The organism is Actinoplanes couchii, from assembly GCF_016862075.1.
Classification (GTDB): Bacteria; Actinomycetota; Actinomycetes; order Mycobacteriales; family Micromonosporaceae; genus Actinoplanes; species Actinoplanes couchii.
Window position 1 is genome coordinate 111,464 of record NZ_BOMG01000094.1, and the last position, 55,697, is coordinate 167,160.

The window sequence follows — 55,697 nt, forward strand, 5'->3', positions numbered from 1 at the left end:
ACAAAGGTTGCGTGACAGGAAACTCGGCCCTAGTGTCGCCGCATCAGGTCTCACCTAAGGAACCAGCCATGACCGATAGTCAGCCCGCGATAGCGCGGCCCAAGGTCACCGAGGTCGAGCAGCACGGCATCGACACCATTCCGGCGTCGCACCGGCACTCCCGGCCCATCGACCTGTTCCGCATCCAGTTCGGCGGCACGAACACGTTCGCCACCGTCATCCTCGGCACCTTCCCGATCCTGCTCGGCCTGAACCTGTGGCAGGCCGTCGCGGCCACCCTCACCGGCGTGGTCGTGGGCACCCTGTTCCTCGCTCCGATGGGCCTGTTCGGGCCGCTGACCGGCACCAACAACGCGGTCGCCTCGGGCGCCCACTTCGGCGTACGCGGCCGGATCGTCGGTTCGTTCCTGTCCCTGCTGACCGCCATCGCGTTCTACTCGATCTCGGTCTGGGTCAGCGGCGACGCCGTGGTCGGCGCCCTGGTCCGGCTGGCCGGCGTGCCCGACTCCGACCTGCTGCGCGCCGTCGTCTACGCGCTGCTCGGCGCGATCGTCATCGTCGTGGTCATCTACGGCTACGCGTTCATGCTGCTGGTCAACAAGATCGTGGTGTTCGGCAACACCGCGCTGATGCTGCTCGGCATCGTCGCGCTCGGCGGGAACATCGACCTGGGCTACAACCCCGGCCCGGACGCGTACGCCCTCGGCTCCTTCTGGCCGACCTTCGTGCTGTCCGCCCTGATCGTGATGGGCAACCCGATCTCGTTCGGCGCGTTCCTCGGCGACTGGTCGCGGTACATCCCGGCCGGCACCAAGCCGTCCCGGGTGCTCGGCGCCACCTTCGCCGCCCAGGCCGGCAGCCTGGTCCCGTTCATGTTCGGCGTCTTCACCACCACCCTGGTCGCCGATCAGGCCGACTACATCATCGCCCTGATCAACGTCTCGCCCGCCTGGTACGCGCTGCTGCTGATCGTGGTCGCGTTCCTGGGTGGTCTGTCCACCGGCATCACCGCCCTGTACGGCACCGGCCTGGACTTCTCCTCGGTCTTCCCGCGCCTCAACCGGGTCAAGGCGTCGCTGTTCATCGGCGCGCTCGCGTTCGTCTTCATCCTCGTCGGCCGGCTCGCCTTCGACCTGCTGGCCAGCGTGAACGCGTTCGTCGGCGCGATCGTCATCTGCACCACCCCGTGGATGGTGATCATGACGATCGGGTACTTCGTCCGCCGCGGCCACTACCGGGAAGCCGACCTTCAGGTGTTCAACCAGGGCCGGGAGGGTGGCGCCTACTGGTTCGACAAGGGCGTCAACTGGCGCGGCATGGCCGCCTGGATCCCGGCCGCGATCGCCGGCCTGCTGTTCGCCAACTATCCGCCGCTGATCCAGGGCCCGTTCAAGGACGCCGCCGGGGGAGTGGACATCAGCCTGCTCGTCTCGATCGGCACCGCCGCGGTCCTCTACCTGGGCCTGCTCTTCCTGAAGCCGGAACCCCGGTATGTCTTCGGCCCCGAGGGCGCCCGTCTCGTCCCCTCGAAGGAAGAGCCGCTGCCGGACGTCGTCGACGACCACAAAGCCTCCGAGCACCGCATCAAGACCCGTACCAGCTAAGGATTGATCTTGTCCGTTCCCCGTATCGTCCAGGACGGCCGCATCGGCCAGGTCGACGCGACAGTGGTGCCCCGGTTCGCCGGCCCGGCCACCTTCGCCCGGCTGCCCCGCATCGACGAGGTCTCCGACGTCGACGTCGCCGTGATCGGCGTGCCGTTCGACGCCGGTGTCTCCTACCGCCCGGGCGCCCGGTTCGGTCCCGCCCACGTCCGTGAGTCCTCGCGCCTGCTGCGGCCGTACAACCCGGCGGCCGACGTGTCGCCGTTCGCCAGCCAGCAGGTCGTCGACGCCGGTGACCTGGCGGTGAACCCGTTCAGCCTGGACGAGGCGATCACGCAGATCGAGGCCGGCGCCCGGTCGATGCTGGAACGGGCCGGGAGGCTGGTCACCATCGGCGGCGACCACACCATCGCCCTGCCGCTGCTGCGGGCCGTCGCCGCACAGCACGGGCGGGTCGCCGTGGTGCACTTCGACGCGCACCTGGACACCTGGGACACCTACTTCGGGGCCACGCACACCCACGGAACCCCGTTCCGGCGCGCCTCCGAAGAAGGCCTGATCGACACCTCCGGGTGCCTGCACGTGGGCACCCGGGGGCCGCTCTACTCCTCCCGTGACCTGGTCGAGGACAAGGAACTGGGCTTCCACGTGGTCCCCAGCGTGGAGATCGACGACCTGGGGGCGCGCGGCATCGCCGAACGCATCCGCGACCGGGTCCAGGACCGCCCGGTCTACCTGTCCATCGACATCGACGTGCTCGACCCGGCGTTCGCCCCGGCCACCGGCACCCCCGAGGCCGGCGGCATGACCAGCCGGGAACTGCTCGCCGTGCTGCGCAGTTTCGGCCAGCTGAACCTGGTCGGCGCGGACGTAGTCGAGGTCGCCCCGGCCTACGACCACGCCGAGATCACCGGGATCGCGGCCGCGCACACCGTCTACGAGATCCTGTCCGCGCTCGCACCCCGCGAGGAGGCCCCGTGACACCCCTGGACGCCGCCCGGCGACTGGTCGCCGCGTTCGCCGCGCACGACACCGCCGGCTATTTCGGCTGCTTCGCCGCCGACGCGACGTTCCTGTTCCACACCACACCGGGGCTGTTGCGGTCGCGGTCCGACTACGAGCAGTTGTGGTACGGGTGGGAGCGCGACGGATTCCGGGTGCTCTCGTGCGATTCGTCGGACCAGCACGTCCAGGAGTACGGCGACACCGCGATCTTCACCCACCGCGTACGGACGACGGTGTTTCTGGAAGGCTCGGAGCAGATCCTCTCCGAACGCGAGACGATCGTCTTCCGCCGCGACGGCGACACCTGGCTCGCCGTGCACGAACACCTGAGTGGAGATCCCGCGTGAGCAGTTACCAAGTTGTCGACCCCGCCACCGGGGAACTCGTCGCGTCGTTCCCGACCGCCACCGACGCCGAGGTCACCGCGGCCGTCGACAGCGCCCACCACGCGTACACCACGTGGGCGCGCGGGGCCGCGGCCGCCGACCGGGCCGCCCTGATCGGCCGGGTCGCCGCCCTGCACACCGAACGCCGTCAGGAACTGGCCACCGCGATCCACCAGGAGATGGGCAAGCCGCTCGACGACGCCCTCGGCGAGGTCGACTTCTCCGTCGCGATCTACCAGTACTACGCCGACAACGCGGTGGCGTTCCTCGCCGACGAGCCGATCACCCTCCTCGAGGGCGAGGGCTCCGCGGTGGTGCAGCGCCGCCCGCTCGGGGTGCTGCTCGGCATCATGCCGTGGAACTATCCCGCCTACCAGGTGGCCCGGTTCGCCGGCCCGAACCTGGCGGCCGGCAACACCATCGTGCTCAAACACGCCCCGCAGTGCCCGGCGTCGGCGACCCTGCTCGCCGACATCTTCCGCGACGCCGGGTTCCCGGACGGCGCCTACGTCAACGTGTTCGCCACCAACGAGCAGATCGAGACGGTGATCGCCGACCCGCGGGTGCAGGGCGTGTCGCTGACCGGTTCGGAACGTGCCGGGGCGGCGGTCGCCGAGATCGCCGGCCGGCACCTGAAGAAGGTCGTCCTGGAACTCGGCGGCTCCGACCCGTTCATCGTGCTGAGCAGCGACGACCTGGACGCCACCGTGCAGGCCGCGGCCGCCGCCCGCCTCGACAACACCGGGCAGGCCTGCAACGCCGGCAAGCGGTTCATCGTGCATCGCGACCTGTACGACGAGTTCCTGCCCCGGTTCACCGCCGCGGTCCTGGCCACCCCGCCCGCGCCGTTGTCCTCGGCGGCCGCCGCCTCCCGGCTGGAGGCCCAGGTCACCGCGGCCGTCTCCGGCGGGGCGACTCTGGCGACCGAGGGCTCCCGCGACGGCGCCTGGTACCCGCCGGGTGTGCTCACCGGGGTCGGCGACTTCGCCGAGGAACTGTTCGGCCCGGTCGCGATGGTGTTCAAGGCCGACGACGAGGCCGAGGCCGTGCGGATCGCCAACGACACCCCGTACGGCCTCGGGTCCTATGTCTTCACCACCGACCCGTCGCAGGCCCTGCGCGTCGCCGACCAGCTCGACACCGGCATGGTCTTCATCAACGGCGTCGGCGCCGAGGGCGCGGAGCTGCCGTTCGGCGGTGTGAAGCGCTCCGGCTTCGGCCGCGAACTGGGTCGCTACGGCATCGAGGAGTTCCTCAACCGCAAGATGATCCGTACCGTCGGCTGACGCCCGGCATCGTCCGGTGCGGGGCGATCAGGTCTTCGACCAGGTGGTGAGGGTGGGGACGCAGCGGGCGGCGAAGGTCTCGTAGTCGGACCGGGTGTTGTAGGCGTGGGCGGACAGGCGCAGGTAGCCCTGGCCGTCGAAGGTGCCGAAGGCGCACTCGGCGTTCAGTTCGGCCAGCACCCGGGCCCGGAGCGCGTCCGGGGCGCCGGCCGCCGCGCCCAGGGTTCCGGGCAGCCGGACCAGGCGCATCGGCCCGGCCGGCATGCCCACCGGCACGGTGTGGTCCTCGCCGGTGATCGCGGTGAACGCGGCCGCGACCAGGGCGGCGCCCTCGGCGGCGAGGTCCCCGGTGTACTCCCGCACCCGCTGCCAGCCCCACCGGCGCTCGATCTCCGCCCAGGCGTGCGGGGCGGTGAGCTGGGCGGTGACGTCCAGGGTGCCCTGCACGTCGAAGCGGGCCGGGAACGGCTCCGGCGTCCCCCACGAGTCGATCACCGGGTGCAGACGGGCGCCGTCCCGGGCGATCAGGACCGCCGCGCCGGGCGGGGCACAGGCGTACTTGTGCAGGTTGCCGATCCAGTAGTCGCAGTCCAGGCCGTCGAGGGGCCGGTCGAGCAGCCCGGGGACGTGGGCGCCGTCGACGAGCACCGGGATGCCGCGTTCCCGGGCGGCGGCCGAGATCGCGGCCACCGGCAGGTACCGCGCGGTGGGGGCGGTGACGTGATCGATCACCACGAGCGCGGTGTGCGCGGTGAGACCGTCGATCACCGCGGCGGCTGCCTCGTCCGGCCCGGCCCCGAGGGGGACGTGTACCCGGCGGACCGGGGCCCGGCGTTCGGCGGCCATCGTGACGGCCCCGTATCCGTGGTCGGTGACCAGGATGTCGCTGCCGGCCGGAATGTCGACGGCGTTCAGGACGGCCGTCGCGCCGGCGCTGGCGTTCGGTACCAGGGCGAGACGGTCGTGCGGGACGCCGAGACAGTCGGCGACCTGGACACGGGCGGCGGCGACCCGGGCGGGCAGACCGGCGAACCAGCGAACCGGCGCGGCGTTCATCTCGGCCCGCAGAGCGTCCTGGCGCACCAGGGTCGATGCGGGTGCCGCGCCGAACGAGCCGTGATTGAGATGGAGCAGGTCGTCACTGAGAAGCCAGGCGGCGCGAGCGGGACGCCCGTCGGGGAGTTGAAGCACAGTGAAATGTTACAGAAGAGCGCTCGATGCAGGAAGAAGGCCAGTTCGCTGGGAAGAAGTGCGATGAATCCCCACTGTCGATTCCCTCCGCTAAGAGCATGTGACATAGTACAGCTGCTAGGGCCGCACCTGCGGACAGCCTGCTCGACGTGGGCCGGACCGCAAACCGCCCCGACGCGGTTCCCGCCGGACCGGGGGAACTCGCCACCACCGGAGAGGATGCCGGATGAGCCCCGAGCCCACCGACCTTCGCGGAGTCATCGTCGCCACCGCGCTGCCCTACAAGGAGAACCCGTCCGCGCCGGCCGGTCTCGAGGTCGACTACGACAGGTTCGCCGAGCACTGCGACTGGCTGATCGGCAACGGCTGCCGTGGAGTCGGCCCGAACGGCTCGCTCGGCGAGTACTCGTCGCTCACCGACGCGGAGCGCCGCAAGGTCATCCAGGTCGCCGTGGAGACGGTCGGTGACCGCGGTGTCGTCGTCGCCGGTGTGCACGGTCCGGGCTGGCACCAGGCCAAGCACTGGGCCGAGCTGGCCGCCGAGGACGGCGCGCACGGCCTGCTGTCGCTGCCGCCGACCATGTACCGGGCCAGCGACGCGCAGGTCATCGAGCACTACGCCAAGCTCAGCGAGGTCGGCCTGCCGATCATGATCTACAACAACCCGATCGACACCAAGGTCGACCTGCGCCCCGACCTGGTCGCCGAGATCGCCGCGCTGCCGAACATCTCCGCGATCAAGGAGTTCAGCGGCGACGTCCGCCGGCTCTTCGCGATCAAGGAACTCTGCGACATCGACGTGGTCGCGGGCGCCGACGACGTGCTGTTCGAGCTGATGGCCGACGGCGCCGTCGGCTGGTTCGCCGGCTTCCCGAACGTCTTCCCCCGCGAGTCGGTGGAGATCTACGAGCACATGCTGGCCGGCCGGTTCGTGGCGGCCCGCGAGCTGTACAAGCACCTCGTCGCGGTGTTCCGCTGGGACTCCCGGGTCGAGTTCGTGCAGGCCATCAAACTGAGCATGGACCTCGTCGGACGGTACGGCGGCCCGTGCCGCCCGCCGCGCGGCCCACTGACCGCCGAGCACCACGCGCAGGTCACCGCGGACACCGGTCGGGCGGTCGCGGCACTGGAGAAGCACCGAGCGCCGGCGGTCTGACCACCGCCGCCGGCGTTGCGGAACCGCTGAGTGCCGTACTCTGTGTTCGCTGAGCGAATCTGCGCAGTGTGACATTTTACAGATGGAGGATTGCCGGTGAGTCTGTCGGTCATCGGGCCGGTCGAGGTGGGCGTCAGCCTGCGGGGCACCGTGGAGGACGCGGTCGCCGCCGCGATCGTCTCGGGGGAACTCGCGCCGGGCACCCTGGTGACCGCCCCGACCCTCGCCGCCCGGTTCGGCGTGTCCGCCACGCCGGTCCGCGAAGCCATGCTCAACCTGCAGAAACGCGGGTTCGTCGATGTGGTGCGCAACAAGGGTTTCCGGGTCACCGACGTCAGTGAGCAGGACCTCTGGGAGATCGTGCGGATCCGGCAGCAGCTGGAGAGCCCGCCGATGCGTGAGATCGCCCGGACCCTGCAACCCGAGCAGGCCGCCGAGCTGCGGGTGAAGGCGCAGGACATCGTGGACGCCGCGGCGGCCGCCGACCTGTCCGGTTATCTCACCGCCGACCTGGTCTTCCATCTGCGGCTGCTCGGACTGCACGGCAACCGGCGGCTGATCGAGCTGGTCAAGGACCTGCGGCAGCAGACCCGGATGGTGGGGCTGGCCGACATGGTCGGAACGGCCGAGCTGGCCCGGTCGGCGGCCGAGCACCACACCATGATCGACCTGCTGGAAGCCCGCGACGGCCGGGGCGCCGAAACACTGATGAATGCGCACATCGGGCACGTCCTGGGCTGGTGGAGCGGCCGCTCCGAGGACTGAACCCGCTGCTCACGAGGCCGGCCACGACACCGTGGCCGGCCTTCGTGCTGCCCGGGACCGGTGCCGGCGGAGAAATTTGATCTCCAGTTTGTAAAAAGTTGCCCGGGACCTATCGCGAGAGATGTGTGACATACTACTGTTCCCTCAAGTGACCGGGGTCGCATTGATCCGGCACTGCCGCAGGTCACCGAGATGACTGCCGCGGACGTTCCGACCCCGCATGGTGCGCACCCGATTCGCCGCGGTGACTGCGTGATGCGCTCCTCTGAGGAAGGCAGAACCCTCTTGAAACGAACCACACCCCCCGTGGCCCTGGCCGGGCTGACGGTCTCCGTTCTGGCCCTGCAAGCCTGCTCCGGCGGTGGATCCACCACCACCGGCGGCGCCGCGACCGGCGGCGCCGCGGTCAAGGGCGGCACCGTCACCGTCCTGCAGACCACCGACTTCTCCCACCTCGACCCGGCCCGCGGCTTCGACGGCGGCGTCAACGCGTTCTACCGGCTGGTCTACCGCACGCTGGTCACCAAGGCGGCGAACGACGCGGCCGACCCCAACGCGATGGTGCCCGACCTGGCGCAGGGCCTCGGCGAGGTGTCCGCGGACGGCCTGACCTGGACGTACAAGATCAAGCCCGGGGTCAAGTTCGACACCGGCGCGGCGATCACCAGCAAGGACGTCAAGTTCGGCATCAGCCGCGCCTGGGATCCGGAGATCGGCATCGGCGCCCCCTACCTGCGCCAGCTGCTCGCCACCCCGGACACCTACAAGGGCCCGTACCAGTCCGGCGAGAACCCGGCCATCGAGACCCCGGACGACACCACGGTCGTCTTCAAGCTCAAGGCCCCGTTCCCGGAGTTCGACGCGGTCCTGTCGATGCCCAGCGCGGTGCCGTTCCCGGTCGGGACCGGCGGCGGCAACGAGTTCATCAACGACATCGTCGCCTCCGGCCCGTACGACCTGGAGGCCTTCACCCCGGGCAGCACCATCAAGCTCAAGCGTAACCCGAACTGGGACGCCGCCACCGACACCGAGCGCAAGGCGTACCCGGACGGCTGGAACTTCGCCATCGGCATCGACGGCGCCACCATCGACGAGCGGCTGATCGCCGGCCAGGGCGCCGACGTCAACGCGATGGCCGGCTCGGTGCAGACCGCCACCATCGCCCGGCTGCAGACCCCGCAGCTCAAGGACCGGGTGGTCAAGGCCCCGTCGACCTGCCTGACCTACGTCGGCCTGAACACCAGCAAGAAGAACATCAGCGACGTCCGCGTCCGTCAGGCCATCAACCTGGCGGTGGACAAGACCACGCTGCTCAACGCCACCGGCGGCAACCAGTTCGCCACCATCGCCTCGACGATCATCCCGTCGAACGTCTCCGGGCACGCCGACTACAACCTGTACCCGAGCACCGGCGACACCGGTGACGTGGAGAAGGCCAAGGCGCTGCTCACCGAGGCCGGGCTGCCCAACGGCTTCACCCTGACCCTGGACATCCGCACCCGCCCGGTCGCCCAGGCGCAGGGCGAGGCGATCCAGCAGAGCCTCAAGCGGGTCGGCATCGACGTCAAGCTCAACGTGATCGACGCCGCCACCTACTACGAGACGATCGCCACCCCGTCGCAGCAGAACGACGCCGCGATCACCGGCTGGTGCCCGGACTGGGCGTCCAGCGCCTCCACGTTCCTGCCGCCGCTGTTCGACGGCCGGCAGATCACCGACAAGGGCAACCAGAACCTCGCCCAGCTCAACGACCCGGCGATCAACACCGAGATCGACCGGATCAAGGCGCTCACCGACCTGACCGAGGCCAACAAGGCCTGGGGCGAGCTGGACCAGAAGATCATGGAGCTGGCGCCGATCGTCCCGGTCAACGTGGAGAACCGGATCTACCTGCCCGGATCGAACGTGGCCGGTCTGGTGGCCCCGCAGGGCGACCAGGACTACGCCATCATCGGTCTCAAGGACGCGTCGAAGGGCTGACCTGAACGTGTCGATATCGTCCACCGAACTGGAAGCCGCGGGAGCGCCGGACAACGGCGCCCTCGTGGCGGCCACGGACCCCCGCCGCAGCGTCTGGCACGTCCTGCTGCGCGACCCGTCGGCCATCGCCTGCCTCGTCTACATCGGCATCGTCGTCCTGATGGCGATCTTCGCGCCACTGATCGTCAAGGTCAGCGGCTGGGGACCGTACGACTTCGACCAGACCGCGATCGACCCGAACCTCGGCGGCATCCCGCTCGGGTCGTTCGGCGGGATCTCCGCGGACCACTGGCTCGGCGTCGAACCGCAGAGCGGCCGGGACATCTTCGCCCGGATCGTCTACGGCGCCCGTGCCTCGATGCTCATCGCGGTGGGCGCGACGGCGCTGACGACCGTGCTCGGGGTCGTGTTCGGCCTGCTCGCCGGATACTTCGGTGGACGGACCGACATGGTGATCTCCCGGCTCATGGAGTTCCTGATGGCGTTCCCCGCCCTGATCTTCATGATCGCGGTGCTCTCCGCGCTGCCCGCCGACAACCGGCAGTACCTCCTGGTGCTGGTCATCTCGGTGTTCGGCTGGCCGTACCTGGCCCGGATCGTGCGGGCCCAGACCATGTCGCTGAAACAGCGCGAGTTCGTCGAGGCCGCCCTCGCGTCCGGCGCCTCCCGGACCCGGCTGGTCTTCACCGAGATCCTGCCGAACCTGCGCTCCACCATCCTGGTGATGGTCACCCTGGCGGTGCCCGGCTACATCGGCACCGAGGCCGGGCTCTCCTTCCTCGGTGTCGGCGTGGTGCCGCCCACCCCCTCGTGGGGACAGATGATCTCCAGCTCGGTCGGCTGGTACTCCGTCGTCCCCACCTACTTCCTGGTGCCGGGCACGTTCCTGGCCCTGCTGGTGCTCTCCTTCATGGTCCTCGGTGACCGTGTCCGGTCGGCCGTCGATCCCGGAGGCCGCTGACATGACCCGCTATCTCGTCAACCGGGTCCTCGGGATGCTCCTCGTCCTGTTCCTGGTGGCCCTGTTCACCTACATGGTCTTCTTCCTGCTCTCGCCGGACCCGGCGGTGCAGATCTGCGGCAAGACCTGCACCCCGGAGCGGATCGACCAGATCCGCGCCAACCTCGGACTGGACGACCCGTTCCCGGTGCAGTTCCTGCACTTCCTGGAAGGACTGTTCCTGGGCCGCGACTACGGCACCGGGGCGAGCGCCGTGCACTGCTCGGCGCCCTGCCTCGGCTACTCGTTCCAGAGCGCCCAGGTCGTCACCGACATGATCGTGCAGCGCCTGCCGGTCACCGCCGTCGTCGCGATCGGCGCCGCGGTGCTCTGGCTGCTCGCCGGCGTCATCGGCGGCCTGCTCAGCGCGGTCCGCGAGGGCCGGTTCACCGACCGGTTCATCACCGCCCTCACCCTCGGCGGCATGTCGGTCCCGAACTACGTGCTCGCCCTCGCGCTGCAGTACGTCTTCGTCGTCCAGCTCCAGTGGCTGCCCTTCCCCCAGGCGGTCCCGTTCGCCGACGACCCGGGGCAGTGGTTCCTCAACTTCATCCTGCCGTGGACCGTCCTCGCCATCGGGTACGCCTCCTCGTACACCCGGCTCACCCGGGCCAACGTGATCGACACCCTGAGCGAGAACTTCGTGCGCACCGCCCGGGCCAAGGGCCTGCGACCGCACCTGGTGTGGCGGCGGCACGCGCTGCGGCCGGCGCTCACCCCGATCGTCACCATCGCCGGCATGGACTTCGCCGGCCTGCTCGGCGGCGCGCTGATCACCGAGACGGTGTTCGGCATCAACGGCGTCGGCAAACTGGCCGCCGACTCGATCACCAAGAACGACCAGCCGGTGATCATGGCGGTCACCCTGCTCGCGGCGTTCTTCGTGGTGGTCGGCAACATGGTGGTCGACCTCCTCTACTCGGCGATCGACCCCCGGGTCCGGGCGGGAGCGACCACATGAGCCTCTTGCGGGTGAACGATCTGACCGTGAAATTCGGCGACGTGACCGTGGTCGACGGGCTCGGCTTCGAACTGCCGAAGGGCGGCTCGCTCGGCATCGTCGGCGAGTCCGGCTCCGGCAAGTCGATGACCAGCCTCGCCGTGATGGGCCTGCTGCCCAAGGGCGCGCTGTGCACCGGGGAGATCAGCTTCGACGGGATCGACCTGAACACCCTGTCCGAGCGGCGGATGCGGGAGATCCGTGGCGACCGGATCGCGATGATCTTCCAGGACCCGCTGTCGTCGCTGAACCCCTACTACACCGTCGGCACCCAGATCGCCGAGGCGTACCGCTCGCACCGCTCCGGCGTGAGCCGCCGCGCCGCCCGCCAGGTGGCGATCGAGGCGATGGAGCGGGTGCACATCAAGGAGGCCGGGCGGCGGGTCGACGACTACCCGCACCAGTTCTCCGGCGGCATGCGCCAGCGGGTGATGATCGCGATGGCGCTCAGCACCGAACCCGAGCTGATCATCGCGGACGAGCCGACCACCGCCCTGGACGTCACCGTGCAGGCCCAGATCCTGGACCTGCTCGCCGAGGTCCGCCGGGACACCGGCGCCGCCCTCATCATGATCACCCATGATCTGGCGGTGGTCAGCGAGGTCGCCGACACCGTCGTGGTGATGCGCTACGGCGACGTCGTCGAGACCGGCAGCACCGAACAGATCTTCTCCGATCCGCGGCATCCCTATACCCAGGCTCTGCTCGACGCGGTGCCGCGCATCGACGACGAGATCGGCGACCTGCGTACCCTCGGAGGTGGATCGTGACCGGCGAACTCCTGCTGCGCGCCCGCGACCTGGTCAAACAGTTCCCGGTGGCCGGTACCGCCGGGCTGTTCCGGCCGGCCCGGCTGTTCACCGCCGTCGGCGGTGTCTCGTTCGACCTGCACGCCGGCGAGACCCTGGCCCTGGTCGGCGAGTCCGGCTCCGGCAAGTCGACCACCGCGCGCCTGGCCGCCCGGCTCCTCGACGTCACCTCCGGCACCGTCGAGCTGGCCGGTCAGGACGTGACGACCCGCAAGGGCAAGGACCTGGCGGCGGTACGGCGTACCGTCCAGGTGGTCTTCCAGGATCCGTTCTCGTCCCTCAACCCGCGGCACACCGTCGAACGGATCGTCACCGCGCCGCTGCTCTACCAGAAGCGGGACATCCCCGGCGGCTCCCGCGAATTCACCCGCACCCTGCTGGACAGGGTCGGGCTCAACCCCGACTGGCTGAACCGCTACCCGGCCCAGTTCTCCGGCGGGCAGGCCCAGCGCATCGGCATCGCCCGTGCCCTGGCCGTCGGGCCCCGGGTGCTGGTCTGTGACGAGGCGGTCTCCGCCCTCGACGTGTCGGTCCAGGCCCAGATCATCAACCTGCTGCGCGACCTGCAGGCCGAGGAGGGCTTCGGCTGCCTCTTCATCGCCCACGACCTGGCGGTGGTCCGGCAGATCGCCACCTCGGTCGCGGTGATGACCGCCGGGCGGGTGGTCGAGGCGGGGGACCGGGACACCGTGTTCGGCGACCCGCAGCACGAGTACACCCGGCGGCTCCTCGCCGCCGTCCCGCGGATCCGCCCCGAGTGGGAGGCCGCACGGCGAGCGAAGGCGGCGGCCCGATGACAGTGGAATACCCGATCCCGGGCGCGTGGGTGCGGGAGTTCACCGTGCCGGTGCCTCTGGACTGGTCGGACGAGACGGCCGGGACCATCGAGGTCTTCGTCCGGGAGCTGTCCGACCCGGAACGCCGGCACGACGACCTGCCGCTGCTCACCTACCTGCAGGGCGGGCCGGGCGGAGCCAACCCGCGGCCGCTCGGTGTGGACGGCTGGATCGCCGAGGCGCTGCCCGACCACCGGGTGATCATGGTGGATCAGCGTGGCACCGGGCGCAGCACACCCGTCGACGGGGCGGTGATCTCGCGGTTCCCCGATGGGAAGGCGGCCGCCGATCATCTGCTCAAGTTCCGGGCGGATTCGATCGTCCGGGACCTGGAACACGTACGGCGAAATAGTTATGGCGGTAAGAAGTGGGCGACGCTGGCCCAAAGTTTCGGGGGATGGCTGACCCTCACCTACCTCTCCGTCGCGCCGGAGGCGCTGACCGCTTGTTACGTCTGCGGCGGCATCCCCGGCCTGCCGCCCGACCCGGACGAGGTCTACCGGCGCACCTTCACCCGGGCCGCCACCAAGACCGCCGACTTCTACGCCCGCTACCCGCAGGACATGGACGCCGTGTCCGCCATCGCCGACCGGCTCGCCGACGGTGACGTGCTGCTGCCGGACGGCTCGCCGCTGTCCGTCCAGCGGTTCCAGAGCCTCGGCGGCGACCTCGGCTTCGGGCCCGGCCACCTGCGCCTGCACTGGCTGGTGTCGGAGGCGTTCCACCCGGCCGGGCACCTGACCACCGGCTTCCTGGAGACCGTGCTGACGAAGACGTCGAACGCGTCCAACCCGCTGTTCTGGACCCTGCAGGAGACCATCTACGGCGACGGCGGCAACGGCCCGTTCCGCTGGTCCGCGCAACGCGAACGGGACCGCCGCCCGGAGTTCGGCACCGATGTGCGCCCACTGCAGTTCACCACCGAGATGGCCTTCCCCTGGATGTTCCAGGAGGTCACCGCGCTGCGGCCGTTCGCCGCCGCGATGGAGGAACTGGCCGGGATCACGACCTGGACCCCGCTGTACGACACCCGGCGGCTGGCCGAGAACGAGGTCCCGCTCGCCGCCGCCGTCTACTTCGACGACGTGTTCGTCGACGAGGGCCTGCAACGGAACACCCTCGCCCGGCTCGGCAACAGCCGGGCCTGGGTGACGAACGAGTTCGAGCACGACGGCATCGGCAGCGGACGGGTCTTCACCCACCTGCGCGAGATGGTCCGCGACCGAGGAGGAGTCCGACGATGACACAGCCCCGCCCGCCCTGGGCCGGTACCAAACCGCCCCGGCTGGCCGACGACAGCCCCGGATTCCTGGCCGCCATCGGTCAGGGCTGGGCCACCCGGCAGGTGCCCGCGCCGGTCGACCCGGCCGCCGCGAAAGCCGCCGCCGACCACCGGGAACGGCTCAGCGCCGCGCTGCCCGGCGAGACGATCGTGCTCGCCGCCGGCGGCGCCAAGAACCGCAACGGCGACGCCGACTACGCGTTCCGGGCCGACAGCGACTTCGTCTGGGCCACGTCCTGCCAGGTCGAAGGCTCGATCCTGGTGATGACACCCCGGCCCGGTGGCCACGACGCGGTGCTCTACATGCCGCCACCGGCCCGGCCCGGGGAACGTGACTTCTTCGCCAGCGCCGCGTACGGCGAACTGTGGGTGGGCCCCTCGGCCGGTCTGGACGACTGGTCGTCGGCGCTGGACCTGCCGGTACGGGCGCGCGAGTCGTACACCGAACCGTCCTCGTTCGTCTCCGGCGCGGTGGCCGCCTCCGACCTGCGCATGATCAAGGACGACTGGGAGATCGGCCAGCTCCGGGCGGCGATCGACGCCACCGTGGACGGCTTCGCCGCGGTCGCCGCCGAGGTGCCCCGGGCGATGACCGACGGGCTCGGCGAGCGCTGGCTGCAGGGCACCTTCGACAGGCACGCCCGCACCTTCGGCAACGGCCCCGGCTACAGCACCATCGTCGGCTCCGGGCCGCACGCGCCGATCCTGCACTGGGTGCGCTGCGACGGCCCGATCCTGCCCGGCGAGACACTCCTGCTCGACATGGGGGTGGAAGCGCGGTCGCTGTACACCGCCGACGTCACCCGGACCCTCCCGGTCGGCGGCGGATTCACCCCGGCCCAGCGCCAGGTCCACGACCTGGTCGAGGCCTCGCACCGGGCGGGCATGGCCCAGGTCCGGCCCGGAGCCCGGTACTCGGACTTCCACTTCGCCTCGATGGAGGTCCTCGCCCGGGGCCTCGCCGACTGGGGACTGCTCGGAGTCTCGGTGGACGAGGCGCTCGCCCCCACCGGGCAGCAGCACCGCCGGTACATCGTCTGCGGCGTCGGCCACCACCTGGGACTCGACGTGCACGACTGCGGCGCCTCGGTGTACGACAACTACCATGGGGCCGACCTGCGCGAGGGCATGGTCCTGACCGTGGAGCCGGGGATCTACTTCCACGCCCACGACGAGACGGTGCCGCCGGAGTTGCGCGGCATCGGCGTCCGGATCGAGGACGACCTGCTGGTCACCGCGACCGGGCACGAGGTGCTGTCCGGGGCGCTGCCGATCGACGCGGCCGGTCTCGAAAAGTGGGCGGCCCGATGACCTTCTCGCCGTTGAGTGATGTCCGGCTGCACGACGGGGTGCACTCCCGGGCCCAGGAACAGATGCTGCACCTGGCGCGCGAATATCCCGTGGACCGGCTGCTGGCGGTGTTCCGGGCCAATGCGGGTCTGGACACCCGGGGCGCGCTGCCGCCGGGGAACTGGGAGGACTTCGGGCACGGCGAGGAGGAGCCGTGGTCCGGCTCCGACTATCCCGGGGCGGGAGTGGCACAGACCGCCTCACTACTCCGGGGGCACTATGCCGGGCATTTCCTGTCGATGCTGGCTATCGCCTACGGTTCAACCGATGAATTGATTTTTAAGGACAAATCGGACGAGATGGTCGCCGGGCTGGCCGAGGTGCAGCAGGCCCTCGCGGCCACCGGGCGGTTCAGCCATCCGGGCTTCCTGGCCGCGTACGGCGAATGGCAGTTCACCCGCCTGGAAGACCTTGCGCCGTACGGCGAGATCTGGGCGCCCTGGTACACCTGCCACAAGATCATGGCCGGGTTGCTCGACGCCTACCAGCACACCGGCAACAAGCAGGCCCTCGACGTGGTGACCAGGATGGGCCACTGGGCGGCCCGCAGCATCCTCGCCGTCGACCCGGTCCAGCGGCAGCGCATGTGGTCGCTCTACATCGCCGGCGAGTACGGCGGCATGAACGAGAGCCTCACCGTCCTGCACCGGATCACCGGCGAACAGATCTTCCTGGACGCCGCCGCGGCCTTCGAGATGGATGCGTGGCTGGCCGGGGCGGCCGCCGGGCACGACGTCCTCGACGGCATGCACGCCAACCAGCACCTGCCGATGCTCGTCGGGCACCTCACCCAGTACGAGGTCACCGGTGAGCGGCGCTACCTGGACGCGGTGCTGAACCTGTGGGACCAGATCGTCCCCGGGCGCACCTTCGCGCACGGCGGCACCGGCGAGGGCGAACTGTGGGGCCCGGCCGGGGCGGTGGCCCGGTTCATCGGCCGCCGCAACGCCGAGTCGTGCGCCACCTACAACCTGCTGAAGATCGCCCGCGGGCTGTTCACCCACACCCGGGACGTGAAGTACCCGGACTACATCGAACGCGCCTCGCTCAACCACATGGTCGGCTCCCGCGCCGACGTCGTCTCGGACCACAGTCCCGAGGTCGTCTACATGTACCCGGTCGACCCGGGCGCGGTCCGCGAGTACGACAACGTGGGCACCTGCTGCGGGGGCACCGGCCTGGAGAGCCACGTCAAACACCAGGAGTCGATCTGGTACGCCGAACCCGGCGAACTCTACGTCCTGCAGTACGTGCCGTCCCGGCTGACCTGGGCGGACGGCGACGTGGTACTGCAGACCCGCTACCCCCGGGACGGCGAGATCACCCTGACGATCGGCTTCACCGCCACCGTCACCCTGCACCTGCGGATCCCGCCGTGGGCGCGCGGCCGGGCCGGGGCCCGGGTCGGCGAGGAGTCCCAGCCGGCCGGCGACGGGGAGTTCGTGACGATCCGCCGCGACTGGCGGGCCGGGGACGTCGTCACCCTGACCCTGCCGATGCCGTTGCGCCTCGTCCCCACCCCGGACGACCCGGCGCTGGTCAGCCTCGAACTCGGGCCGACAGTGCTGCTGGCCCGCGACGACGCCACGACGACACTCTCCGTGGCGCCGGCCGGGGCGCGGCTCCTGGACGGCAGCATCACCGGGTTCACGGTGGACGACGACCTGGTCACCGTCCTCGGGCACACCTTCGAACCGGCCTGGTCCGGCGGTGATCACCGCTACCACGTCTACCTGCGGCTCGACGACGCGGACATCCTGTTCCACGGCAGCGACCCCGGCGTACCGAACCGTCGCGACCAGGACGGCTGGTCGTTCCTGGGGGCGCTCTGGGCCGGCGGCGGATACGCCACGGTCGGGGAGTTCTTCGGCGCGGTGCACCAGTACGTCGTACAGGCGGCCGGTAAAGGTCTGCTGAGCCGGGCGGAAGCCGAAGCGGTGCTGGTCGCGGCGTCGGCGAGCACCCTCGCCGACGGTGTCCATGTCATCGCGGAACTGCCGCCGGACGTGGGCGCGGAGTCGGCGGCGCCGGTGATCCGGATCGACGTGACGGGGGAGCGGGCGTCGTCCGGCTGGTACACCTCGCTGCCGTCGTGCTCCGTCACCGTGGTCTCGCCGGGCCCGGGGATCGGATCGGTGGAGATCACCCTCGACGGTGCGGAGTGGACGCCGGTCGAGGGCCCGGTGGCTCTGCCGGCGGACGGCCGTCACCTGGTCCGGGCCCGGGCCACCGACGTGTCCGGGCGTATCGTGCACGTGTCCCGCGAGATCGACGTCGACACCGCCCCGCCGGGCGCGTCGGCGCGGGTCCGGTCGCTGGGCCGCAGCGTCGAGGTGACACTGGACGCGGTCGACGACGTGTCCGGCGTGGACCGCATCCAGTGGCGGACCGCTGAGACGTTCTGGGGTGTCTTCCAGGAGCCGTTCACCCGGGCCCTGCACGACGATCCGCAGACTCTGGAGTTCACCGCCACCGACCGGGCCGGGAACACCACACCGGTCCAGACGGTGACCCTGCCCGCCCTCTGAGAATCCGTCAGGCGGCGAACATCGCCCGGTGACGTTCCGCCCGATCGCGGAACGTCACCGGTCTGCGGCCTGCTCGCGGGCCCGGCCCTGGTCAGGAACGGGACTGGGTCCCCAGCACGTCGACGGCCCAGATCACCAGGAAACCGGCGGCGGCCAGGGCGACCACCGCCAGGCCGATCATCAGCAGGAACGAGCGCGCCACCGACACGGCCCGGTCCTTGCCGGACGAGGACGGCTGGGGCTCGGGCGACTCGTCCTCGAACTCGAACATGCGCCGAACTATAACTTCAGCGCGGTGTAGGTGCTCATGGGGCTGAGGATAGCCAGGTGAGAGGCTGGATCCTCGGCTTCTTGATGTCGGGGCATCGGGAACCCCGCGGGGACGCCTCCACTGCTGCCAGTAGCCAGCCCATCACCAACGAGCCAGCACCACCAGCCTCACAGTCAGGACAGCGGCACCTTGATGCCGGGCGTGAACGCCGACTCGTGCAGCACGATCGACGCCAGTTTCGTCCCGGCTGGCACGTCGAAGGCAATCTTGCCTTTCACCTGGTTGCCGGGGTTGATGTTCTCGTAGAACGTCGACCCGTCATCGTTGGCCGCCATGCTCGCGCCCGAGTCCACGTCGTAGGTGTTCCCGGCCGCATCGGTGGCCTTCTGCGATGAATCGGCGAACGCCTCCGCCGACGTAGAAGTGTTCTTGATCGTCACCGAGACGACACAGAACTCACCCTGCGCCTTCGACCCGAACCGGCCACCGACCTGCTTCTGCCCGCATTTCATGCCGGTCACCGTGAACTCGAACTTGCCGTCCGTCGCAGCCTTGTTCATTTCCCCGGCAACCGCGTTCTCGCCCTTCTGATTCGCATCCATCTCACCGGCCGCATCCGACGCCACCTTCGCAGCACCGCCGAGGCAGGCAGTGAACAGGCCGGCACAACCACCACCGACCACCAGGATCCCGACGAGGATCCACAGCCAGACGCGGCGCTTCGTAGGCGGCGGCCCGTACCCACCGGGCCCGTAGTCGGGTTGTGGAGGCAGAGGCTGGCCGGGTTGAGGCGGGTAGGTCACGACAAGGCTCCGTGCCGGGCAGGTTGAGGGCTGGTTGACGTGGCCGGGTAACCAGCCCGGAAACCCGGCCACACCCACCACCAACTTCGGCATCGAAGTAGCGGTGTGGCGCGAACGGGCCAAACCCGAGAACTGAAAGTCGGTCACCACCTCAGCCGATCATCCACAGACGGTGATGCGGCAGTCCGGGATCTCGATCGTCAACCCGCCGTCCGACAGGCCCGCATCCAGGCCCGGTCGGCGCATCAACACCGCGACCCTCGCATCCATCGACGTGTCCAGCACCTAAAAGACCGAGCGGCAACTCACGCCGGCGGGTTGAAGCCGACCTGGGCGCGCATGGCCGCCAGCTTCTCCGGCGTCAGCTGGGCGCGGTGCTCAGCGAGTCGGGTCCGCCAGCGGGCCTACCCGGACTCGGTGACGACCAGGCCGAGCGACGGGTCGAAAACGCCGTCGTCTCGAGTGCTCGTGTCCTGCTCCATGGTTCGAGGAGTCGCATGACGGTGAGGCGGTAACCGCCGACAATCTAAATCCAGCCCGAGTCCCGGTAGACCACCTCGCCGGGAAGCCCGTAAGCGCGCGGGTTGATGTCGAAGTCGCAGGCGAACTGCTGGTTGGCCGAGTAGTCGTCAGGATGCCGGCTGCCCCAAATGATCACCTGGTGTCGTTCGCCGCCGGCATCCACAGGTGCCGCGTCGATGGAGGGATCGCGTTCGCACTGGTATTTCCAGTCCTGGTAGGCGCGCTGCACCACGTCGGAACCGGAACCGATGTCGTCGGGGAAGTCTTTCAGCACCCACAGTCTGTTCGTGTCGCTCATCGGTCCTCCTGACGCAGTGCAGTGCGCGGCGGGCTACCGGGAGTGGCGGGTCGCCCATGCTGCCATCTGGGTTCGGGTGGGGCGTCCGTCCGTCGGGTCGTCGACCTCTTCGGGACGGGTGAACCAGTCTCGAAGCCACGCCCCTTCGATGCGCGGTCCGACGGTGGACTTCATCGCCAGCTGCCACGGCACTGATGTACGGATCAGGGTGCGGAGGTCGGCTGGCGATAGGTCGGCGTAGCGCGTCAGCATCCGGTTGATCGTGTTCAGGGCGCCAGTCGGAGGGGATTCGGGTTCGCTGGGGTCGGCCTGGTAGTCGACGGCGATTCCGTGGTCGGTGGCGTAGATGGCCTCGGTGAACAGCGGGTCGCCGCCGAGGGCGAGGTGGTGGCCTTGGGCGAAGAACAGCAGGAGATCGCGTTTCGGGTCGGACAGCCGCGGCCGGTTGATTTCTATGGTCTTGATGACGGAGATGATGCTCGAAGTCATCGCGGCACGGTACTGGTCAATGACTGATCCACTCGCTCGGGCGTTCGGGCCAGTCAGGTGCGACTCGTCGGCCGATACCGCCGTCTGGGGCACGTGGCGCACCTCCCTCAAACTGCTGCCATCACGAAAGGTATCGATGCCACTACTGCTTTGGTGTCGGATCAGGGACTGGTCGGTATTGGTCATCATCGCTCCATTCGAGAACTCGGTGGGGTTGCGATCAGACGGGGTTCTCGGTGATGCGCCGGCCGCGGTCGTACCGACCGACCTGACGGCTCCAAGCGGTCAGCAGCGGGCCGATCTCTTCGTCGGGCACCTGGGCAGGTGTTCTCGTGAGCCATCTCGCCCGCGGCGAGGTCGGCAACGATCCGTGGGCGTACGTGCGGCCCGGCAGCGCGGGTGACACTTGGACCGCGGATAGGGGCTGTTCGGTAGCGTCCTGGCATGCAGCACTTCACCAACGACGACGCCGGCTACCTGGCGTGGGTTGCCGCAAACCCTGCCGGGCATGTTCTCAATGCCAACCGAGATCCCGACCCCAGCCATTTTCGGCTTCATCGGGCCGATTGCCGCTACGTGCAGGGCACTCCTGGCAACGGGGTCCGCTGGACCCACCTTTACCCGAAGGTTTGCGGAACGCGTCCCGAGTTGGAGGCGTGGGTACGCGATGAGGTTACGGACGGGCAGATCCACGGCTGCTCCAACTGCCGTACCTGAGGGCCCGCCTGCGAGACGAACGCGTGGCGCCGTCGAGGCTCCTGTCTCGAATTCATCCGATATCGGCCATACCGTTATTGGCGCATGTATGGCGTTAAAACTAAAAGCCCCGAAATGCGGCAAGGTGACCTGGTAGTAATCGATCAAACTGACAGGAAGGTGGTGCCACCCGTGAACCCCGAAAACGTTTGGTCGGTTGAGCTGAACTAGCGGGAGGTGGACGAACTTGCCCGCTGGTTCAACCAAAACTTGGATCTCAGGGGACGAAAGCATCAGTTGCAACCCGCGCCCCTGCCGATAGCACGCAACTTTGAACGGTCACTGCTGCAGGCGCGCACCCCGAATGACTCTCGGTGGATCACTGAAGAGACTGCGGCAATCGTGACCAGTTCAGGGTGGTGCAGCGGAGCCCTATGTAGACCGCATCGATGTGGACCTCGTGGCGCTTGGGCTTGCTGCTCATCCGAAAGGTGTGCGCAATTAGGTCACCTCAGATGGTTACGGTGTTGCATCCGGCTTGGCAAGCCAGTTCGCCCGCGCCTTGAGGTGCCGGGCGTCCTCCAGCACGTTTGTGCTGCCGGGCCGGCTGATTCGGCAGCCGGGGTTCCCCTGCGCTGGCCACCTCCGACTGCACCGTGGTCAGAATTTCCGTTGGCGGCTCGGGCCAGCGCCAGCTGTCGCATGATGACGGCATGGCAAAGGTCAACGTTTTCGGGCGCCTTGTTGAGCCCGGCATCCACCGCCGCGTGGCCGGAAACGGGCGCCGAGGTCCAGCATCGCTCGAAGTCGACCCGGATGCAACTGCCTGGTGGATCGACGCCAATCAGGTTCGGCGTCCGGCGACAAGTGCAGACCTGAACTACCTCTTCAACGAGAAGTACAAGGACACAACGGTCGAGCACACACCCTGGCCTGGCCCTGCCCCGAAATGACCGCTCACATCTGGAAACCGTTCGGCCGGAGCCACGCGCCCTCGGTGGGTTTGACCCCGTAGCGAAGTGCGTCCAGCCCGTGGCCGTCAACCTTGATGGGGGAGTCCTCGCCTTTGGCGGCCTTCTTCTCATCCCACGAGTAGCCGGGGAACTCGTCGATTGCGACGGGTTACCGGGGTTGGCGGTGGCGAACAATCTCGCGCCGGGCACCGAAATCCGGGCGAGGAGCCGCGTCCAGTACGCCTCGGGCACGAGGGTGGCTTCATCGACGTAGGCGCCGGCGCAGGTCCTGCCTCGCAGCCGGTTTTCGGCGCGGGAGTCGTTGGTGGTGATGACCTCAACGGTGCGCCCCGGGATGGTCGCCGTACCGCGCCCGTCCTTATGTTCATGCGCGGTGGCGTGGGCAATCGACATTTCCTGCTTGTCCGACAGTTGCGGTTCCGGCATCCCCGCTGCCGTGCTTCTGCTGCAGGCCTTCCAGCAGGGTGCGAGCAGTGAGCCTATCGTGCCGGGGTCACTGAAATCGTGTCGTTCGAGCACCAGATGCTTGTCGATCGCGGTGGCTGCGGACACGAGTAGGTCGTTGGCCTTGTCCAGGAACCGTTGGGCGGTTCTTACTTTCAAGACCTTGTTGTCGAGGGCCGCCGCCTCCGTGGTCATTTTCAGGTCTGCCCGGTCGAATGCGGTGGTCACACCAGCGTCCTTTGGCGATCTTTGGGAGGGTGCCGACGCCCACTCCGTGATCGCGGGCGATCTGGGTACGGCCTTTGGTACCTGCGTTGACGTCGGCAAGAATCGCTGCTCGTTTGTCGTCGGGGATGCGGGAGGGCATGACACGCTTCGTAACTTTCCGTAGGCGATCGGGGTGTCAGCCCGAGAATCCTGGTACTTCGGTCACGCTGTGTTGCTGGGATCCGCGACACATCTCAGCGCCGCCCGACGATGACGTCGCTGTCCGGGTCGGCGTCGGGCTGCTCGGCCTCGGCCGGCACGACGGGGTGGGCTCCTCCAGAACGGTGGGCTCGAACCCGTCGTCGGCGGTGTTCGCGGCCTGCTTCATGTCGGCGAGCGACCGGGCGATGGCGTCGACCCTGGCCTGCACGGGTCTGGTGTCCGAATCGGTGGTTGTGGTGGACGCGCGGTTGATTGACGGTCATGCGTGGACCGCGTTGGGTGGTCGGGAACCTACGGAAGGATCCGCGTGACTCGCCTGTTCCGCTTCCTGGCCTTGTGCGTGACCGTTGCTGTTGCTGGTTGCGGAGGTCCGGCCGCCGACACTGCCGCTGCACCGCCTGCTCCTGTCGTCTCGGCGGCGTCGGTGGCTCCGCCGTCGCCCAGCCCGTCGCCGTCGCCGTCGCCGTCGCCGTCGACGTTCTCGCCGACGCTGCCGACGCAGATGACGGATTCGGGTGGCAGTTGTATCAGCAAGGGCAGCTGCGGCTACTACGTGGCGGGTTCGTCCTGCAAGGGCGTGGAGTGGTGCAAGAAGGCGAACCTGGTGGAGCCGGGGATCTACTTCACGGTGGGCAGTGATGATCCGTCCGAGTGTGTGTGGGAGGTGTCTCAGCCGCCGTCGTATGACTTTTTCGATGGCGGTTATGCGACGGGCGAGACGAGGGCTTTGGTGCGCAAGGGGTCGATTTTCAGTGTGAAGGATTGCCCGGCTACATGGGTGTGGACGGCTCAGGAGCCGTCGTAGTCGGCGGTCCGGGTCACGTGGTGGTTCGCCGTTGCCGCGTGAGGGCGGCGGCAGCGGCGAGGTAGGTGCGTTCCCGGCCGCGCATTTTGAAGCGGCATGGGCCCCAAAGCCCGCTCGAAACCGAATCTTCAGCCCTGCTGAGACCTGCCAATACACTGATTTCGGCAGGTCAACAGCTTGTCGCAGTGTCGAACTACAACTTCAGCGCGGTCGCCCCCAGGACCTGGACCGTCTGCTCCGGGGGTGTCGGGCGGTGGAAGTGGTAGCCCTGCCCGACCGTGCAGCCCATCTCGGCCAGCAAACGGGCCTGCTCGGCCGTCTCGATGCCCTCGGCCACCACGACCAGATCGAAGGCCAGGCCCAGTCGTACGATCGCCTCGGCGATCCGTTCGTCGCGTTCGTCGTCGTCGATGCCGCGGATGTACGACCGGTCGATCTTGAGAATGCTGACCGGTAGCTGCTGCAGATAGCTCAGCGCCGAGTACCCGGTGCCGAAGTCGTCGACCGCCAGCCTGATCCCCTTGTCGCGCAGCGCCCCCAGCCGGGCGATGGTCAGCTCGTCCGGTTCCAGCACCACCGACTCGGTGATCTCCAGGATCAGTCGGGTCGCCGGGAACCCGGTCTCGGCCAGGATCCCGGTGACCACGTCCACCAGGTCGGCCTGTTTCACCTGCTGCGGCGAGAGGTTGACGCTGAGCGTGATCCGGTCCGCCCCGGCCACCCCCTGCTGCCAGGCGGCGACCTGCCGGCAGCCCTCCCGCAGCACCCATTCGCCGAGTGGCACCACCGCGCCGGTCTCCTCGGCCAGAGCGATGAAGGCGCCCGGCATGAGCAGGCCCTCCTCCGGATGCTGCCAGCGGACCAGGGCCTCCACCCCGCGGATCTCCCCGGTCTGCAGCCCGACGGCCGGCTGGTAGTGCAGCACCAGCTCACCGTCGGTGATGGCCTGCCGTAGCCGGGCGTCGCGGGTGCCGGCGTCCAGCTCCGGGGTGTACAGCTGGTAGCGGGACCGGCCGGAGCGTTTCGCGGTGTACATCGCCAGGTCGGCCTGCCGGACCAGCTGATCACCGTCGACCTTGCTGTCCGCGTCGTGGATGGCCACCCCGATGCTGGCCTCCACCGACAGCACCAGGTCACCGAGGATCACCGGGGTGCGCAGGGCTTCGGCCAGGCGCTGGGTGACCCGTTCGACGGCGGCCACGTCGGGCAGGTCGCGCAGGATCACGGCGAACTCGTCGCCGCCGAGACGCCCGGCGGTGTCCCCGGAGCGGATCCCGGCCCGGAGCGCCACCGCCGCGGCCTGCAGGACCGTGTCGCCGGCCTCGTGGCCGTACGTGTCGTTGATGGGTTTGAACCGGTCCAGGTCGATGAGCAGCACCGCGGAGCAGCGCCCGGCGCGGGCCGGCTGGGCCACCAGGGCGGCCACCCGCTCGGTGATCCGGGTGCGGTTGGCCAGCCCGGTGAGCGGGTCGGTGACGGCCAGGTCCTGGTTCTCCCGCAGCACGTACATCTGCCGGGCGATCACCAGCCCGGTCAGCAGGATGGCCCCGAGGATCATCCCGCCGAGCGGGTAGATGCCCTGTTCCCGGGCCATGTAGCCGAGCACCCCGTAGGCCAGGGCGATGGTGCCGTACGGCAGCCAGTTGACCGTGGCCCGCCGTTTCGCCGGGTCCGGTGGATGGTAGGTCTGCTGGTACGTCCGGTGCGCGGCCAGCACCAGCAGGAACCCGCCGCAGAACCAGAACAGGTCCGGCCAGGCCCCGCCCCGGTAACCGGTCTTGAGTTGCAGATATCCGTAGGCGATGTCGGCGACCACGAACATCGTCACCGCCACCACCAGCATGGTCAGGGCGTGGTCGGCGATCCCGGACCGGCGCAGCAGCAGCATCGCCAGGGCCAGGATCAGCAGCAGGTCACCGACCGGCAGCGCGGTGGAGAACAGGGTCCGGGAGAGCGGGGCGCCTTCCTTGACCACCAGCGGCCCGAGCAGCAGGTACCAGAGCACGATGAACGCGCCGGACACCACGATCAGCGCGTCCAGGGTCAGCTTGATCCGGTCGATGCGGGAGCGCCGGTCGGACGGCATCAGCATCAGGCCGGTGAACATGAACGGCACGAACGCGATGTACCAGTAGTCGGCCACCGCCGGGAACCGCGGCGTGCCCAGCACCGAGTCCTCGATGAACCAGGACGACTGGGCCACGAGCCGGCAGAAGAACGCCGCGGTGATGAACCCCCACGCGCGCCGGGTGTGATGGGTGGGACCGCCCCGGACCACGATCCGCAGTCCGAGGGCGGTGTACATCAGGGCGATCGGGATGTGCACGAGATTGGTCACGAACTGGCGCTGCTCGGTGTCACCCCAGGCACCCAGGTAGAACACGAGGAAGGCGGCGACGATCACTCCGGTGCCGCCGACCGCTGTGTCGGCGATCCTGTTCGCGACGCGGTTCTCGGCCATCGCCTTCCCATCGGCAGTCTCCCGCCCGGGGCTTAGGCCGTCTCGGGAACCTTCGCGACGCTGCGGAACCGGGGATGAACCAGGACGAACAGCGACACCGCGGCCATGATCACGGTCCCGGCGATCACCGGCAGGGTGTGTCCCAGGCTGTAGAGCGTGGTCCCGGCGGTGGGCGCCAGCACGAACGTCAGCGCCGCCGTGGCCCCGGAGAGCCCGGCCATCCCGCCCTGCTCCTCCCGGCTGACCAGCAGCGACGGCCCGGCGGTGAACCCGGGCATCGCGGTGCCCAGGCCCAGCCCGATCAGGCCGATCGACACCACCAGCAGCCCCAGCCCGGCATCCGGGATCAGCAGCCCGAACCCGGCGAGCGCGACCACGCCGCCGACCCGCAGCAGGGTCGCCGGGCTCCACCCGCTGCGCGGCACGATCACCGCCTGGGCGAGCACCATGCCGACACCCGCGGCCAGCAGCGCGCCGCCGGTGTAGAGGCCGGTCTGCTCGGCGCTCAGGCCGAGCCGGTCCTGGACCAGGAACCCGGTGATCACCTGGATGAAACCGAGCGCGGTGAACATGCCGAACCCGGCGAGCAGGAACGGCCACACCCGGGTGTCGAACGGGCTGATCCTGGCCGGCTTCTCGATCAGCTCGTGCCGGGACTCGCGGCGCAGTCGCAGCCCGATCAGCGCCAGCCCGGCGGCCAGCAGCACCGGGACGGTGACCAGCGGGACGAGCATGCCGAACGCGGACAGCACCCCGCCGACCACCGAACCCGCGATCATCGCGATGCCCTGCGCGGCGCCGACCCCGGCCATGCCCTTGACCCGGGTCTCCTCGTCCTCGGTGACGTCGGCGATGTAGGCCTGCGCGGTCGGCACCACCGCCGCGATCGCCGTGCCGAACCCGAGGCCACGCAGCAGCACGAACAGCACGAACAGGGTGGTGTCGGTGATCACCCCGGCCATGCCCAGGGCGGACAGCCCGGCGAACAGCGCCATCGTCACGGTGCCCAGCGCGAACGCGGCGACCAGGACCGGCTTGCGGCCCAGCGACTGGGAACGGCGGCCCCAGGACTGGCTGGTCAGCACCACCATGATCGCGGCGACGCTGATCGTCACGCCGATCTGCCACTCGGCCAGGCCCACCTCACGGGCCAGCGGGGCGATGATCGGATTCAGTGTCATCTGGCCCAGATAGACCAGGAACACCGCGCCGAGCAGCAGGGATATCTGTGGCTTCACGTCAACTTCTTTCATTCGCCGGTACGAGGGGAGCCAGCCGTCGTCTGTGGGTCTTTCCCAGGCCCCGGTTTCCGGGCGTCTTTTCTGGGCGCCGGTTCGCCGGCGTCCTTCCGGGGCGCGAGTTCGCTGGCTATGCCGGCCAGCACCACCCGTAACTTGCCGTGGAACCAGTCGATCGGGTCGGCCCGGATCGCGCGCAGCATCTCGGCCCGGATCGCGGCCTCCGGAGTGCCGTCCACCGGCGCGGCCCACTGCGTCTCGACGTGATCGCGCATGGTCTTCCTGCCGTCCTCGACCACCGCCGGGTCGCCGACGGTGAGGTCTTCGACTCCGCGGCGGTGGTCGACGGCGAGGTCTTCGACTCCGCGGCGGAGGTCGACGCCGAGGTCTTCCACTCCGCGGCGGTGGTCGACCGCCAGGTCGAAGACCAGGTCGACGGCGAGGACCGCATCGGCCGGCCGGAACCCGTGGCCGATCAGCATCGCGCCGAGCTTGTCCGACAGCAGCAGCACCGAGTGCGGCACCACCCCCCGGGTCATCTCGGCGGCGGCGCCGGGATGACCGGCGTAGGCGTGCCACGCCGCGAGCGCCCAGGTCTCCATCACCTCCCGCCACGGACCCTCCAGCCCCGGCCAGGTGACCCGGTTGACGGCCAGGTCGAGGCCGAGCCGGACCAGCTCGTCGCGGTTGGCGGCGTGCCGGTAGAGGGTGGCCTGGCCGATCCGCAGGTGCGCGGCGACGGCGGTGAAGGTGAGGTCCCGGAATCCGACGGCGAGCACCGCGGCGGCGATCGCCGTGGTGTCCACCCGGGCCGGGCGGCCCGGCCCGCGATGCCCGCTGCGACTGTTCACGGTGGCACCGTACTCGATAATGAGAGTGCACTATCAAAATTAGGAAGCTGTGATGCGCTTGTCACACAACCGGGGTGGGATCGCTACGCCGCCGGACCAGACTTCGCCGTCGTGACCGACGGGAGTATCAAGTGAGCATCGTGTGGCCCCAGCCCTACGACGACGCCTGGCCGGACCGGCGGCCCCGGCCCGCCAGCGGCCCGGACATCCGGCTCACCGTCGACGTGATCGAGCGGATCCTCGGCGACCCGCGCCTGGAGAGCGAACTCATCCTGGTCGAGGTGCAGAACGGGGTGGCCAACCTGATCGGCACGGTCGGCTCGCTGGCCGCCCGGGTCACCGCCGCCGACATCGCCCGCGGCACCCCGGGCGTCACCGACATCTGCAACCGGCTCGAACTGGCCCGGGCCGCCGACGTCACCACCATGGACCGCCCGGACGCGTTCGACGAACTGATCGCGCACTGGGACGAGCCACGCCGCCCGGTCGCGACACCCCGGCGCGCGCAACTGCTGAAGGGCGCCGCCGTCCTGGTCGGCACGGTCGCCCTGCTGCTCGGCGTGGTGCTCTACCCCCAGCTGGGCGGTGCCGGGGCCCTGCTGATCGCGGTGCCGTGGCTGGCCGTCGCCACGGCACTCGCCGTCCAGTCAGCCCTCTGAGGCCACGGCACCCGCCGTCCGGTCAGCCCTTTGAGGCCACGTCCGAATCCGGCCCGGTCGCCGCCGCCACCGGCTGCGCCTCCGGTTCCGGCTCGGGCTGCGCCGGGAGGGTGAACCAGATCGAGGTGCCCTCCTCGACGTCCAGGTCCAGCCAGATCCGCCCGCCGTGGTACTCGACGATCTTCTTGACGATGGCCAGCCCGATGCCGGTGCCCTCGTACGCGTCCCGCGGATGCAACCGCTGGAAGATCACGAACACCTTGTCGGCGAACTCCCGCTCGATCCCGATGCCGTTGTCCCGGACGTTGACCCGCCACTCGCCGCCGACCCGGTCCGCGCTCACCCGCACCACCGGCGGCACATCCGGCCGGCGGAACTTCAGCGAGTTGCCGATCAGGTTCACGAACAGCGTGGTGAGCAGCGGTTCCTCACCCTCCACCACAGGCATGTCAGCCCAGTTGATCTCGGCGTCCGCACCGGCCCGGGCCTCCAGTTGGGACCGCGCCTCGGGCATCACCTTCGCCAGGTCGACACTCTTGAACCCGGTGGTGATCCGGCCGATCCGGGAGAACGCCAGCAGGTCGTTGATCAGCCGTTGCATGCGCTGGGCGCCGTCCACGGCGAACCCGATGTACTGGTCGGCACGCTCGTCCATCTGTCCGGCGTACCGCCGCTGGAGAAGTTGACAGAAACTGGCCACCTTGCGCAGCGGCTCCTGCAGGTCGTGCGACGCCACGTAGGCGAACTGCTCCAGATCCCGGTTGGACCGGGTCAGCTCCTCGGCCTTGGCCTGCAGCTCCTGGTTGACCGACTCGACCTCGGCCCGCGCCTGCCGCACCACGGCCAGCTCGGCGGCGATCTGCCGGCGCATCCCGTCCACGTCGGCGGCCAGCTCCCGCAGCTCCGGCGACCCGGAACTGGTGATCACCCGCTCGTAGTCACCGCGGGCCACCTTGCGGACCTGAACCGCCAGATCGGTGACCGGCCGGTTCACCAGGCGGTCCAGCAGCAGCATCAGCAGCGCCCCGGCCAGGACCACCACCACCGCCGCGCTGACCTGCAACGCCACCAGCAGGGTGGACGTCTGCCGGGCGGTCACCACGGCGGCGTTGCGCAGCGCCAGGATGTCGGACTGCAACTCGTTCACCGCCGTCCGCAGCGCGTCGAACTGGGTGGTGCCGACGCTCACCGACGCCGGGCGCCCGGCCTGGACGGACTCGATCACCGGCTCGGCCACGGTGCGCCGCCAGTCCGCCGCCCGCTCCCGGACCAGCCGCAGGTCCGCGCGGATCTCGGCGTTGCCGTTCGAGTCGTTCAGCGTCTCGATCTGGGTCAGCAGCTCCTGCTCGGTCTGCTCACCGGCCCGGTAGGGCTGCAGGTTCTCCGCCTTGCGACTGAGCGCGTACCCCCGGATGCCGGTCTCCTGGTCCAGGTAGGCCGCGTACAGATCCTGGCCGGCCAGCCGCATCGGGCCGGTCTTCTCCAGGATCACGTCCAGGTTCTCGTTGCTGTCCACCGCGGTCACCACGGCAAGGACACCGATGCCGGATAGCAGGATCCCGGCGACGGTGAACAACACCGCCACCCGGCGGCGCAGCGACCACGAACTCAGCCGGGCCCGGCTCATCGACTCTCCTCGCGTGGTGCCTGTGACAGAACCCCGTCCGCCCACCGGAGAACGGGGAGCGGACGGGACACCGAAGTATGGCGTACCCGTGGGAGCGACGCGACTCAGCCCACCAGCACCGCCGACAACCGGCGTGCCTCCTTGACCAGCCGCGACGAACCGGTCCGCGCCGCCACGTCGGACAGCCCCGGCACCTCGGCGCGGGGGCCCGCCCGGCCGGCCACCAGCGTTGCCAGCTCCAGCAGGTCGGGCAACCCGCGCGGAGCCAGGACCAGCAGTTTCGGCAGGGCCGCGGCCAGCACCTGCCACACCGCGGCCGACCCGCCGGCGTGGTGCGCGTCGGTCAGCCCGGTCAGCACCCGGCTCGGCTTCAGCATGCCCACCTCGCACAGCTCGGCGATCTCGGTGCCGACCCCGGACAGATCCTCACCCTGAGCGGCCAGGACCAGGAACGCGTCCACGGCGGCCAGCCGGTCCGCCTCGTCCCGGGCGCCCAGCACGTAGGCCACCGCGAGCCGGACGGCCGGACCGGCCGGGCCGTCACACTCGACGATCGCCGGCAGGGACCGGCCGGCACCGCGCTGGTCCATGTCCGCGCTGGAGGCCAGGGTCGGCAGCGCCCAGGCGGCGAGCACCTCCCGGTGGTGGGGCAGGGCCGCGATCGCGATGTCGGGGGTGAACTCGTCGGAGTACCACTGGATGTCGGGGCCCCGGTCGAGGGTGAGGATCCGGTCCGCCAGCGGTGACCGGTCCCCAGCCGGTTCCAGATCGACCACGAAGCGGCGATGGCTCTGGTTCATGCTCATGTAGGCGCGCTGGTGGGCCGGGTTCCGCTGGACCCGCCGGGAGCTGACCGGGTCGGGCAGGCCACCGTCCTTGAGCCAGGCGGCGAACCGCTGCCCGGCAGCCGAGGTCAGCTCCGCGGCCCGGACCGTCACGTCGGCGTCGACCGTGCGCGGCACCCGCAGCAGTGCCTGCTCGAAGTCGACCGGCCACGGCTCCCGGCCGGTGGTCTCCAGCCGGATCAGGCGGTCCAGCAGCACCGCGGCATCCAGACTGCCGTCGACCCGGGTGGGGGTGGCCAGCAGCTCGGCGACCTGCTCGGTGTTGATCCGGTCGGTGATCTCCTGCAGCCGCCGGATGAGGAGCCCGGTGAGGGGATGCGGCTCCTTGATGGTGTGTGCCTGGATGATGTAGGCGGCCGGGGCCAGCTTCCGCCTGATCGCGTTACCGAGGTGACCGGGGCGCCGGAAATTGCCGTACGAGGTCACCGTCGACAGCTCGTAGTCGTACCGCTCCAGGATCGGCTGCAACGTTGCGGCCATTCCGTCGGCGGGCAGCGCCACCAGCGCGGCGATGATCCGCTCCCAGCCCACCACCGTCTCGGTGTGCAGCAGCGCGGTGATCTCGGCGGCCAGCTCGGCGGCGCCGGTGATCGGCGGCGGCATCGCGGCCGGCGGCGCGGGCAGGGCCGGCACCCCGGTCTCGACCTGCTCGGGCTCCGGCGCGGCCGTGCCGAACAGCTCGGCCGCCCGGGCCGGCAGGTCGCCGGTGAGCACCACGGACGCGCCGGCGAGGCGGGCCACGGTCGCCGGGTCGAGCCGGCCGATCCACCGGCCGACCAGGGTCAGCGCCCGTTCCTGCACGTCCAGCGCCGGGTGCCCGAACGCCACGGCCACCGTCTCCAGCACCTCACCGGCCCGGTCCGGCTGCCGGCGGGCGACCTTCTCCAACCAGGACAGCTGTGTCTTGACCAGGCCTTTCTCCGTACGCAGCAGAGTGGTCCCGCTGGTTTCCAGCAGGGTCTCGAACTCCAGGCGCCCGGCCTCGTCGACCGACCGCAGCGCCCGCTGGGCCATCCCGGCGATCGGCGACGGCGCCCTGGCCAGCAACCCGGCGTAGTCCCCGGCGGCACCGGCCAGCTCGTCCACCGTGGGCGCCAGGGCGTCGTGCAGCTCGGTGAACGGCCGCAGCCAGGCCGGGCGGTCGCCGCGGATCAGCCGGTCCCGGGTGGCGGCCAGGATCGTCGCCCGATCGAGGCGACCCTCGGCGACCAGCTGAACGACGGCCGGGGCGAACACTGACGTCGACGCCCAGCCGCTGCCGGTCCAGTGCCCGCCGGTCAGCTCCCCGCCCATGCCGTCGATCTCGAACACCGCGGGCAGCAGCAGGTCCAGGTAGGGGCTGGCCTTGAGCTTGTCGGCGAACGGCGTCCACTCCGTGTAGTTCGTGTACACCGCGTTCAGCCAGCCGCGGACGAACCCCTCGGTCCGCGGGGCCAGCTGCACCTGGTCGCCGATCAGCTCGGCGAGGAACTGCCACTGGGCGGCCCCGACGTCGCGCACCGGCAGTTTCGCCGCCAGCCGCACCCCCAGATCGGGCAGCCACGTCAGCTCGCGGGCGTCGGTGATCCGCTGCCAGAACCGGCGCGGCACGCTGTGCCAGCGCTCCTGCATGTCCCGGCGGCTCAGCGGGGCGGCGGCGCGGGCGGCGGACGGCATGCACGCGATCACGGCCAGGGCGTAACCGGCGGCCGGGTCGTCACCGTCGCCCCACCAGGCCTCGCCCCGGGTGCGCTTGATGCCGGCCTCGACCTCCGGCGCGAACGCCAGGCGCTCCTGCTCGGTCATCGCCAGGAGGCCGTCGGTGATGCGTGCACACGCCGAACGCCGTGCCAGCTGGTCCAGTTCCGCCCACGTCAAACTCATGGCGGAGAACCTAGGGCGGGGGTACGACAATTATTCCGCCGGGGCACTCACCAGGTAATCGTCGGCCGCCTCGTCCCACCGCAGATCGACCGTCCCGGACGCCGCCGCGGCCTTGCAGAACTGCAGGAAGCTGCGGTACCCGAGCTTCTTCTCGCTGAACCCGGGTGCCGCTTTGCGCAGCAGGTTCTTCAGCCCGGACAGTGCCGTCGGCCCCTGTTGGACGGTCGCGGCGAGCAGCTCGAACGCGGTCTCCCGGTCGCCGCGCTCCGGCAGGGTGACCTCCGGATCGCCCTTGGCCGAACGCTCGGCCAGCTCGATCACCGATTTCCCGGCCAGGTGGCGCAGCAGCTCTCCGAAGGCCCGGAACCCGTAGTCGGCCTCGTTGAACGTCGGGTCCTTGCGCAGCAGGGTGCGCTTGAGTATCGACGCGGTGACCGCCCCGCCGGAACTCTGCTGCAGACCGGCCACCGACTGGGCGACCAGGGTGGCGAGCGAGTCCAGATCACGTGTCGTGGTCACCGGTTCCGGCTCGGGCTCCGGCACCGGCGCCGGGGTCTCCGGCTTGGCCCGTTTGACCTCCACCCCTTCCAGCCGGTCGTAGAAGAGGAACTCGTCGCAGGCCGGTGGCAGCAGCGCCGAGGTGGTCCGCTCGACGCCGACGCCGATCACCCGCTTGTTGAGTTCACGCAGCTTGTGGACCAGCGGGGTGAAGTCGCTGTCGCCGGTGCAGAACACGAAGGTGGTGACGAACTCCCGCTCGAACGCGAGCACCAGCGCGTCCACGGCCATCTTGATGTCGGCGGCGTTCTTGCGCGACGCCCCCATCTTCTGCGGGATGTCGATCAGCTCGACGTGCGACCGGGTGAGCATGCGCCGGTCCTCGTCGAAGTAGGACCAGTCCGCGTACGCCCGGCGGACCACCACCCGCCCGCGCTCGGCCAGCGCGTCGGTGACCGGCCGCAGGTCGAACCGCATGCCGCCGAGATGGTCGCGCGCTCCGATCGCCAGGTTCTCATAGTCCAGAAACAGAGCGATACGTTCTTCTTGATCCACATGACCACCGTACGCCGTGCTTGACCGGTAGGTTTTCTCCTACCTATTCATCGGTCATGGCTGTCACGAAGATCGATCTGCTGTTGCTACCGGTGAGCGACCCGGACGGCAACCGGCTGGTGCTGTGTGGGTGACGTCGACGTCTTCGCGGCGCTCGCCAACCCGGCCCGGCGTGAGGTGCTGCGGCTGCTGCGCGACGACGGGCCGCACGCGGTCGCGCAGCTCGCCGCGCACTTCGACATGCGCCGGCCCAGCCTGTCCGAACACCTGAAACTGCTGAAGGACGCCGGCCTGGTCACCGAGCAGCGCTCCGGCCGGCGGCGCCTCTACTCGCTGCGCGCCGAACCGCTGCGCGAACTCACCGACTGGCTGGCGCCGTACGAACGTTTCTGGAACGACCGTCTCGCCGGCCTGGCCACCCTTCCGGACGAGGACGATGACGATGACGATGACGATGACTGAGCCCACCACGATCGAGACCGACTGCTTCCTGCCGCACCCCGCCGCCCCGGCTGGCGTACCCACGTCATGCGGGCACTGCGGGCCGAACCGTCCGCGCCGGAGGGACCGCGATCGTGAGTTGGTACACCGGGCTCACCAGGGGTAACCGTCGGGAATGACTGATTCTGATCGACCGCGTGTCTGGGTTCCCCGGCGGGTGGTGGCGACCCCGCCGTCGTACGACCATCCGCACGGCCGCCGGATCATGGCGCGGATCGAGGCGCTCGGGATCGAGGTGGAGCGGCTGCGGTCCGCCCGGTTGACCGGGGTGCGCGGGGACAGCGATCGGGAGACGTATGCCCGGGCCAAGAACACCATGGCCATCGTGGTCAGCCCACCGTCCCGGCGGCGGCTGCAGCCGATCGCGCCGAGCGCCGACTGGCGGTTCGACCTGGCCGAAGGGTGCCCGGCGCACTGCCAGTACTGCTATCTGGCCGGCTCGCTGTCCGGGCCACCGGTCACCCGGGTGTACGCCGACCTCGACGACATCCTCGACGGGCTGACCGAATATGCCGGTCAGGGCACGGTCACCAGCCGCCGGGCGGCCCGGCGGGACGAGGGCACCACGTTCGAGGCCTCCTGCTACACCGATCCGCTGGCCCTGGAACACCTGACCGGCAGCTGGCGGCGGGCGGTGCAGCACTTCGGTGCGTGGGACGCGCCGGTCCAGTTGCGCTGGACCACCAAGTTCGACGACGTGGACACCTTCGTCGGCCTGGACCACCACCGCCGGACCAGGGTGCGGTTCAGCGTCAACTGCCTGCCGGTGACGACCCGTTTCGAGGGCGGCACCAGCCGCCTGGAGGCCCGGCTGGCCGCACTGCGGAGGCTGGCGCTGGACGGTTATCCGGTGGGTTTGACGATCGCCCCGATCATGCCGGTGGACGACTGGCGGTCGGCGTACACCAACCTGCTCACCGCCGTGGCGGCAGCGGTGCACGGGGTGCCCGCCCTGGACCTGACCGCCGAGCTGATCACGCACCGCTTCACCCCGGGCAGCAAGGACGTGCTGCTCAGCTGGTACCCCCGAACCCACCTGGAGATGAACGAGCAGACCCGAACCCCGAAACACGGCAAATTCGGAGCCCTGAAGTACGTCTACCCGGCCCCGTTGATGGCCGACCTGCGAACCTGGTTCGCCTCCGAGATCCCCCGCCACCTCCCCACGTGCCGCATCCTCTACTGGACCTGACGCGGCCCGAACGGATCCCAGTGGGACGCGTAACGCAGCAACGAGCGCGCCAGATCGGAGTGGGCAGCCGCCCACCTGCTGTCGAAGACGAACCACTGGTCGAATCCGAAGAAGTCGTCGATGTAGCGGGCGACCTGGACGATGTGCTCGTCGACGTGGGTCAGCGACCTGGCGTCCTGCTCCGTGCCCGGCCCGGTGTCGCCGATGGTGGGACGGTATCCGGGCAGCCGGGCGTAGCGGCGCATCGCCGGTCCGGGGTCGTCCTCACCGGTCGCGGTCAGCGCCCGGAGCAGCCGAACATCGTGCGGCAGACCGTCGACCAGAGCAGCATCGATGTTCCGGAGCCCGGCACCGATCCGGGCCAGGCCGAGCCCGGTGATCTCGACAGCACCGACAAGGCCCAGGTTCCGGTCCATGTCAGGCGATGCCCAGGCCAGCCGAACCGAGAACACCGATTCCGTACCGTCCGACCCGAGCCGGAGGGTACGAACGGGCACGTCGTTGTCGAAGACCGTGCCCTCGGGCGCGGCATCGGTGGGTAGTGGCCAGGTGTCGTGCAGCAGGTACGTGAGCCGTTCGGGCGCGGCGGCCGCAGCCGTGTCGTCGATGAAGTAGTACGCCAGATCCACCTCGTCGTCGTCGGTCCGCACCCGGAGCGCGTGTTCACCGAGCCGGATGTAGTCCTCCGGGTCGTCGGCCTCCACATATAGGTGCTGGTGGAGCAGCGCCCGCAACTCGCCGATCGACCGGGGCGCGGGCAGGTTCAGCTTCCGGGCCTCGTCGAAGATCGAGTCGAGCCCGTAGACGTCGCCCCCGAGTTCGTTCTCGATCCATACATCGGGCTCGTCACGCCCCCAGCCCCGGCGGAACCACTCCAGCACGCCGGCATCAGGAACTTCGACAACCCTTTTGCCGTACGGGGAATCCTCACGCCATCGGCAGACGAACCGCATGAGCTGATCTTAGGCGCGCCCCGGTGGACTGCTGAGGAGGGGCGTAGCGATCTCGTGCTCGACGTGGACGTCTTCGAGGACGGGGACGGCTACCGCTACCGGGTTCACCTGGTCTATGTGCCCTGAGCCGTCAGCGTGATCATGTGGTGCATCACCGGGACGGGGATGGCGGGGTTCCGGGCTGCCTCTCTCGCGCTGTCCGGGTCGAGCAGCAGCTTCACCAGGGTGTCCGTCGGCAGTGACGGGTTCAGCCGGGCCGGGCGGCGGACACTGTGGTCGGGGTCGGCGGCGAGTCTTCGTAGCGACTCCGGGGTGAGGCGGTGATCGGCGGCGGCCGCTGCCCGGGTCACCGGGTCCGGGTCGTGGGCGAACTGGTCGGCGAGTTCGGCCGTGGCCGCCGGGTCGATGAGGGCGAGAGCCCGCAGCCGGGGGTTGGGGTCCGACGCCAGGTGCAGCAGGCCGGTGCGGGGGAAACGCGGATGACTTCGCGGCCGGCCGGGGAAGGACAAGCTGCCCTCCCACCAGCCGGCCACTTCCAGGAGCATCTCCGGCGGGGCGTCGTCGCACGATTCGGCCAGGAACAGCCGGACCGTGTCGTCCGGGTCGCCGGCCAGGAGTGCCGCGACGTCGGCGGGCAGCCGGGGCGCCCTCGCCACGCTCCGCCGGATCAACAACTTCGGTGAGGACGCCAGCCGGCGCATGGCGTCGGCGTCGTCGTGCAGTGCGCCGATCCACCAGAGCGCGTAGGTGCGGTGGTTCGCGGGGATGTCCGGCACGTCGGCGGCCATCGCCGCGATCTCCGCCGGGGTCCGTGGTGGGGTGGCGTCCGGGTGTGGGGCGGAGGCGACACCCCGGCGGACCCGGGGGCGTCGTCGGTCGGCCTCCGCGTCCTCCGCGAGTTCGGCGAAGAGGGCGCGCAACCGGGGTTCCGGAGTGGCGGCGATGAGACGCTCGCACTGGGCGGGGGAGAGGCGGCCGGATTCCGCGGCCGTGGCCCGCACCTCGCGGAGTTCATGGACGACCGCGGCGTCGATGACCTCGGCGGGCAGATCCTCGCGCCAGAGGAAGGCGGCCTCGCCCGCGTCCAGCAGCGCGACCAGCACATCGACCGGTGCCCCACGGTTGAACCCGAGCCCGGAAAGCCAGGCGCGGCCGATCGCTGTGCCGTCGAATTCGAGCCCGGTAAGCCCGGCGGGGCTGATCGCCTCGACCGGTGTCCCGTCGTTGAATCCGGGGCCGGGAAGCCGAGCGTGTCCGGTCACCCCGGTCAGCCCGTCCCACGCCCGGTCGAATTCGCCCTCGGAAGGGAAGCCCTTGCCACTGATCCCGGTCACCGGGCACAGGTTAGGCCACCGCCGGAAACGCGAAAGCCGGCGGAAATCGCGAGGGTGGGTGAGGGAAGACGGAGAAAGGCGGAACGGCGAGGGCGGTCGGCGAAGGAGTGAGGCGGGGCGGCGAGGTAGGGGCGGCGAGGTAGGTGCGGCGAGGTGGGTGCGGCGGTGCGGCGGAAAGCGTCAGGCGATGTGCCGCAGGCGCTGGACGGGGAAGCCGGCCGCGGTGAGGCGGTGGGCCAGGTCGGCTGAGGTGTTGTCCACGTAGACCGCCACCTGGCGGTCGTCGCCGACGCCGCATGCCGCGGCCAGGGCGCCCAGGTTGAGAGGATCCAGTTCGTGGACGTCGGCCAGGTCCAGGATCAGGCACATCGGGCGGGTGTGCAGGATGGCCTGGACCAGGGTGCGGCGGAGGTGGATCGCGTCCTCGGCGTCGAGGTCGCCGTCCGGGTGGATGACAAGGGTGCCGTCGGAGCTGCTGCTGACGTCGACCGTGCTAGCGCTCATGGTGAACGCCTCCCGTTAACCGGACCGACTCGGGTCCGTAAACGGTAAGGCCTTGCGGACTTCGCCGTCGAGAGGGGCCCGGGAAATTCCACCGCTCACAGCTGATTCATAGACTTACAGATCGGCCCGCACACGACAGCGGCCCGCACACGACAGCGGCCCGCACACGACAACGGTGCCCACCCGGGAACGGGTGGGCACCGCCGTACCGCCGGAAAGGCTTTTAGATCTTGCCGGTGCCCGCACCGGCCGTCACGGTGGCCTTGACCGTGTTGTTGGCCTCCGGGGTGTAGGAGTAGGGGATCGCCGCGACGCTGGCGCCGTTGCGGACCTGCTCGGTGCCCGAGTTGACCTTGTAGTTGTTGAGGACCTTGATGTTGCCGGAGTCGGAATCACCCGTCTGGGTGACCGTCGGGTTGGCGACGTTCTCGAAGTAGTTGCGCTCGACGTAGACGCCGGCATTCTCGGTCGAGGCCACCCCGTACGAACCGATGTTGCTGTAGTAGTTGTTCAGCACGTGCACCGGGTTCGCGAAGCGCACCCGCGGGTGACGCTGGCCGGTGCCCTCGAACCAGTTGTGCACGTAGGTGACGCGCAGCTTCCCGGTGTCCTGGGAGGCGTTGTCGTCGCTGTGGCCGAGCAGCATCGACTTGTCGTGGTTGTGCAGACGGTTCCACGACACGGTGATGTAGTCCGAGCCGCGCTTGATGTCGATCAGCCCGTCGTACCCGTTGGACAGGTCGTTGTGGTCGATCCAGATGTTGGTCGACCCCTCCTGGACGTTGATCGAGTCGTCGTTGGCGTTGCGGAACACCAGGTTGCGGATGATCACGTTCCGGACGCTGTTGAGGTTGAGGCCGCCGCCGGTGATGCCGGAGCCGGAGCCGACCCCGATGACCGTCTTGTTGGAGGCCACGTTGTACATGCCGGAGATCGAGATCAGGCCGGACACCCGGACCGTCTGCGACGTGCTGGAGCTGAGCGCCGACTTCAGGGCCGCCGCGGTCGTCACGGTGACCGCGGTGGACGCCGAGCCGCCGGTGGTCCCGCCGTTGAGGCTGGCGAAACCGACCGGGCTGTTCTCGTAGGCCAGCGCCGGGGACGGCGTGGCGACGGCCAGTCCGCCCGCGGCGAGCACACCCGCGGACAGAGCGGCCAGGACGGTACGCCGACGGGGACGGAACATGTCGGACATGGGGATTCCCTTCCGTTGGGGGACGGATGTTGGGGCCGTGGTGAAGCGCCTTGGGGATACCCTGCGGGTAAGCGCTTTCCCCGGCCGACGTTAAGCGCTGCAATCGACATCTGTCAATGACGGTTCGATGTCACGTGTGTTTCACCGGGCGTCCACTCCGGCCCGCTGGTTCATCGACGACCGCAGCCGGTGCCGCACGGTCAGGCTCGGCGTGAACGACCGCTCCCGGATCCGCCGGTTCGCGATCCGGGACCAGAACCTCTCCGGGCACGTGCCGCGTACGCTGCGGAAATCGGCGAACGGCACCGGCGTCAACTCCAGCGACAGCCACGAGTCCTCGGCCAGCACCCGGTGCCACTCGGCCAGCGGCAGCCGCAGATGGCGCTCCGGCCGCCCGTCCGGCAGGACCGTCAGGACCTTGGCGTAGTTCGCCGCCCGCTCCCACACCACCACCGGCCGGTCCCGGTGGTTGCCGTCCTCGTCGATGATCGCCGCGTTCCACACCTCACCCGGTTCCGGCGGCCAGCTCGCCAGCCCCGGTGGCTGCGGCTCGGACGGCGGCCCGACCCGCAGCCACCGCCGCAGCCGCCATCCGCCGGTCAGCACCGCGACCAGCCCGGCCGCCGCGAGCACCACGATCAGCAGTCGCGTCGCGAGTTCCGCCAGGTCGCCGCCCCGAGCCGGGAAGAGCGCGGCCCCGCCTGCGACGACCAGCAGGATCACCCCGTCCCGGATCAGCAGCATCGGCCAATACCCGGTGTCCAGCACCCGCCAGCAGGCCAGATAGCCCGCCGTCACGATCACCGACACCAACCAGGCCCGGACCAGCGACGCCGTCCCGCCGGTCGCCACCTCGGCGCCCACCACCAGCGTCACCAGCAGCGCTGCCCGCCCCGCGACCAGCCGGTGCGACGACTTCCACCACGCCGGGCACACCCATCGCGTCGCCGCGAACGCCACCAACGGGGCCAGTGCGGCCGCCACGAAGTCCAGCGCCGTCAGCCGACGATCAAGATCGACGAGCAACATCACCGGCGCCGGTACGATCAACGAGGCCGCCGCCACCACCACCGGCGCCGCCCACCCCGCCGACGGGTAACCACGTCTCCGGCGCCAGTGGAACCGGTTGCCCGGACCAGGCGTGACCAGCGCACCCAGCAGAACCGGGACCAGGATCACAAGCATCCGCGAATGGTGCCGCCGTCGATGGGTCCGCTATCGGACAGCGGGTACGCCGACATCGACCTCGTGCTCCGGTAACCGTTGAACAGTGACCGCCAACCAACAGGTCCTGCCCGAACTGCGCCCCAGCTGGTGGGAGACCGGCGTCCGGGCCCGCGCCGACGCCGGCATGCTCGGCGTCTTCACCGAACTCCCCGGCCTGATCACCAGAGCCGTCCGGGTGGCGTGGCGCGCCGACCGGATGCGCACCCTGCTCGTCACCGTCTCCACGGTCGGTTCCGGCGCGATGGCCGCGTTCGGGCTGATCGCCACCCAGCGGGTCCTGGTCGAACTGTTCGCCGGCGGCCCCACCCCCGACCGGGTCCGCGCCGCCCTGCCCGCCCTGCTCTGGCTGGCCGGCGCCACCGCGATCCGCGGCGCCCTCGGCATGGCCGTCGGTTACGCCCTCAACGGCCTCACCCCGCGCGTCCACCTGCACGTGGAACGGGAACTGTTCGAACACACCACCGCCGTGGAACTGCGCGCCTTCGACGACGACGGGTTCGCCGAGGGCATGGAACGCGCCACCCGCGGCACCGAGGCCGCCATCGAACTCGTGCAGAACGCGATGAACCTGTTCGCCGGCGTGGTCAGCCTGCTCGCCGTCACCATCGCCGTGATCACCGTGCACCCGCTGCTGCTGATCGCCCTGATCGTGGCCACCGTCCCGACCGGGTACGCGGCGCTGCGGGCCGGGCACGTCCGGTTCCAGAGCTACCTGGCCAGCTCCACCCGGCGCCGGCGCCAGTGGGTGCTGCACCGGCTGATGGCCGAGCGCGATTCGGCTGCCGAACTCCGGACGTACGGCCTCCGCAATTTTCTCCTCGGTCTTTACGACCGGGTGATGGGTGCGCAGATCGCCGTCGAGTTGCGGGTCGCCCAGCAGGTCACCACGACCACCAGCGTCGGCGCGGTCGTCGGTGGAGTCGCCCTGACCGTCGTCTACGTGCTGCTCGGCGTGCTGCTGATCAACGGCCGGATCCCGCTCGCCGCCGCCGCGACCTGCGTCATCGCCGTGCAGGCCGCTCAGCGTGCGCTCGCCCTGGTCACGTTCCAGATCGACCGGGTGTACGCCAGTGGACAGTTCTTCAACGAGTACATCCGGTTCCTGGCCACCGCCGCCGGATACCTCCCGCCGCCGTACACCACCCGCCCGGTGCCGGCCGGCCTCGAGGAACTCTCCGTCACCGGCGTCACCCTGCAGTACCCGGAACGTGACCGGCCCGCCCTCGACGACGTCACCCTCACCATCCGGGCCGGGCAGACCATCGCCCTGGTCGGCGAGAACGGCTCCGGCAAGTCCACCCTGGCCGCCATCATCGCCGGCCTGCGCGAACCCACCTCCGGCACGATCACCTGGAACGACCGCGACTACCGGGCCTGGGACACCGCCGGGCTGCTGCGGCACATCGCGGTGGCGCTGCAGGACCACAACCGGTGGCCGTTCAGTGCCGCCACCAACATCGCGATGGGTGACGTCGACGCCGACGTGACCGCGGAGCGCATCGAGGCCGCCGCGTTGCTGGCCGCCGCGCACGAGATGATCGCCGAACTGCCGCACGGCTACGACACCCTTCTCGACCGTACGTTCAAGGAGGGTCAGGATCTGTCCGGCGGCCAGTGGCAGCGGATCACCGCGGCGCGGGCGTTCCTGCGCGACGCCCCACTGCTGATCATGGACGAGCCGTCGTCGGCCCTGGACCCGCGCGCCGAGGACGCCCTGTTCCGGGCGCTGCGCAGCCGTCAGGGCCGGCACACCACCATCCTGGTCACCCACCGCCTGGCCAACATCACCCACGCCGACCAGATCTTCGTCCTGGACCGCGGAGCCCTCACCGAATCCGGCACCCACCCGGCCCTGCTGGCCGCCGGCGGCCTCTACGCCCAGCTCTTCACCATGCAGGCGGCCGGCTACCAGTGACATCAGGCGCGGGCACCTCAGTGATCTCCGGTGCGGTGCTCCAGCCCGAAATGGGTGACGGCTGCGGTGGCTGCCTCGGCGGGGGACAGGTGGGTGTTGTCCAGGCGCAGGTAGTCGGGGCCGGGAACGAAGTGGCCGAACGGCGCGCTGCCACCGGGGAAGAAACGGAGCACCGGCTCGATGGCCATGTGGTTGTGGAACAGCCGCAGCCCGGTCCGCGCGGCGATCTCCGCCCCCACGGTCATCTTGCCGACGGCCGGTGGGCCGATGACGAACAGCATCGTCCCGGTCATCGTGGCGAACTCCATTCCAGAGTGGTGGCCGTGGCGGGGTCGGTGAACGCCAGCACACACGCGCCCAGCCGGACGAAACGCGGCCCGTCGAGATCGACCTCCCCGGCGACCAGCAGCAGCGGCTGCCCGCCGACGTCGAGAAGCACTTCGGCCAGCTGCCCCTGGTCGAGGACCGTGCCGACGTCGCTCAGCACGCCGGTGGGCAGTTCCGGCAGCGGGCGCTCGCGGATGCCCGGGTTCGAGCGGTACGGGTTCCCGGTGTCCGCGGACAGCAGCAGACCGGACAGATCCTCGTCCTGGTAGGTGCGGACCTCGATCGTGGTCCCGTCGCCGAAGGCCGCGATCAGCACCGCCAGCTGCAGACACGGCACGGCGGGATCCTCGAACCGGAACCCGTCCTCGGTCAGCGCCTCCTCCAGGCCGGTCCACGCGACGATCCGCCGTCCGCGCAGCGCGGTGAACTCGGCGGCCCGATCCCGCACCCACTCCGAGCCCGCCGCGACCACCTGCTCACCCTCGCCGACCGGGACGTCGAAACGGGCGTGGAAGGCGTCGAGGGCCTCGGCGGTCACCGGCAGCGCGTTCGCGTGGGTCTCGCGGTTACGGGCGGTGAGCCGGCGCAGCAGTTCGTCGCGGCCGACCGGGAAGTACAGCAGCCTGACCTCGGCGCCCGCCTGCTCCGCCAGGGCACGCCAGTCGTCGCGTTCCGAACGCCGCCACAGGCCGTAGTCGACCACCACGTCACGCCCGGCCGACAACAGCGCCACCGTCTCGGCGCGGACCTCGGCCACCACCGGGGCCTCGCGCTCGAAGTACGTGTGTTCCGGGTAGTCGACGCCGTAGCGGCCGTGCCGGGCGAACACGCGCTCGTCGACCGAGAGCCGGACCACCCCGGCGGGCTCCAGGACGCGGGTGGCGTAGGTGGTCTTGCCGGAGCCGGTCAGCCCGACGAGCAGATAGGCGATGGGCACGGTGGCACTTTAAGACACCGACACCCAGAGCCATTTGCCGGTACGCGGGACCAGCCTCCCGCCTGTGACCCGCCGGTGAGGTCACGCCTCCGGCCCGGCGGTCGCGGGGCGGCCGTGCCGGGCCGCCCGGCTCGCGTGACTCTCGCGAGCTGCCATGCACTGCGTCTGTCGGCTTTTTTGTCGTACCCGCGCGTTAGGTTCTAGGCCAGTCGGACAACCGGGAGCGGAGGGCGGAGATGGCGTCGCGGTCCAGTCCGTAGAGCGCGAAGCGCGCGTCGTCCAGGCGGTCCAGATAGCGGCCGGCGTCGGCGATGTCCTCGGGGTCGAGGGCGGGGTCGGCGGCGTGCGCGAGTTCCAGCACGCGGGAGAGGGGGTAACGGGCCAGTGCGGCGGCCACGTCGATGTAATCGCGGACCTCGCGGCGGTTGACCAGGGCGGCGACCTTCGTGGCGACCAGGTCGTCCAGGTGCATGACCGGGCCGACGTCCATCACCACCGGGGCGCGGTTGCGGTCCAGACGGCACAGCGTCAGGCGCAGGGCGCGGTGTTCGCCGGCGACCAGGAACTCCTGGATGTCCGCGTTCATGCCCTCGAAGAGTTCGTCGGCCTCCTCGGCCACCACCCGGTAACCGGCGGCCGTCAGGGCGGACGTCACCTCGCCCGCCGCGGCTGCCACCGCGCCGGCCGTGTCGGTGAACAGGTCGAGGTCCTCGGTGGGGCGGGCGACCAGGCCGTTGACCAGCCAGGCGACGCCGCCGCCGAGCACGAAGCCGTGCTTGTCGGCGACCTTGAGAGCGATCCGGGCGATGTCGCGGTAGAAGTCGTCGACGGTCACGCGGCGGCGGCCCGCGCCCGCAGCCGGGGGTGACGTGCCTCCCAGGCGGCGCGGACACCCCTGGGCAGGTTCAGCTCCGGCCACAGCCGGATCAGGACGGCGCCGTTGACGTAGGACCGCAGCTCGTCGATGCGGATGGCCTCACGGAGCACGTTCTCGTACATCCACAACAGCATGGTGTGCTGGCCCAGGTCGAAGGCCCGTTGCGGCTGCCACCAGAGGCGCAACGGCAGCTCGACGATGCCGGCGACGGGCCCGCACAGTTCGCCGAGCGTCCCCGCCACAACCACCGGCCGCTGCGGCCGGGCGAGGTGTGTGACCGGGGCGGTACTCACAGACATGCCGACAGCGTAAACCGACACACCGTACAGAAAACAAACACCTAGATTCCTAGGATGGTCCAGACGGTGTGTTCCAGGCCCTCGACGGGCCTACCTTGAGGGCTGTGCACGGGGAGTTCGAGATCCACCTGACCGTCCTCGGCGACGGCTTCGCGGACGGGCTGAAGTTCAGCGACATCGTCCTGGCCGGCGGCGATCATCCGAGGCAGCCGATGCTGTCCTATCGGGCGTGGGGTTCGCTCGACGACATCGTCGAAGCCGCCCACGACGAACGGACCAGGCTGCGGGACTGCGGACTCCGGCCGGTGCGGCTCAAGATCGAGGCACATCCGGACAACAGCGGTGTACCGGTGACCGACGCGGCTCCGGGCGGGCGATACTTCGAGCACCACGTCAAACTGCGGCTGCCGGACGCGGGGACGTCGCGGCTCGCCGCGCTGATCGGACCGTTCGGTGCGGGCCTCTCCCGCAACGCTCGCCGGCCGGACAGCAACGAGATGTTCGTGACCCAGCGCTGCTACCGGGCCGGCCTTGCGGAGGCCCGGGAGGAGCTGGCCCGGCTGGTCGAAGCGCTCACTGCCGAAGGCCACGAGATTCTCGAAGTCGAGATGCAGTACGTCGTCTGCGACACCGCCCCGGAATGGGACGGCGGCTGGATCACGGGCCCGGTCGCCCGGGTCGCCCCGGCCGGACCCGCCCCGGAGCCTTCCGGCAGGCCGGATCCGTGGCCGTGGAGTCTCGGGCGGTATGACAAACGCGACCTGTCCCGGCGGACAGCTCCGCTGGACGCCGTCCACGCACTACTGGGGCGGATCGCCGCGTCGCCGTGGGCGGATCGGCTCGTGCTGTGCGGCAGTGTCGCCCTGCGGGCCCAGCTCGGCGAGGCTACCCGGGTGCCGGCCGACATCGACCTGATCGCGGTGCCGTACCTGCCCGAGCTCTGGAACGCCGGCATGACGGAGCTGCGGGCCGGCCTGATCGGGCTCGCCGGCGATCCGGGGCTGGTGGAGGACCGGCATCTCTGGGAGTACCACGACGCTCCGGGGCTGCGGCTGGGCTACCGGTCGGGCGCCGACGATCCGCCGGTGATGGTCGACGTGGTTCTCGGTGAGGAGATGCTGATGCCTCCGGAGCCGCTGGAGGTCGTGCCGGGTGTGCGGATGCTCGCCGTGCCGCCGGCCCTGGCTCTCGCCGCCAAACTGCGCTGGCTGGGATCCGAGGAGAAGCCCAAGGCCAAGGATCTGTACGACGCGGTGCTGCTCGCCGAGCACACCACCGTCGACCCGGCCGTGGTCCGCGCACTGCTGCGCTGGAGCATCGGGCCCGCCGCCGACCGGTTCGGTCCGGAGACCGCCCGGGAGTGGACGGTCGACTGGGACGACCTGCGCCGCGCCTGTCCGTACATCACCGGTGACCTCGACAGCTGGCGTGAGCGGCTGGTCCTGGCCCTGCGGCGGCCCTTCCGGCCCGGCGGATGACCGGCCGGGTTTCTAGTATGGGTGGATGTTCGTCGATCCGGTGCTGGTTCGTATCAACGAGGGCATGGCTCTGCCGGGCCCGCAACGACGGGATCTTTTCGAGCGGATCCGGGCCGGCACCGACGATCCACTGCACGTGTGCGTGCTGGCCCACTCGATGGCCGACGTGCAGGACGACGTGCACGAGGAGCTGGTCTGGGACGAGCGGGCCCTCGCCGCGATCGGTTCGCTCACCGATGCGCGGCTCGCCGAGGCGGGGGTGCCGTTCACGGTGGCCGCGCTCTACCCGTCGCTGTACCTCAACCTGGCCGACTGCCACCGTAGGCTCGGTGATCCCGCGCGGGCCCGGGAGTACCTCGAACAGGCCCGGTCCCGGATGGGCGCGCTCGGTGACGACGACTACGGCAATCTGATCAGAAGCGGTCTCGAGGATCTGGAGCGGCAACTCTGATGCGTCTCATGTTCGTCTCGGTCCCGTTGCAGGGGCATCTACTGCCGTTGATCCCGTTCGCCGCCGCCTGCCGGGATGCCGGGCACGACGTGCTGCTGGCCGCCGGTGAGTTCCCGCCCGGCACGCTCGGGTTGCGGACCGCGGACGTCGGCGCCGGGTTCGATCTGCAGCGGGCGGCGCTGGCCACGACCGTACGAAATCTGCGTCTTTCTGTTGCCGAGATGCGGGGAACGGCTGGAACCGCCCTGGTCGGGGAGATCTTCGGCCGGGCCAACCGGGCGCTGCTCGAACCGCTGACGGCCCTGGCGCGGCGGGAGCGGCCGGACGTGATCGTCTACGAGCCGCTGAGCGAGGCCGGCGCGGTGGTGGCCGGGCGGCTGTCGATCCCGTCGGTGCTGCAGGAGAACACGCTGTGGCCGGCCGATCAGTTGTTCCGGTCGGTGACCGCCAGCCGGTCGTTCGCGGGCCTTGCGGCACCCGCTCCGGCGTTGACGATTTCGGTCATGCCGCCGAGTCTGCGGCCGGACGCGATCGCCGGTGCGGTGACCATGCGCCCGGTGCCGTCGTCCGGCGGCGGCGAGCTGCCCGGCTGGCTGAGCGCCCCCGGCGACCGTCCCCGTGTGCTGGTCAGCCGCAGCACCCTGTCCGGTCCCGCGCCCGGTGATCCGTCGGCCGCGGTGGTCGCCGCCGCGTCGTCGGTGGATGCCGAGTTCGTGCTGGTCAGAGGCAAGATCAAGGGCAAACTTCCGGCTAACGTACGTCCGGTCGGGCGCATCCCGATCGCCGAGGCGCTGCCGTTCGCGGCGGGGTTCGTGCACCACGCCGGAGCCGGCAGTGTGCTGGGCGGGCTGGCCGCCGGGGTGCCGCAGCTGGTGACGCCGGGCCCCGGCGACCGCACCCACAACGCCACGGTGCTGGCCGCGTCGGGCGCCGGCCTGTCGGTGCCCGCGAAGTCGATCACCGCGGACGTGCTGACCCGGCTGCTGACCGATGCCACGATCGCGGCCGCCGCCGGTGATCTGGCGGCCGAGATCGCCGCGATGCCGTCACCCGCCGACGTGGTGCCGTCCGTGGAGGCGCTGGTCTAGGAACTCGTAGGCCCGCTCGCGCATCGGCGGCGTGAACACGTGCCCGTCTTCGTAAAGCGCGAGTTCGGCCCGGCCTCCGAGCAGCTCTCGGGCGGCCTGGAAGACCTCTTCGGCGCCGCGGCTCCACTTGTCCCCGGTGCAGGCGGAGATCAGCAGCGCCGTCGTGCCGTACCCGGCGATGACGTCTTCCAGGTCGTGCCCGGTGGCGAAACCGGGCAGCACGAACTCGGCCTGCATCCCGGTGTCCCGTGAGTACGAGTGCCGGAACGGGATGCAGCCGGCGTGCGACACCGAGGCGGTGAACCGGGGGTCGAACGCGGGAGCCCACAGTGCCATCCGCCCGCCGTACGAGTGCCCGATGAACCCGATCCGCCCGGCGTCCACCTCCGGCCGGGACACCAGCAGGTCCACGCCCGCCGACACGTCCCGCAGGCACGTCGCGAGCAGGGTCTCGCCGCGGACCAGGCGGGTGGACAGTTCGAACCAGCTGACGTTGCCGTCGCCGCCGGGGCTCCAGTTGCGTTCCTCGAACCCGATCGCGTCCGGGGCGATCGTGACGAAGCCACGTTCGGCGAGTTCGTGGGCGTACGCCTGATCGGGGTTCCCGGCCAGCCCGACGACCTCGCTCTTGCCCAGGTCGAAGCGGGAGGCGTGCTGGTGGTGGCAGAACACCGCCGGGGCCGGGCCGGCCAGGTCGTGCGGGACGCAGACGTACGCGGTGATCCGCTCGTCCGGCCCGACCGCGTACCGGACCTTCTCCCGGGTGTAGCGGCCGCAGTCGACCCGTTCCAGGGTCTCCACGTCGAGGGCGGCCCCGGTGGGGACCGGCCCTAGGAAGTCCCGGAACGTCATGCGAAGTCCCGCTGGTAGCGCTGTTCCCGGCGGCCGCTGCGCGGGTGCGGACGCGATTCGCCGAGCGGCTGCCAGCCCAGCGACTCGTAGAGGGCGACCGCGCGCGGGTTGTCCAGATAGACCTCCAGCTCACCGCGGGTGAATCCCCGGGCGAGGCCCGGCAGCGCCGTCATCAGCCGGCGGCCGATCCCGGCGCTCCAGTGGTCCGGGCGCACCCCCACGTAGTGGACCTCGGCGGTCGCCGCGTCGGTGGCCAGCGGCGCCAGCGCGGCGAATCCGACGACCTGATCGTCCTTGATCGCCACGATCAGCAGGGACCGGGCCGAGCCGCCGAGCACCCGCTCGATCACCGGCCGGGCCTCGTCGAGTGGCGCGATCTCGGGGTCGCCGTCGCGGGTGGCGGTCGCCTCGGCCCAGATGGCGGCGGCCTCGGTCAGGTAGCGCCCGGGCTCGGACGCCTCGATGCGTACCCCGTCGGCGGGTTCCGTCTGTCGTGTCACGACGACATTCTCCCGATGGCCGTTTCCTGCAAGACCGCGGCCCGGCCGGTGGGTAGTTTTCCGGTATGGAGACCGCGACCACACCACACCGGCATCTGGCGGCCCGGATCGAGCGTTCGGTGAAGGACGTCTACGACTACGTCGCCGACCCGTTGAACCTGCCCGCGTGGGCGCCCGGCCTGGGCAGCACGATCGAGCTGATCGACGGCGAGTGGACGATGGATTCGACGCTGGGCCGGATCACCGTCCGGTTCGCGCCGCACAACGACTTCGGCATCCTCGACCACTGGGTGCGCCTGGAGTCCGGGCAGACCTTCTACAACCCGGTCCGGGTGATCGCCGACGGCGACGCGTGCGAGGTGGTGTTCGTGGTCCGCCGCGCCGACGGCACCACCGACGACGATTTCGAACGCGACGTGCGCGCGGTCTCCGCCGACCTGGCCGGCTTGAAGCGCCTGCTTGAGGCCCGCGGGTAGGTTGGCGGGGGTGAACGCGATCGAAACGTGGCGGACCGCCGGCGAGACCCGCAACGCGGATCTGGCGGTCACCGCCCTCACCCCCGACGTCACCCTGATCTCCCCGATCACCGAACAGTTCGTCTTCCGCGGCCGCGACCAGGTGCACAACCTGCTGGAGGTGGCCCTGTCCGAGATCGACGACCTGACCTACACCGACCAGGCCGGCGAGGGCCCGGTGGTGGCGCTGTTCTACGAGGCCAGGATCGGCGCCACCCGCATCTTCGAGGCCCAGCGCCTCCGCCTGTCCGACCAGGGCGAGATCGAAGAGATCACCCTTTACGTACGCCCACTACCGGCCCTGACCCTGCTGATGAACCGCCTGGGCCCCGAACTGGCCCGCCGCAACAACCAGCCCGCGCTGGCCCGCCTGGTCCCCCTCGCCGGAGGAGCCCTGCACGCCATGGCCACCTCCGGCGAACGAACCATCATGCCCCGGGTGGCCCCTCGCGACTGACGGCCCTCACATCGAGGCCAGTGCCGTCACCGGGTGGGTGGGGGAGGTGGGGCAGTGGAAGATGTTCAGGCTCCAGCCTCGGCCGATGGTGATGCCGGTGGGGTCGTAGCGGCTGTCCGGCGGGTCCTCCGGTGGGCGCCAGCTCTGGCCTTCGGTGGCCCACTCGCCGGTGGCCGCGACCAGCAGGAAACTCATCTCGGTGTGGCATGAGGCGCACCGCACCCAGTTCGGGTCGTGGTCGGCCAGATCCGGGAAGCCGCCGACCTTCCAGCCGGGTGCGAGCGACAGGTCGAAGAAGTAGGAGACGGTACTGACTGCTTCCCAATCGGCGATCTGCGCGCGCAGGCCGGCGGGCAGCAGGTCCCGGTGCCGGTGTTCGACGACCTGTTCCGGATGGAGGACGCAGGGCTCGGGCAGGTAGTACCCGGTGGTCACCGGCGGCTTCGGCGGATCTGCCAGGACCTCGGTGACGTCGGCGGCACTGCGCCAGAAGACACGCGGCAGCGGATTGAAGTCGTGGTCGGTGTGGTTGAGCGGGCACCACAGCAGCTGCATCAGGTCGTGGCCGGGCAGGTCCGGCACGTCCCGGCGGTACAGCTGGGCGACCGGGACCATCGGGATCGGCTCGTCGGTCGGATCGCCGTCCGCCGGTTCGAACCAGTGTTCGTCGGCGGCGTCGCAGTGCGGCCACGGCTCATCGGCCGGCCACAGCAGCGGCCCACCGATCGAACTGTCGGTGCGGGCCGGTGTGCCGGGGCGCGGATGCAGGCGGGTCGTCGTCGCCGTGTGGTCGCGTAGTGAGGGGAAGAGGGCGGCGATGTCGGCCGGGCGTGGGGGTGTCGTTCTGGGCACGGGTCAGGCGTCGCGGATCTGCAGGCCGAGGGAGATCGCCAACGTCACGGCCTGGTCGGCGGTGATCACGGCGTCGCGGAGTTCGACCGTGCGCGGGTCGAAGGCCTGCAGGTCGGTGCCGCGCAGGTCGCAGCCGGTGAAGTCGGCCCCGGTCAGCTGGGCCGCGGACAGGTCCAGGCCGCGCATCGTGCCGTTGCGGCAGCGGGCGCCGGTCAGGTCCGCCTCGCGCATGCGGACGCCGGTGAACGTGGCGGTGCCCAGGTCGGCGCGGGGCAGGGCGATGAACGACCAGTCGCCGCCGTCGACGGTGGTGAGGTCGAAGGTGCAGGCGTCGAACGTACTGCCGATGGTCTTGCAGTTGGTCAGTGTGGCGTCGAAGAAGTTGCAGTTGACGAAACGGCAGTTCAGGTAGGCGACGTCGGTCTGGACCGAGCAGTTGAACCGGGTGTCGCGGAAGACGCAGCCGGAGAACTCGACACCCTCCAGGTCGGTCTCGCACAGGTCCAGTGCCGAGAACTGCACGTCCTCGTGCCGGCGCTCGGCTCCGGCGCCGGCGTCCCAGTCCCGGGTGGTGATCGTCTTCATGAGCGGCGTCGCGGGGACCGGGCCAGGTAGGCGTGCGGGTATGGCAACGGCTGCTCACCGGCGGTGGTCAACCGGTCCAGGTGCTCGTCGTCCAGGGTCCAGCCGATCGCCCCGAGGGTGTCGTCCAGTTGGGCGACGCTGCGGGCGCCGACGATCGGCGCGGTCACCCCCGGCCGCTGTGCCACCCATCGCAACGCGACCTGCGCCGGCGTACGCCCGATCTGCCCGGCGACCTCGATCAGCGTGTCGGTGACCCGCCACACCCGTTCGTCGACCGCGTTCTCCCAGTTGCCGAGCCACGGCTGTTGGTCGCCGTCCCAGCGGGCGCCGGCCGGGGCCGCGGTCATGCCGCGCTGATACTTTCCGGTCAGCCAGCCGCCGCGCATCGGCGACCACGGGATGATCCCGACACCTTCGTTGCGGCACACCGGCACGTGTTCGTGCTCGATCTCCCGGTCGATCAGGTTGTAGAGCGGCTGCGATGCCACGAACGGTTCCCAGCCCCGGAAGCGGGCCACGTCCACCGACTTCTGCAACTGCCACGCCGCATAGTTGGACACCCCCAGGTGCCTGACCTTGCCGGTACGAACCAGCTGGTCGAGCGTGGACAGCGTCTCCTCGACGGGTGTCGTCTCGTCGAAACAGTGCAGCTGGTAGAGGTCGAGGTAGTCGGTGCCGAGCCGTCGCAGGCTGTCGTGCACGGCCGCGATCAGGTGCTTGCGTCCCGCGCCGTGGTCGTTACGGCCGTCGCCGGTGGCCCAGAACCCCTTGGTCGCCACGACCAGCGAATCCCGGCGCTGCCGGGCCAGCCACCGCCCGACGATCTCCTCGGACACCCCGCCCGCGTAGACGTCGGCGGTGTCGACGAAGTCTCCGCCGGCCGCCACGAACCGGTCCAGGATCGCGTGCGCGGCACTCTCGTCGGCTTCCTTGCCGAACGTCATCGTCCCGAGGCACAGCTCACTGACCCGAAGCCCACTGGCCCCGACATTCCGGTAGTCCATGCACATGATCCTTTCAGGACGCCCGTAGATTGGCCACCGTGACACGAACGCTGCGGACCCTCGGCTGGTGGTCCGATCCGGGCCCGGACGTCTGCGCCTTCGTCCACCCCGGCGAGCCCGACCGGGAGACCGCCGCCTACCTGCGGTCCGGGACACCGCTGATGTGGCGGGGCACCCCCTGGTCCTGCATTCTGTGCGGCCGTCGGAACGGTTCGGCGGTCCTCACCGACGGCGAGTTCCTGTGGCCGGAGGATCTACCCCACTACCTCGACGACCATGGCGTACGCCTCCCGGTCCAGCTCCGCGGCACGGCCCCGCCGGTGGACGCCGACGGTTTCGTCTTCGAGTCCGACGGCGCGTGGTGGCAGGCCCAGTCCCGCGACGGCACCCACCTGCCCGGCTGTCCGCGGCACCCGGCGCTGCGGCGCTGGAACCTGCCGGGGCCGGCCGACGTCTGGATCGACGGTGTCCCGCCGGGCGACGTCACCACGATGGCCCGGGTCCGCCGCCTGTTCGGCGCCGACTGGCCGTTCACCACCCTCCACGACCGGACAGCGGCCCAGCCGTTCCCGATCGCGACCGGCATCGACCCGCGCCCGTGGTTCGACCACCCGGAGCTGAGCGCCTACCTGCACCTGGCCACCCCCGACGGCCTACGCCCATTACGAAGCTGAACCGTGAGCGCGGAGCAGGGACAGATGGTGGGTCACGGCCTCGGTGAGGCGGGGCTCGTCGCCGGTGGCCAGCAGGTCCAGCAGGGCGCCCCGCAGGACGGCCAGGGTCAGCGTACGGTGGACGGCTCCCGCTGAGAGGGTGTGTTCATGGTGATCCGACGTGCCGACCGGGCCGGTGACCTCGGGTGGGTGGTCATGGCGAACGCCGAGGTCTACCACCGGCAGTTCGGGTGGAACACCGATTACGAGGTTCTCGTCGCCGGGATCGTGGCGGGCTTCGGGGCGCGGCACGACCCGGCGCGGGAGACCGGCTGGATCGCCGAGCTGGACGGTCGCCGGGTCGGCTGCGTGTTCCTGGTGGCCACCGACGACCCCACCGTGGCGCGGCTGCGGATCCTGGTCGTGACGCCCGACGGGCGAGGGCGCCAACTCGGCACCCGGCTGGTCCAGGAGTGCCTGACGTTCGCCCGGAATGCCGGCTACCAGCGGGTCACGCTCTGGACCAACGACGTGCTGGTGGCCGCCCGGCGGATCTACGAGAGCTTCGGGTTCACCCTGACCGACCAGGAGCCGCACCACAGCTTCGGCCATGATCTGGTCGGCCAGAACTGGATGGTCGAACTCTGAAGAGGCCGCTAGGCGAGGCGGGTGCGGACGACCAGGTCGTGCAGGGCGGAGACGGCGGCCGGGTCGGCGTACGCCGGAAGCTTGGTCTCGTCCCTGGCGTCCTCCAGCTCGGCACGCAGCGCGGGGACGTCGGCGGCCAGCCACGCCGCCGCCTGTGCCGGGAGCGGACCGTGTTCGGCCTCGCGTTTCGCGGCGATCAGCTCCGGGACGTAGGCGAGGCGCTCGCCGAGGACCCGCAGGTCGCACTCCAGTTCGCCGGTGCGCATCAGGTGGATGCCGGTCAGCAGCACCCGCAGCGTGTACAGGGCCGGCTTGAGCTGCCCGGTGCCGTGGTAGAGCCGTTCCTGGGTGCGGGAGAACCCCAGGTAGTGGTGGGCGTGGTTGCTGGTGATCAGCGCGGGCGCCAGCGACGTCAGCTCACGGTGCACCTCGGTGCTGTGCACCACCAGCGGCGACAGCAGCTGCTCCAGCACGTAGCCGTTGCGGCTGTTCAGCAGCTTGGCGAATTTCAGCAGGTCGTGGCTGACGATGTCCAGTTCGACACCGTCGCGGATGCCGGAGCGTTCCAGGGTGTCCGGGCCGGTGCGCAGGCCGACGACCTCGTCCGGCGGCAGCACGTGCGCGGCGCGCAGGTCCAGGTCGGAGTCGGTGGAGGCGAAACCGTACAGGTGGGCGCCGCTCACGGTGGCGAAGAGCAGGGGATAGGGCAGGGCGGTGGCGGCGTCGGCGGCCCACTGCGGTACTTCGGTGGCCACTGCTGCAGGTTCCTTTCGCGTACGGCTACCAGCAGCCGGTCCACGGCGGCTCGATCAGGATGCTCGGGCAGTTCGGTCACGGCTGCCGCTTC

Annotated in this window: 58 protein-coding genes (1 of these 58 cut by a window edge); 30 read left to right on the forward strand and 28 right to left on the reverse strand. The window is 70.1% G+C overall.

Annotated features, from left to right (window positions below):
* Positions 1-68 precede the first annotated feature (68 nt).
* The 4 genes from Aco03nite_RS37440 to Aco03nite_RS37455 are packed head-to-tail and all read left to right on the forward strand — an operon-like array spanning position 69 to position 4,281.
* Positions 69-1,604, forward strand: a complete 1,536-nt coding sequence (locus tag Aco03nite_RS37440) for a purine-cytosine permease family protein (protein WP_203804897.1) — start codon at positions 69-71, stop codon at positions 1,602-1,604.
* Between the two features lie 9 nt (positions 1,605-1,613).
* The gene (speB, locus tag Aco03nite_RS37445) at positions 1,614-2,585 is read left to right on the forward strand and encodes an agmatinase (protein ID WP_239145755.1); all 972 of its coding nucleotides are present in this window, start codon (positions 1,614-1,616) and stop codon (positions 2,583-2,585) included.
* A complete protein-coding gene (locus Aco03nite_RS37450; RefSeq protein ID WP_203804899.1) occupies positions 2,582-2,956 on the forward strand; it encodes a YybH family protein in 375 nt (124 codons plus the stop codon). The genes speB and Aco03nite_RS37450 overlap by 4 nt, the downstream gene beginning before the upstream one ends.
* Positions 2,953-4,281, forward strand: coding sequence for an aldehyde dehydrogenase family protein (locus Aco03nite_RS37455; protein WP_203804901.1), 1,329 nt, complete (start codon positions 2,953-2,955; stop codon positions 4,279-4,281). Before Aco03nite_RS37450 ends, Aco03nite_RS37455 begins: the two co-directional genes overlap by 4 nt.
* A 27-nt stretch (positions 4,282-4,308) precedes the next feature.
* On the opposite strand, the gene Aco03nite_RS37460 is transcribed toward Aco03nite_RS37455, so the two are convergent.
* A complete protein-coding gene (locus Aco03nite_RS37460) occupies positions 4,309-5,472 on the reverse strand; it encodes an aminotransferase class V-fold PLP-dependent enzyme (protein ID WP_203804903.1) in 1,164 nt (387 codons plus the stop codon).
* A 226-nt stretch (positions 5,473-5,698) separates the two neighbouring features.
* Between Aco03nite_RS37460 and Aco03nite_RS37465 the strand changes: the two genes are divergently transcribed.
* The 10 genes from Aco03nite_RS37465 (at position 5,699) to Aco03nite_RS37510 (ending at position 18,178) form a co-directional block, all read left to right on the forward strand.
* Positions 5,699-6,628 (forward strand): dihydrodipicolinate synthase family protein, encoded by a 930-nt coding sequence (locus tag Aco03nite_RS37465; protein ID WP_203804906.1) that lies wholly within the window; start codon positions 5,699-5,701, stop codon positions 6,626-6,628.
* Positions 6,629-6,724: 96 nt separating this feature from the next.
* The gene (locus Aco03nite_RS37470) at positions 6,725-7,393 is read left to right on the forward strand and encodes a GntR family transcriptional regulator (RefSeq protein WP_239145756.1); all 669 of its coding nucleotides are present in this window, start codon (positions 6,725-6,727) and stop codon (positions 7,391-7,393) included.
* A gap of 285 nt (positions 7,394-7,678) precedes the next feature.
* The gene (locus Aco03nite_RS37475) at positions 7,679-9,373 is read left to right on the forward strand and encodes an ABC transporter substrate-binding protein (RefSeq protein ID WP_203804909.1); all 1,695 of its coding nucleotides are present in this window, start codon (positions 7,679-7,681) and stop codon (positions 9,371-9,373) included.
* A 7-nt stretch (positions 9,374-9,380) separates the two neighbouring features.
* Positions 9,381-10,334, forward strand: coding sequence for an ABC transporter permease (locus Aco03nite_RS37480; protein WP_203804912.1), 954 nt, complete (start codon positions 9,381-9,383; stop codon positions 10,332-10,334).
* Positions 10,294-11,334, forward strand: coding sequence for an ABC transporter permease (locus Aco03nite_RS37485; protein WP_239145757.1), 1,041 nt, complete (start codon positions 10,294-10,296; stop codon positions 11,332-11,334). The genes Aco03nite_RS37480 and Aco03nite_RS37485 overlap by 41 nt, the downstream gene beginning before the upstream one ends.
* Positions 11,331-12,143: an ABC transporter ATP-binding protein gene (locus Aco03nite_RS37490; protein ID WP_203804915.1), complete on the forward strand. Its 813-nt coding sequence runs from the start codon at positions 11,331-11,333 to the stop codon at positions 12,141-12,143. The genes Aco03nite_RS37485 and Aco03nite_RS37490 overlap by 4 nt, the downstream gene beginning before the upstream one ends.
* Positions 12,140-12,979: an ATP-binding cassette domain-containing protein gene (locus Aco03nite_RS54295; protein ID WP_203804918.1), complete on the forward strand. Its 840-nt coding sequence runs from the start codon at positions 12,140-12,142 to the stop codon at positions 12,977-12,979. Before Aco03nite_RS37490 ends, Aco03nite_RS54295 begins: the two co-directional genes overlap by 4 nt.
* Entirely contained in the window at positions 12,976-14,262 is a 1,287-nt protein-coding gene (locus tag Aco03nite_RS37500) for an alpha/beta fold hydrolase (protein ID WP_203804920.1), read from the forward strand. The genes Aco03nite_RS54295 and Aco03nite_RS37500 overlap by 4 nt, the downstream gene beginning before the upstream one ends.
* Entirely contained in the window at positions 14,259-15,611 is a 1,353-nt protein-coding gene (locus Aco03nite_RS37505; RefSeq protein ID WP_203804922.1) for an aminopeptidase P family protein, read from the forward strand. Before Aco03nite_RS37500 ends, Aco03nite_RS37505 begins: the two co-directional genes overlap by 4 nt.
* Positions 15,612-15,622: 11 nt before the next feature.
* A complete protein-coding gene (locus Aco03nite_RS37510) occupies positions 15,623-18,178 on the forward strand; it encodes a beta-L-arabinofuranosidase domain-containing protein (protein WP_203804924.1) in 2,556 nt (851 codons plus the stop codon).
* Positions 18,179-18,269: 91 nt separating this feature from the next.
* On the opposite strand, the gene Aco03nite_RS37515 is transcribed toward Aco03nite_RS37510, so the two are convergent.
* The 5 genes from Aco03nite_RS37515 to Aco03nite_RS37530 form a co-directional block, all read right to left on the reverse strand.
* Positions 18,270-18,449 (reverse strand): hypothetical protein, encoded by a 180-nt coding sequence (locus Aco03nite_RS37515; protein WP_203804926.1) that lies wholly within the window; start codon positions 18,447-18,449, stop codon positions 18,270-18,272.
* A 173-nt stretch (positions 18,450-18,622) separates the two neighbouring features.
* Positions 18,623-19,252 (reverse strand): DUF4352 domain-containing protein, encoded by a 630-nt coding sequence (locus Aco03nite_RS37520; protein WP_239145758.1) that lies wholly within the window; start codon positions 19,250-19,252, stop codon positions 18,623-18,625.
* A gap of 159 nt (positions 19,253-19,411) precedes the next feature.
* Positions 19,412-19,537, reverse strand: coding sequence for a hypothetical protein (locus Aco03nite_RS54300; protein WP_275415939.1), 126 nt, complete (start codon positions 19,535-19,537; stop codon positions 19,412-19,414).
* A 241-nt stretch (positions 19,538-19,778) separates the two neighbouring features.
* Positions 19,779-20,072 carry a hypothetical protein gene (locus Aco03nite_RS37525; protein WP_203804930.1) on the reverse strand — a complete coding sequence of 98 codons (294 nt, stop codon included), beginning with the start codon at positions 20,070-20,072 and terminating at the stop codon, positions 19,779-19,781.
* Between the two features lie 33 nt (positions 20,073-20,105).
* The gene (locus Aco03nite_RS37530; protein WP_239145759.1) at positions 20,106-20,747 is read right to left on the reverse strand and encodes a Panacea domain-containing protein; all 642 of its coding nucleotides are present in this window, start codon (positions 20,745-20,747) and stop codon (positions 20,106-20,108) included.
* A gap of 258 nt (positions 20,748-21,005) precedes the next feature.
* Between Aco03nite_RS37530 and Aco03nite_RS37535 the strand changes: the two genes are divergently transcribed.
* The 3 genes from Aco03nite_RS37535 to Aco03nite_RS37545 all read left to right on the forward strand — a co-directional run bounded on the left by Aco03nite_RS37535 (position 21,006) and on the right by Aco03nite_RS37545 (position 23,909).
* Positions 21,006-21,278 carry a hypothetical protein gene (locus tag Aco03nite_RS37535; protein ID WP_203804931.1) on the forward strand — a complete coding sequence of 91 codons (273 nt, stop codon included), beginning with the start codon at positions 21,006-21,008 and terminating at the stop codon, positions 21,276-21,278.
* 692 nt (positions 21,279-21,970) lie between these two features.
* Positions 21,971-22,210, forward strand: a complete 240-nt coding sequence (locus Aco03nite_RS37540) for a hypothetical protein (RefSeq protein WP_203804932.1) — start codon at positions 21,971-21,973, stop codon at positions 22,208-22,210.
* Positions 22,211-23,411: 1,201 nt separating this feature from the next.
* Complete coding sequence (locus tag Aco03nite_RS37545; RefSeq protein WP_203804934.1) at positions 23,412-23,909, forward strand: hypothetical protein; 498 nt, start codon at positions 23,412-23,414, stop codon at positions 23,907-23,909.
* A gap of 193 nt (positions 23,910-24,102) precedes the next feature.
* On the opposite strand, the gene Aco03nite_RS37550 is transcribed toward Aco03nite_RS37545, so the two are convergent.
* The 3 genes from Aco03nite_RS37550 to Aco03nite_RS37560 all read right to left on the reverse strand — a co-directional run bounded on the left by Aco03nite_RS37550 (position 24,103) and on the right by Aco03nite_RS37560 (position 28,459).
* Complete coding sequence (locus Aco03nite_RS37550; protein ID WP_203804936.1) at positions 24,103-26,370, reverse strand: putative bifunctional diguanylate cyclase/phosphodiesterase; 2,268 nt, start codon at positions 26,368-26,370, stop codon at positions 24,103-24,105.
* Positions 26,371-26,402: 32 nt separating this feature from the next.
* A complete protein-coding gene (locus Aco03nite_RS37555) occupies positions 26,403-27,551 on the reverse strand; it encodes an MFS transporter (protein ID WP_344317373.1) in 1,149 nt (382 codons plus the stop codon).
* Positions 27,552-27,619: 68 nt separating this feature from the next.
* Entirely contained in the window at positions 27,620-28,459 is an 840-nt protein-coding gene (locus Aco03nite_RS37560; protein ID WP_203804938.1) for a TetR/AcrR family transcriptional regulator, read from the reverse strand.
* A gap of 131 nt (positions 28,460-28,590) precedes the next feature.
* Between Aco03nite_RS37560 and Aco03nite_RS37565 the strand changes: the two genes are divergently transcribed.
* A complete protein-coding gene (locus Aco03nite_RS37565; RefSeq protein ID WP_203804939.1) occupies positions 28,591-29,118 on the forward strand; it encodes a BON domain-containing protein in 528 nt (175 codons plus the stop codon).
* Between the two features lie 22 nt (positions 29,119-29,140).
* Here Aco03nite_RS37565 and Aco03nite_RS37570 read toward each other — a convergent pair whose 3' ends face one another.
* The 3 genes from Aco03nite_RS37570 to Aco03nite_RS37580 form a co-directional block, all read right to left on the reverse strand.
* A complete protein-coding gene (locus Aco03nite_RS37570; RefSeq protein WP_203804941.1) occupies positions 29,141-30,745 on the reverse strand; it encodes a sensor histidine kinase in 1,605 nt (534 codons plus the stop codon).
* A 104-nt stretch (positions 30,746-30,849) separates the two neighbouring features.
* Positions 30,850-33,453, reverse strand: coding sequence for a DUF7824 domain-containing protein (locus Aco03nite_RS54305; protein WP_203804943.1), 2,604 nt, complete (start codon positions 33,451-33,453; stop codon positions 30,850-30,852).
* Between the two features lie 30 nt (positions 33,454-33,483).
* A complete protein-coding gene (locus Aco03nite_RS37580; RefSeq protein ID WP_203804946.1) occupies positions 33,484-34,506 on the reverse strand; it encodes an NYN domain-containing protein in 1,023 nt (340 codons plus the stop codon).
* A 126-nt stretch (positions 34,507-34,632) separates the two neighbouring features.
* Between Aco03nite_RS37580 and Aco03nite_RS37585 the strand changes: the two genes are divergently transcribed.
* Both Aco03nite_RS37585 and Aco03nite_RS37590 read left to right on the forward strand, forming a co-directional pair.
* On the forward strand, positions 34,633-34,968 hold the full coding sequence (locus Aco03nite_RS37585; protein ID WP_203804949.1) for an ArsR/SmtB family transcription factor: 336 nt from the start codon (positions 34,633-34,635) through the stop codon (positions 34,966-34,968).
* 154 nt (positions 34,969-35,122) lie between these two features.
* On the forward strand, positions 35,123-36,199 hold the full coding sequence (locus tag Aco03nite_RS37590; RefSeq protein ID WP_239145760.1) for a spore photoproduct lyase family protein: 1,077 nt from the start codon (positions 35,123-35,125) through the stop codon (positions 36,197-36,199).
* Here Aco03nite_RS37590 and Aco03nite_RS37595 read toward each other — a convergent pair.
* A complete protein-coding gene (locus Aco03nite_RS37595) occupies positions 36,187-37,152 on the reverse strand; it encodes a hypothetical protein (RefSeq protein WP_203804952.1) in 966 nt (321 codons plus the stop codon). The genes Aco03nite_RS37590 and Aco03nite_RS37595 overlap by 13 nt on opposite strands.
* 63 nt (positions 37,153-37,215) lie before the next feature.
* Here Aco03nite_RS37595 and Aco03nite_RS55080 point away from each other — a divergent pair, with 63 nt between their 5' ends.
* On the forward strand, positions 37,216-37,278 hold the full coding sequence (locus Aco03nite_RS55080; RefSeq protein WP_444978840.1) for a hypothetical protein: 63 nt from the start codon (positions 37,216-37,218) through the stop codon (positions 37,276-37,278).
* Here the strand turns inward: Aco03nite_RS55080 and Aco03nite_RS37600 are convergent.
* The 4 genes from Aco03nite_RS37600 to Aco03nite_RS54310 form a co-directional block, all read right to left on the reverse strand.
* Positions 37,266-38,486: an amino acid adenylation domain-containing protein gene (locus Aco03nite_RS37600; RefSeq protein WP_203804954.1), complete on the reverse strand. Its 1,221-nt coding sequence runs from the start codon at positions 38,484-38,486 to the stop codon at positions 37,266-37,268. The two genes, Aco03nite_RS55080 and Aco03nite_RS37600, sit on opposite strands and share 13 nt — an antisense overlap.
* 180 nt (positions 38,487-38,666) lie before the next feature.
* On the reverse strand, positions 38,667-38,990 hold the full coding sequence (locus tag Aco03nite_RS37605; RefSeq protein ID WP_203804956.1) for an STAS domain-containing protein: 324 nt from the start codon (positions 38,988-38,990) through the stop codon (positions 38,667-38,669).
* Positions 38,991-39,213: 223 nt separating this feature from the next.
* Positions 39,214-40,185 (reverse strand): pectate lyase family protein, encoded by a 972-nt coding sequence (locus Aco03nite_RS37610; protein ID WP_203804958.1) that lies wholly within the window; start codon positions 40,183-40,185, stop codon positions 39,214-39,216.
* A 141-nt stretch (positions 40,186-40,326) separates the two neighbouring features.
* Positions 40,327-41,370, reverse strand: a complete 1,044-nt coding sequence (locus Aco03nite_RS54310) for a hypothetical protein (protein WP_203804960.1) — start codon at positions 41,368-41,370, stop codon at positions 40,327-40,329.
* A 166-nt stretch (positions 41,371-41,536) separates the two neighbouring features.
* Between Aco03nite_RS54310 and Aco03nite_RS37620 the strand changes: the two genes are divergently transcribed.
* Positions 41,537-43,327, forward strand: coding sequence for an ABC transporter ATP-binding protein (locus tag Aco03nite_RS37620; protein ID WP_203805064.1), 1,791 nt, complete (start codon positions 41,537-41,539; stop codon positions 43,325-43,327).
* Between the two features lie 17 nt (positions 43,328-43,344).
* On the opposite strand, the gene Aco03nite_RS37625 is transcribed toward Aco03nite_RS37620, so the two are convergent.
* From Aco03nite_RS37625 to Aco03nite_RS37640, 4 genes are all read right to left on the reverse strand, one after another.
* A complete protein-coding gene (locus Aco03nite_RS37625) occupies positions 43,345-43,620 on the reverse strand; it encodes a DEAD/DEAH box helicase family protein (RefSeq protein WP_203804962.1) in 276 nt (91 codons plus the stop codon).
* A complete protein-coding gene (locus Aco03nite_RS37630) occupies positions 43,617-44,591 on the reverse strand; it encodes a P-loop nucleotide/nucleoside kinase family protein (RefSeq protein WP_203804965.1) in 975 nt (324 codons plus the stop codon). Before Aco03nite_RS37630 ends, Aco03nite_RS37625 begins: the two co-directional genes overlap by 4 nt.
* 193 nt (positions 44,592-44,784) lie before the next feature.
* Positions 44,785-45,426 (reverse strand): nucleotidyl transferase AbiEii/AbiGii toxin family protein, encoded by a 642-nt coding sequence (locus Aco03nite_RS37635; protein ID WP_203804968.1) that lies wholly within the window; start codon positions 45,424-45,426, stop codon positions 44,785-44,787.
* Complete coding sequence (locus Aco03nite_RS37640; protein WP_203804970.1) at positions 45,423-45,767, reverse strand: hypothetical protein; 345 nt, start codon at positions 45,765-45,767, stop codon at positions 45,423-45,425. Before Aco03nite_RS37640 ends, Aco03nite_RS37635 begins: the two co-directional genes overlap by 4 nt.
* Positions 45,768-45,871: 104 nt before the next feature.
* Between Aco03nite_RS37640 and Aco03nite_RS37645 the strand changes: the two genes are divergently transcribed.
* From Aco03nite_RS37645 to Aco03nite_RS37655, 3 genes are read left to right on the forward strand one after another with little or no spacing between them, the layout of a single operon-like run.
* The gene (locus Aco03nite_RS37645) at positions 45,872-47,245 is read left to right on the forward strand and encodes a nucleotidyl transferase AbiEii/AbiGii toxin family protein (RefSeq protein ID WP_203804973.1); all 1,374 of its coding nucleotides are present in this window, start codon (positions 45,872-45,874) and stop codon (positions 47,243-47,245) included.
* Positions 47,246-47,270: 25 nt separating this feature from the next.
* The gene (locus Aco03nite_RS37650) at positions 47,271-47,696 is read left to right on the forward strand and encodes a tetratricopeptide repeat protein (RefSeq protein ID WP_203804975.1); all 426 of its coding nucleotides are present in this window, start codon (positions 47,271-47,273) and stop codon (positions 47,694-47,696) included.
* 8 nt (positions 47,697-47,704) lie between these two features.
* Positions 47,705-48,784, forward strand: coding sequence for a glycosyltransferase (locus Aco03nite_RS37655; RefSeq protein WP_239145761.1), 1,080 nt, complete (start codon positions 47,705-47,707; stop codon positions 48,782-48,784).
* Here Aco03nite_RS37655 and Aco03nite_RS37660 read toward each other — a convergent pair.
* Together Aco03nite_RS37660 and Aco03nite_RS37665 are read right to left on the reverse strand one after the other, a co-directional pair.
* Entirely contained in the window at positions 48,743-49,636 is an 894-nt protein-coding gene (locus tag Aco03nite_RS37660) for an alpha/beta hydrolase family protein (RefSeq protein WP_203804980.1), read from the reverse strand. The two genes, Aco03nite_RS37655 and Aco03nite_RS37660, sit on opposite strands and share 42 nt — an antisense overlap.
* Positions 49,633-50,136 carry a GNAT family N-acetyltransferase gene (locus tag Aco03nite_RS37665; RefSeq protein ID WP_203804983.1) on the reverse strand — a complete coding sequence of 168 codons (504 nt, stop codon included), beginning with the start codon at positions 50,134-50,136 and terminating at the stop codon, positions 49,633-49,635. Before Aco03nite_RS37665 ends, Aco03nite_RS37660 begins: the two co-directional genes overlap by 4 nt.
* Before the next feature lie 65 nt (positions 50,137-50,201).
* On the opposite strand from Aco03nite_RS37665, the gene Aco03nite_RS37670 reads away from it, so the two are divergent.
* Together Aco03nite_RS37670 and Aco03nite_RS37675 are read left to right on the forward strand one after the other, a co-directional pair.
* On the forward strand, positions 50,202-50,612 hold the full coding sequence (locus Aco03nite_RS37670) for an SRPBCC family protein (RefSeq protein WP_203804987.1): 411 nt from the start codon (positions 50,202-50,204) through the stop codon (positions 50,610-50,612).
* A 10-nt stretch (positions 50,613-50,622) separates the two neighbouring features.
* Positions 50,623-51,108, forward strand: coding sequence for a nuclear transport factor 2-like protein (locus Aco03nite_RS37675; RefSeq protein WP_203804990.1), 486 nt, complete (start codon positions 50,623-50,625; stop codon positions 51,106-51,108).
* A gap of 6 nt (positions 51,109-51,114) precedes the next feature.
* On the opposite strand, the gene Aco03nite_RS37680 is transcribed toward Aco03nite_RS37675, so the two are convergent.
* Genes Aco03nite_RS37680 through Aco03nite_RS37690 form a run of 3 tightly spaced genes read right to left on the reverse strand, consistent with a single transcriptional unit; the run spans position 51,115 to position 53,549 of the window.
* Positions 51,115-51,960, reverse strand: coding sequence for a hypothetical protein (locus Aco03nite_RS37680; RefSeq protein ID WP_203804993.1), 846 nt, complete (start codon positions 51,958-51,960; stop codon positions 51,115-51,117).
* A gap of 3 nt (positions 51,961-51,963) precedes the next feature.
* Positions 51,964-52,545 (reverse strand): pentapeptide repeat-containing protein, encoded by a 582-nt coding sequence (locus Aco03nite_RS37685; protein ID WP_203804995.1) that lies wholly within the window; start codon positions 52,543-52,545, stop codon positions 51,964-51,966.
* Positions 52,542-53,549, reverse strand: coding sequence for an aldo/keto reductase (locus Aco03nite_RS37690; protein WP_203804997.1), 1,008 nt, complete (start codon positions 53,547-53,549; stop codon positions 52,542-52,544). The genes Aco03nite_RS37685 and Aco03nite_RS37690 overlap by 4 nt, the downstream gene beginning before the upstream one ends.
* A gap of 38 nt (positions 53,550-53,587) precedes the next feature.
* Here Aco03nite_RS37690 and Aco03nite_RS37695 point away from each other — a divergent pair, with 38 nt between their 5' ends.
* Genes Aco03nite_RS37695 through Aco03nite_RS37700 form a run of 3 tightly spaced genes read left to right on the forward strand, consistent with a single transcriptional unit; the run spans position 53,588 to position 54,850 of the window.
* Entirely contained in the window at positions 53,588-54,223 is a 636-nt protein-coding gene (locus Aco03nite_RS37695; protein WP_203804999.1) for a hypothetical protein, read from the forward strand.
* 3 nt (positions 54,224-54,226) lie between these two features.
* Positions 54,227-54,358: a hypothetical protein gene (locus Aco03nite_RS54315; protein ID WP_275415940.1), complete on the forward strand. Its 132-nt coding sequence runs from the start codon at positions 54,227-54,229 to the stop codon at positions 54,356-54,358.
* Positions 54,359-54,370: 12 nt separating this feature from the next.
* Complete coding sequence (locus Aco03nite_RS37700) at positions 54,371-54,850, forward strand: GNAT family N-acetyltransferase (protein ID WP_203805001.1); 480 nt, start codon at positions 54,371-54,373, stop codon at positions 54,848-54,850.
* Between the two features lie 8 nt (positions 54,851-54,858).
* Here the strand turns inward: Aco03nite_RS37700 and Aco03nite_RS37705 are convergent, their stop codons facing one another.
* Entirely contained in the window at positions 54,859-55,605 is a 747-nt protein-coding gene (locus Aco03nite_RS37705; RefSeq protein WP_203805004.1) for a nucleotidyltransferase domain-containing protein, read from the reverse strand.
* Positions 55,530-55,697, reverse strand: the end of a protein-coding gene (locus Aco03nite_RS37710) for a nucleotidyltransferase domain-containing protein (protein WP_203805007.1). The gene runs 582 nt beyond the window's last position; the window shows 168 of its 750 coding nt (coding positions 583-750); its start codon lies beyond the right edge, outside the window; the stop codon is at positions 55,530-55,532. The genes Aco03nite_RS37705 and Aco03nite_RS37710 overlap by 76 nt, the downstream gene beginning before the upstream one ends.

What these genes read in the sequence shown, in the direction of transcription:
- Aco03nite_RS37535 (WP_203804931.1), top strand. Translation starts at nt 21,006, where the DNA reads ATGCAGCACTTCACCAACGACGACGCCGGCTACCTGGCGTGGGTTGCC.
- Aco03nite_RS37670 (WP_203804987.1), top strand. Translation starts at nt 50,202, where the DNA reads ATGGAGACCGCGACCACACCACACCGGCATCTGGCGGCCCGGATCGAG.
- Aco03nite_RS37690 (WP_203804997.1), bottom strand. Translation starts at nt 53,549, where the DNA reads ATGGACTACCGGAATGTCGGGGCCAGTGGGCTTCGGGTCAGTGAGCTG.
- Aco03nite_RS37530 (WP_239145759.1), bottom strand. Translation starts at nt 20,747, where the DNA reads ATGACCAATACCGACCAGTCCCTGATCCGACACCAAAGCAGTAGTGGC.
- Aco03nite_RS37465 (WP_203804906.1), top strand. Translation starts at nt 5,699, where the DNA reads ATGAGCCCCGAGCCCACCGACCTTCGCGGAGTCATCGTCGCCACCGCG.
- Aco03nite_RS37650 (WP_203804975.1), top strand. Translation starts at nt 47,271, where the DNA reads ATGTTCGTCGATCCGGTGCTGGTTCGTATCAACGAGGGCATGGCTCTG.
- Aco03nite_RS54310 (WP_203804960.1), bottom strand. Translation starts at nt 41,370, where the DNA reads ATGCTTGTGATCCTGGTCCCGGTTCTGCTGGGTGCGCTGGTCACGCCT.
- Aco03nite_RS37590 (WP_239145760.1), top strand. Translation starts at nt 35,123, where the DNA reads ATGACTGATTCTGATCGACCGCGTGTCTGGGTTCCCCGGCGGGTGGTG.
- Aco03nite_RS37525 (WP_203804930.1), bottom strand. Translation starts at nt 20,072, where the DNA reads ATGAGCGACACGAACAGACTGTGGGTGCTGAAAGACTTCCCCGACGAC.
- Aco03nite_RS37550 (WP_203804936.1), bottom strand. Translation starts at nt 26,370, where the DNA reads ATGGCCGAGAACCGCGTCGCGAACAGGATCGCCGACACAGCGGTCGGC.
- Aco03nite_RS54305 (WP_203804943.1), bottom strand. Translation starts at nt 33,453, where the DNA reads ATGAGTTTGACGTGGGCGGAACTGGACCAGCTGGCACGGCGTTCGGCG.
- Aco03nite_RS37685 (WP_203804995.1), bottom strand. Translation starts at nt 52,545, where the DNA reads ATGAAGACGATCACCACCCGGGACTGGGACGCCGGCGCCGGAGCCGAG.
- Aco03nite_RS37555 (WP_344317373.1), bottom strand. Translation starts at nt 27,551, where the DNA reads ATGACACTGAATCCGATCATCGCCCCGCTGGCCCGTGAGGTGGGCCTG.
- Aco03nite_RS37570 (WP_203804941.1), bottom strand. Translation starts at nt 30,745, where the DNA reads ATGAGCCGGGCCCGGCTGAGTTCGTGGTCGCTGCGCCGCCGGGTGGCG.
- Aco03nite_RS37660 (WP_203804980.1), bottom strand. Translation starts at nt 49,636, where the DNA reads ATGACGTTCCGGGACTTCCTAGGGCCGGTCCCCACCGGGGCCGCCCTC.
- Aco03nite_RS37440 (WP_203804897.1), top strand. Translation starts at nt 69, where the DNA reads ATGACCGATAGTCAGCCCGCGATAGCGCGGCCCAAGGTCACCGAGGTC.
- Aco03nite_RS37605 (WP_203804956.1), bottom strand. Translation starts at nt 38,990, where the DNA reads ATGAGCGCTAGCACGGTCGACGTCAGCAGCAGCTCCGACGGCACCCTT.
- Aco03nite_RS37505 (WP_203804922.1), top strand. Translation starts at nt 14,259, where the DNA reads ATGACACAGCCCCGCCCGCCCTGGGCCGGTACCAAACCGCCCCGGCTG.
- Aco03nite_RS37640 (WP_203804970.1), bottom strand. Translation starts at nt 45,767, where the DNA reads ATGTCTGTGAGTACCGCCCCGGTCACACACCTCGCCCGGCCGCAGCGG.
- Aco03nite_RS37540 (WP_203804932.1), top strand. Translation starts at nt 21,971, where the DNA reads ATGGCAAAGGTCAACGTTTTCGGGCGCCTTGTTGAGCCCGGCATCCAC.
- Aco03nite_RS37500 (WP_203804920.1), top strand. Translation starts at nt 12,976, where the DNA reads ATGACAGTGGAATACCCGATCCCGGGCGCGTGGGTGCGGGAGTTCACC.
- Aco03nite_RS37610 (WP_203804958.1), bottom strand. Translation starts at nt 40,185, where the DNA reads ATGTCCGACATGTTCCGTCCCCGTCGGCGTACCGTCCTGGCCGCTCTG.
- Aco03nite_RS37700 (WP_203805001.1), top strand. Translation starts at nt 54,371, where the DNA reads ATGGTGATCCGACGTGCCGACCGGGCCGGTGACCTCGGGTGGGTGGTC.
- Aco03nite_RS37625 (WP_203804962.1), bottom strand. Translation starts at nt 43,620, where the DNA reads ATGACCGGGACGATGCTGTTCGTCATCGGCCCACCGGCCGTCGGCAAG.
- Aco03nite_RS37490 (WP_203804915.1), top strand. Translation starts at nt 11,331, where the DNA reads ATGAGCCTCTTGCGGGTGAACGATCTGACCGTGAAATTCGGCGACGTG.
- Aco03nite_RS37515 (WP_203804926.1), bottom strand. Translation starts at nt 18,449, where the DNA reads ATGTTCGAGTTCGAGGACGAGTCGCCCGAGCCCCAGCCGTCCTCGTCC.
- Aco03nite_RS37595 (WP_203804952.1), bottom strand. Translation starts at nt 37,152, where the DNA reads ATGCGGTTCGTCTGCCGATGGCGTGAGGATTCCCCGTACGGCAAAAGG.
- Aco03nite_RS37655 (WP_239145761.1), top strand. Translation starts at nt 47,705, where the DNA reads ATGTTCGTCTCGGTCCCGTTGCAGGGGCATCTACTGCCGTTGATCCCG.
- Aco03nite_RS37620 (WP_203805064.1), top strand. Translation starts at nt 41,537, where the DNA reads ATGCTCGGCGTCTTCACCGAACTCCCCGGCCTGATCACCAGAGCCGTC.